The organism is Streptomyces sp. NPDC048415 (assembly GCF_040651675.1).
In the GTDB taxonomy this organism is placed as follows: Bacteria; Actinomycetota; Actinomycetes; order Streptomycetales; family Streptomycetaceae; genus Streptomyces.
The window spans coordinates 1-57,291 of record NZ_JBEZKJ010000005.1 but is presented as its reverse complement, the minus strand read 5'-3'; the positions used below and the strand labels follow the sequence as shown (position 1 = coordinate 57,291).

General features: G+C 70.5%; 48 protein-coding genes and 1 pseudogene (1 of these 49 only partly in view). 14 read left to right on the top strand and 35 right to left on the bottom strand.

Annotation, left to right across the window (positions count from 1 at the left end; genetic code table 11):
- The 3 genes from AB0D27_RS05810 to AB0D27_RS05800 all read left to right on the top strand — a co-directional run.
- Positions 1-783: the 3' portion of a helix-turn-helix transcriptional regulator gene (locus AB0D27_RS05810; protein WP_362502512.1), read on the top strand. The gene continues 72 nt to the left of window position 1, outside the view; only the last 783 of its 855 coding nucleotides appear in the window; the start codon falls outside the window, past its left edge; it ends in the stop codon at positions 781-783.
- Between the two features lie 11 nt (positions 784-794).
- The gene (locus AB0D27_RS05805) at positions 795-968 is read left to right on the top strand and encodes a DUF397 domain-containing protein (protein ID WP_362502509.1); all 174 of its coding nucleotides are present in this window, start codon (positions 795-797) and stop codon (positions 966-968) included.
- 126 nt (positions 969-1,094) lie between these two features.
- Complete coding sequence (locus AB0D27_RS05800) at positions 1,095-1,934, top strand: hypothetical protein (protein WP_362502506.1); 840 nt, start codon at positions 1,095-1,097, stop codon at positions 1,932-1,934.
- 15 nt (positions 1,935-1,949) lie between these two features.
- On the opposite strand, the gene AB0D27_RS05795 is transcribed toward AB0D27_RS05800, so the two are convergent.
- From AB0D27_RS05795 to AB0D27_RS05775, 5 genes are all read right to left on the bottom strand, one after another.
- Complete coding sequence (locus tag AB0D27_RS05795; RefSeq protein WP_362502503.1) at positions 1,950-3,620, bottom strand: protein kinase; 1,671 nt, start codon at positions 3,618-3,620, stop codon at positions 1,950-1,952.
- 92 nt (positions 3,621-3,712) lie between these two features.
- The gene (locus tag AB0D27_RS05790) at positions 3,713-5,356 is read right to left on the bottom strand and encodes a serine/threonine-protein kinase (RefSeq protein WP_362502500.1); all 1,644 of its coding nucleotides are present in this window, start codon (positions 5,354-5,356) and stop codon (positions 3,713-3,715) included.
- 58 nt (positions 5,357-5,414) lie between these two features.
- The gene (locus AB0D27_RS05785) at positions 5,415-7,088 is read right to left on the bottom strand and encodes a serine/threonine-protein kinase (RefSeq protein WP_362502881.1); all 1,674 of its coding nucleotides are present in this window, start codon (positions 7,086-7,088) and stop codon (positions 5,415-5,417) included.
- A gap of 190 nt (positions 7,089-7,278) precedes the next feature.
- Positions 7,279-10,074 (bottom strand): protein kinase, encoded by a 2,796-nt coding sequence (locus AB0D27_RS05780; RefSeq protein WP_362502497.1) that lies wholly within the window; start codon positions 10,072-10,074, stop codon positions 7,279-7,281.
- A gap of 175 nt (positions 10,075-10,249) precedes the next feature.
- Complete coding sequence (locus tag AB0D27_RS05775) at positions 10,250-12,403, bottom strand: serine/threonine-protein kinase (RefSeq protein WP_362502494.1); 2,154 nt, start codon at positions 12,401-12,403, stop codon at positions 10,250-10,252.
- Between the two features lie 184 nt (positions 12,404-12,587).
- Between AB0D27_RS05775 and AB0D27_RS05770 the strand changes: the two genes are divergently transcribed.
- Complete coding sequence (locus AB0D27_RS05770; protein WP_362502491.1) at positions 12,588-13,640, top strand: serine hydrolase domain-containing protein; 1,053 nt, start codon at positions 12,588-12,590, stop codon at positions 13,638-13,640.
- A gap of 68 nt (positions 13,641-13,708) precedes the next feature.
- On the opposite strand, the gene AB0D27_RS05765 is transcribed toward AB0D27_RS05770, so the two are convergent.
- Positions 13,709-15,415, bottom strand: a complete 1,707-nt coding sequence (locus AB0D27_RS05765) for a glycerol-3-phosphate dehydrogenase/oxidase (protein WP_362502489.1) — start codon at positions 15,413-15,415, stop codon at positions 13,709-13,711.
- A gap of 269 nt (positions 15,416-15,684) precedes the next feature.
- Here AB0D27_RS05765 and AB0D27_RS05760 point away from each other — a divergent pair, with 269 nt between their 5' ends.
- Together AB0D27_RS05760 and AB0D27_RS05755 are read left to right on the top strand one after the other, a co-directional pair.
- The gene (locus AB0D27_RS05760) at positions 15,685-16,893 is read left to right on the top strand and encodes a nucleotide sugar dehydrogenase (protein ID WP_362502486.1); all 1,209 of its coding nucleotides are present in this window, start codon (positions 15,685-15,687) and stop codon (positions 16,891-16,893) included.
- A gap of 154 nt (positions 16,894-17,047) precedes the next feature.
- Entirely contained in the window at positions 17,048-17,632 is a 585-nt protein-coding gene (locus AB0D27_RS05755; protein ID WP_362502483.1) for a hypothetical protein, read from the top strand.
- Positions 17,633-17,710: 78 nt separating this feature from the next.
- On the opposite strand, the gene AB0D27_RS05750 is transcribed toward AB0D27_RS05755, so the two are convergent.
- The 4 genes from AB0D27_RS05750 to AB0D27_RS05735 all read right to left on the bottom strand — a co-directional run bounded on the left by AB0D27_RS05750 (position 17,711) and on the right by AB0D27_RS05735 (position 22,879).
- Positions 17,711-18,835, bottom strand: a complete 1,125-nt coding sequence (locus AB0D27_RS05750) for a GuaB3 family IMP dehydrogenase-related protein (protein WP_362502480.1) — start codon at positions 18,833-18,835, stop codon at positions 17,711-17,713.
- 126 nt (positions 18,836-18,961) lie between these two features.
- The gene (gene guaB, locus AB0D27_RS05745) at positions 18,962-20,470 is read right to left on the bottom strand and encodes an IMP dehydrogenase (RefSeq protein WP_362502477.1); all 1,509 of its coding nucleotides are present in this window, start codon (positions 20,468-20,470) and stop codon (positions 18,962-18,964) included.
- A 953-nt stretch (positions 20,471-21,423) separates the two neighbouring features.
- Positions 21,424-21,999: a sigma-70 family RNA polymerase sigma factor gene (locus AB0D27_RS05740; protein WP_060901477.1), complete on the bottom strand. Its 576-nt coding sequence runs from the start codon at positions 21,997-21,999 to the stop codon at positions 21,424-21,426.
- A gap of 268 nt (positions 22,000-22,267) precedes the next feature.
- Complete coding sequence (locus tag AB0D27_RS05735) at positions 22,268-22,879, bottom strand: response regulator transcription factor (protein ID WP_003948568.1); 612 nt, start codon at positions 22,877-22,879, stop codon at positions 22,268-22,270.
- A gap of 390 nt (positions 22,880-23,269) precedes the next feature.
- Here AB0D27_RS05735 and AB0D27_RS05730 point away from each other — a divergent pair, with 390 nt between their 5' ends.
- A complete protein-coding gene (locus AB0D27_RS05730; RefSeq protein ID WP_362502474.1) occupies positions 23,270-23,599 on the top strand; it encodes a WhiB family transcriptional regulator in 330 nt (109 codons plus the stop codon).
- 112 nt (positions 23,600-23,711) lie between these two features.
- Here AB0D27_RS05730 and AB0D27_RS05725 read toward each other — a convergent pair whose 3' ends face one another.
- Positions 23,712-24,608 carry a LysR family transcriptional regulator gene (locus tag AB0D27_RS05725; protein ID WP_362502470.1) on the bottom strand — a complete coding sequence of 299 codons (897 nt, stop codon included), beginning with the start codon at positions 24,606-24,608 and terminating at the stop codon, positions 23,712-23,714.
- 80 nt (positions 24,609-24,688) lie between these two features.
- On the opposite strand from AB0D27_RS05725, the gene AB0D27_RS05720 reads away from it, so the two are divergent.
- The 3 genes from AB0D27_RS05720 (at position 24,689) to AB0D27_RS05710 (ending at position 27,018) form a co-directional block, all read left to right on the top strand.
- Positions 24,689-25,357, top strand: a complete 669-nt coding sequence (locus AB0D27_RS05720; protein WP_362502467.1) for an MOSC domain-containing protein — start codon at positions 24,689-24,691, stop codon at positions 25,355-25,357.
- Positions 25,358-25,452: 95 nt separating this feature from the next.
- Positions 25,453-26,226, top strand: a complete 774-nt coding sequence (locus AB0D27_RS05715; RefSeq protein ID WP_362502464.1) for an SDR family oxidoreductase — start codon at positions 25,453-25,455, stop codon at positions 26,224-26,226.
- A gap of 84 nt (positions 26,227-26,310) precedes the next feature.
- Positions 26,311-27,018, top strand: coding sequence for an ester cyclase (locus AB0D27_RS05710; protein ID WP_362502461.1), 708 nt, complete (start codon positions 26,311-26,313; stop codon positions 27,016-27,018).
- 87 nt (positions 27,019-27,105) lie between these two features.
- Here AB0D27_RS05710 and groL read toward each other — a convergent pair whose 3' ends face one another.
- The 4 genes from groL to AB0D27_RS05690 all read right to left on the bottom strand — a co-directional run bounded on the left by groL (position 27,106) and on the right by AB0D27_RS05690 (position 31,082).
- Positions 27,106-28,734 (bottom strand): chaperonin GroEL, encoded by a 1,629-nt coding sequence (gene groL, locus AB0D27_RS05705; RefSeq protein WP_362502458.1) that lies wholly within the window; start codon positions 28,732-28,734, stop codon positions 27,106-27,108.
- A 112-nt stretch (positions 28,735-28,846) separates the two neighbouring features.
- The gene (gene groES / locus AB0D27_RS05700; RefSeq protein WP_077796719.1) at positions 28,847-29,155 is read right to left on the bottom strand and encodes a co-chaperone GroES; all 309 of its coding nucleotides are present in this window, start codon (positions 29,153-29,155) and stop codon (positions 28,847-28,849) included.
- 221 nt (positions 29,156-29,376) lie between these two features.
- A complete protein-coding gene (locus AB0D27_RS05695; RefSeq protein ID WP_362502454.1) occupies positions 29,377-30,129 on the bottom strand; it encodes a polysaccharide deacetylase family protein in 753 nt (250 codons plus the stop codon).
- Entirely contained in the window at positions 30,126-31,082 is a 957-nt protein-coding gene (locus tag AB0D27_RS05690; protein ID WP_362502452.1) for a polysaccharide deacetylase family protein, read from the bottom strand. Before AB0D27_RS05690 ends, AB0D27_RS05695 begins: the two co-directional genes overlap by 4 nt.
- A gap of 90 nt (positions 31,083-31,172) precedes the next feature.
- Here AB0D27_RS05690 and AB0D27_RS05685 point away from each other — a divergent pair, with 90 nt between their 5' ends.
- Entirely contained in the window at positions 31,173-32,372 is a 1,200-nt protein-coding gene (locus AB0D27_RS05685) for a methyltransferase domain-containing protein (RefSeq protein ID WP_362502449.1), read from the top strand.
- A 358-nt stretch (positions 32,373-32,730) separates the two neighbouring features.
- Here the strand turns inward: AB0D27_RS05685 and AB0D27_RS05680 are convergent, their stop codons facing one another.
- On the bottom strand, positions 32,731-34,005 hold the full coding sequence (locus AB0D27_RS05680; RefSeq protein ID WP_362502446.1) for an RNA polymerase sigma factor: 1,275 nt from the start codon (positions 34,003-34,005) through the stop codon (positions 32,731-32,733).
- 397 nt (positions 34,006-34,402) lie between these two features.
- Here AB0D27_RS05680 and AB0D27_RS05675 point away from each other — a divergent pair.
- Positions 34,403-34,474, top strand: a pseudogene (locus tag AB0D27_RS05675) (hypothetical protein); the annotation flags it as partial.
- Between the two features lie 158 nt (positions 34,475-34,632).
- Here the strand turns inward: AB0D27_RS05675 and AB0D27_RS05670 are convergent.
- Together AB0D27_RS05670 and AB0D27_RS05665 are read right to left on the bottom strand one after the other, a co-directional pair.
- Positions 34,633-34,989, bottom strand: a complete 357-nt coding sequence (locus tag AB0D27_RS05670; protein ID WP_362502444.1) for a YciI family protein — start codon at positions 34,987-34,989, stop codon at positions 34,633-34,635.
- A 216-nt stretch (positions 34,990-35,205) separates the two neighbouring features.
- On the bottom strand, positions 35,206-36,165 hold the full coding sequence (locus tag AB0D27_RS05665) for a chlorophyllase (RefSeq protein WP_362502441.1): 960 nt from the start codon (positions 36,163-36,165) through the stop codon (positions 35,206-35,208).
- A gap of 165 nt (positions 36,166-36,330) precedes the next feature.
- Here AB0D27_RS05665 and AB0D27_RS05660 point away from each other — a divergent pair, with 165 nt between their 5' ends.
- Positions 36,331-36,927 (top strand): TetR/AcrR family transcriptional regulator, encoded by a 597-nt coding sequence (locus AB0D27_RS05660; RefSeq protein WP_362502438.1) that lies wholly within the window; start codon positions 36,331-36,333, stop codon positions 36,925-36,927.
- Between the two features lie 106 nt (positions 36,928-37,033).
- Here AB0D27_RS05660 and AB0D27_RS05655 read toward each other — a convergent pair whose 3' ends face one another.
- The 13 genes from AB0D27_RS05655 to tsaB form a co-directional block, all read right to left on the bottom strand.
- On the bottom strand, positions 37,034-38,413 hold the full coding sequence (locus AB0D27_RS05655) for an FG-GAP-like repeat-containing protein (protein ID WP_362502435.1): 1,380 nt from the start codon (positions 38,411-38,413) through the stop codon (positions 37,034-37,036).
- Between the two features lie 160 nt (positions 38,414-38,573).
- Positions 38,574-39,590, bottom strand: a complete 1,017-nt coding sequence (locus AB0D27_RS05650; protein ID WP_362502878.1) for an LCP family protein — start codon at positions 39,588-39,590, stop codon at positions 38,574-38,576.
- A gap of 141 nt (positions 39,591-39,731) precedes the next feature.
- On the bottom strand, positions 39,732-41,138 hold the full coding sequence (locus AB0D27_RS05645) for an endo-1,4-beta-xylanase (protein ID WP_362502432.1): 1,407 nt from the start codon (positions 41,136-41,138) through the stop codon (positions 39,732-39,734).
- Between the two features lie 260 nt (positions 41,139-41,398).
- On the bottom strand, positions 41,399-42,457 hold the full coding sequence (locus AB0D27_RS05640; protein ID WP_362502429.1) for a LacI family DNA-binding transcriptional regulator: 1,059 nt from the start codon (positions 42,455-42,457) through the stop codon (positions 41,399-41,401).
- A 133-nt stretch (positions 42,458-42,590) separates the two neighbouring features.
- Entirely contained in the window at positions 42,591-44,816 is a 2,226-nt protein-coding gene (locus AB0D27_RS05635; RefSeq protein WP_362502426.1) for a glycoside hydrolase family 3 N-terminal domain-containing protein, read from the bottom strand.
- 29 nt (positions 44,817-44,845) lie between these two features.
- Positions 44,846-45,706 carry a carbohydrate ABC transporter permease gene (locus AB0D27_RS05630; RefSeq protein ID WP_362502423.1) on the bottom strand — a complete coding sequence of 287 codons (861 nt, stop codon included), beginning with the start codon at positions 45,704-45,706 and terminating at the stop codon, positions 44,846-44,848.
- The gene (locus AB0D27_RS05625) at positions 45,703-46,710 is read right to left on the bottom strand and encodes a sugar ABC transporter permease (RefSeq protein WP_362502420.1); all 1,008 of its coding nucleotides are present in this window, start codon (positions 46,708-46,710) and stop codon (positions 45,703-45,705) included. Before AB0D27_RS05625 ends, AB0D27_RS05630 begins: the two co-directional genes overlap by 4 nt.
- A gap of 9 nt (positions 46,711-46,719) precedes the next feature.
- Positions 46,720-48,015 carry an extracellular solute-binding protein gene (locus AB0D27_RS05620; RefSeq protein ID WP_362502876.1) on the bottom strand — a complete coding sequence of 432 codons (1,296 nt, stop codon included), beginning with the start codon at positions 48,013-48,015 and terminating at the stop codon, positions 46,720-46,722.
- 372 nt (positions 48,016-48,387) lie between these two features.
- Positions 48,388-49,407 (bottom strand): LacI family DNA-binding transcriptional regulator, encoded by a 1,020-nt coding sequence (locus AB0D27_RS05615; protein ID WP_362502874.1) that lies wholly within the window; start codon positions 49,405-49,407, stop codon positions 48,388-48,390.
- Between the two features lie 169 nt (positions 49,408-49,576).
- Positions 49,577-49,828 (bottom strand): hypothetical protein, encoded by a 252-nt coding sequence (locus AB0D27_RS05610; RefSeq protein ID WP_362502417.1) that lies wholly within the window; start codon positions 49,826-49,828, stop codon positions 49,577-49,579.
- Positions 49,825-50,937 (bottom strand): tRNA (adenosine(37)-N6)-threonylcarbamoyltransferase complex transferase subunit TsaD, encoded by a 1,113-nt coding sequence (gene tsaD, locus AB0D27_RS05605; protein ID WP_362502414.1) that lies wholly within the window; start codon positions 50,935-50,937, stop codon positions 49,825-49,827. Before tsaD ends, AB0D27_RS05610 begins: the two co-directional genes overlap by 4 nt.
- On the bottom strand, positions 50,930-51,436 hold the full coding sequence (gene rimI, locus AB0D27_RS05600) for a ribosomal protein S18-alanine N-acetyltransferase (RefSeq protein WP_362502872.1): 507 nt from the start codon (positions 51,434-51,436) through the stop codon (positions 50,930-50,932). The genes tsaD and rimI overlap by 8 nt, the downstream gene beginning before the upstream one ends.
- A gap of 17 nt (positions 51,437-51,453) precedes the next feature.
- A complete protein-coding gene (gene tsaB / locus AB0D27_RS05595) occupies positions 51,454-52,113 on the bottom strand; it encodes a tRNA (adenosine(37)-N6)-threonylcarbamoyltransferase complex dimerization subunit type 1 TsaB (RefSeq protein ID WP_362502412.1) in 660 nt (219 codons plus the stop codon).
- A 110-nt stretch (positions 52,114-52,223) separates the two neighbouring features.
- On the opposite strand from tsaB, the gene AB0D27_RS05590 reads away from it, so the two are divergent.
- Entirely contained in the window at positions 52,224-52,778 is a 555-nt protein-coding gene (locus AB0D27_RS05590; protein WP_362502409.1) for a hypothetical protein, read from the top strand.
- Positions 52,779-53,151: 373 nt separating this feature from the next.
- Here AB0D27_RS05590 and tsaE read toward each other — a convergent pair whose 3' ends face one another.
- The 4 genes from tsaE to AB0D27_RS05570 all read right to left on the bottom strand — a co-directional run bounded on the left by tsaE (position 53,152) and on the right by AB0D27_RS05570 (position 57,116).
- Positions 53,152-53,685, bottom strand: coding sequence for a tRNA (adenosine(37)-N6)-threonylcarbamoyltransferase complex ATPase subunit type 1 TsaE (gene tsaE, locus AB0D27_RS05585; protein ID WP_362502406.1), 534 nt, complete (start codon positions 53,683-53,685; stop codon positions 53,152-53,154).
- Complete coding sequence (locus tag AB0D27_RS05580; RefSeq protein ID WP_362502403.1) at positions 53,651-54,886, bottom strand: alpha/beta hydrolase; 1,236 nt, start codon at positions 54,884-54,886, stop codon at positions 53,651-53,653. The genes tsaE and AB0D27_RS05580 overlap by 35 nt, the downstream gene beginning before the upstream one ends.
- Before the next feature lie 99 nt (positions 54,887-54,985).
- On the bottom strand, positions 54,986-56,158 hold the full coding sequence (gene alr, locus AB0D27_RS05575) for an alanine racemase (protein ID WP_362502400.1): 1,173 nt from the start codon (positions 56,156-56,158) through the stop codon (positions 54,986-54,988).
- Between the two features lie 64 nt (positions 56,159-56,222).
- Complete coding sequence (locus AB0D27_RS05570; protein WP_362502397.1) at positions 56,223-57,116, bottom strand: L,D-transpeptidase family protein; 894 nt, start codon at positions 57,114-57,116, stop codon at positions 56,223-56,225.
- Positions 57,117-57,291: the final 175 nt, after the last annotated feature.

Here is a 57,291-nt window from a genome sequence, read left to right as displayed (position 1 = left end):
CGCGCGGACCTGTCCGCCACGCAGGCCGCCGCGCTGGTGGGCGCCACGCAGTCACGCGTGAGCAACATCGAGGCAGGGCGCTACGGGGTCAGCGCCGATCGCGTGCGGACGCTGGCCCGGCATTACGACTGCACCGATGAGCCGCTGATCGACGCCCTCGCGGCTATGACGGGCGAGCGTCGACGCGGCTGGTGGGAGGAGTACCGCGACATCCTCTCGCCTCGCATGCTGGACCTCACCGAGGTAGAGCACCACGCCACAGCCCTCCGCGTGGCGCACGTCATCAACGTCCCCGGCCTTCTGCAGACCACCGATCACGCCCGCGCCCTGTTCAGCCACACCGTGCCGCCACTGAAGCCGCACGAGATCGAGCACCGGGTCTCGCACCGCATCAAGCGCCAGGAGATCCTGCACCGCCAACAGCCACCGCCGTACTCGGCGATCGTGCACGAGGCAGCCCTGCGCATGCGCTTCGGCGACCGCGCCACGGTCAGGGCCCAGCTCGGCCACCTCAACGAGGTGAGCGAACTCGACCACGTCAGCGTCGCCGTCATCCCCTTCGACAGCGGCCCGTTCCACACCTCCGGGCAGGGCATCGACTACTTCCACGGCCCGGTCCACCAACTCGACACCGTCCAGCTGGACACCGACCACGGGGCCGAACTGACCGACTCTCCAGCCCAGTTGGAGCGCTACCACTTGGTCCTGGACCGCATGCAGCAAGCCGCCCTGCCCCCGACCAAGTCCCGTGACTTCATTGCACAGCTCGCCCGAGACCTCTGAAGGAGCCCACCATGCCCGAACCGCACTGGCAGAAGTCCATGTACAGCCAGGAGGCCTCCGCCTGCGTCTACATAGCCACCACCCCCGCCGGAACGATCCTCCTCCGCGAGAGCGACGACCCGGAGGTCATCATCGCCACCGGCCCACTCCAACTCGAGGCGCTGATAGCCGCTCTGCGCTCATAGGTGACCCGCAGTCCATGAGGTGCGGATCAGGTCAAGTCGGACGCCGCCGACCTGGAGAGTTGACGATTCCTTGACCTCTCCCTCATAGTCCTTTCACCTCTGGACCACCGAAGGATCACCATCACCATGAAGAGACTCGCGTTGTCGCGGGCCGGCATCGTCGCGGTTGCGTCGGCGCTTTCGCTCACCCTGGTCACCGGTTGCTCCGACAGCGGAGGTGACGGTGACAAGGGCGCCGGATCCGACAAGTCGACGGCCGCCGCGAAGGCGCTCAGCGGTGCCGAGTTGAAGCAGCGGATCATCGCGACGGGAGACGTCGAGGGGTACAAGGTCGGGGCGGCCGACCAGGGCGGCGCCTTCGCGTCCTCCAAGGACGACGTGACGGTCGTGGAAGAGAAGTGCGCGCCGATCGCGTATGTCGTGACCGGGTTCGCGCCCGGCGACTCCGCCGCGTACGTCAACCGCTTGGTCTCGCAGGAGGTTTCGGCCTCGCCCAGCGCGTCCTCGACCAAGAGCCTGGAGGACATGACGGACAAGGAGTTCGAGGACGCGATGAAGTCGATCACCGACTCCCTCGGGCAGACGGTGACGATCGTGTCGCTCTCGTCGTACGAGGGTGGGGGTGCCGAGGAGACCATGTCCTCGGTCTCCGACGCCATCAAGGGGTGCGCGAACGGGTTCACGGCCACGCCTAAGGGCGGCGCCAAGGACGACACCCAGAAGTTCACCAAGGTCGCCGCCGAGAAGGCGTCCGGGACCGGGGACGAGTCGCTCGCGTTCGCGGTGACCGGGGACGCGGACGGCGACGACGTCGTCGTACACGCCGAAGTCGTCCGCCACGGCAGCACTATCGCCACGTACTACGCCTTCAGCCTCGCGGCCTTCTCGGGCGAGGACGGCGCCGGTGCCGGCGACTACGACATCCCCGCCGAGCTCATCAAGGGCCAGGCGGCCAAGCTCACCTGAGGCCTGAAGAGTTCCTCACAGCTTGTCGATGTCCAAGTTGGCGATCGCCGCCTTCGCGACTTCACGGCCCCGTGCCGTGAAGTCGCCCTTGCCCGGGTAACTGATCGTGAGCTTGTACATGTCGCCCGTGGCCGACTTGTAGTAGAAGATCTTCAGCTCGCGAGGGCGGGGGTTCTGACTGTCGGTGGTCGTGTACCTCACCGTGTTCTCGGCGGACTTCTTGCCCTGGTACGTCGTCTCCTGCGGGTCCGTCCTCGGGCCCTCGGGCATGCTCAGGTCGTACGCGCCGCTGTCCTTGAACTCCCCGTCGTCGGCGTACATCTCGGCCCTCGACGAATCCTGGATCTCCTTGCTCGTGTCCTCGGACTTCCTGGCCAGGGTCAGGCCGATCCAGATGCTCCCGCTCCAGTCGGTGTACGTGACCCAGTGGCCCTTGTCCGACGACCGGTCCGGCGTCGATCTCTGGTAGTCGGCGGGCACCGCCAACGTGGCGGCGACGTCCGGCACGTGTTGCTTCTTCCAGTGGTCCGGCAGCGGTCCCGCGAAGGGGTTCGCGATCACCAGGTACGTCGCCACCGCCGCCGCCACGACCGCCGCGCCGAGGCCGAAAAGGGCCTTGCGACCCACGCTAAGGCCCGTGCCGCCCGCCGGGGCCGCGATCTGCACGACCTGCGTCGGCGCGGGCGCGGGCGGCTGCGCGGCCTCCTCCAGGAGGCGGCGGACCTGGGCGGCGGAGGGGCGGCGGGAGGGCTCTTTGTCCAGCAGGCCGTTGATGGCCTCCGAAAGGGGGCCGCTCGCCGAATGGGGCGGGGCGGGCGTGGAGTTGAGCACTGATTGAAGCGTGGCGGGCGTGTTGCTGCGGCGGAAGGGCGAGACGCCCTCCGTGGCCGCGTACAGGACCACGCCGAGGGACCAGAGGTCGCTCGCCGGACCGGGGCGCCGGCCCAGCACGCGCTCGGGCGCGGTGTATTCGGGCGAGCCCACGAAACCGCCGGTGTCCGTCAGGTTCGTCTCGCCCTCGATCTGGGCGATGCCGAAGTCGGTGAGGACGACACGGTCATGGCGGCCGAGCAGGACGTTGTCCGGCTTGACGTCGCGGTGCAGGATGCCCGCCGCGTGCGCGGCCTCGAGGGCGCCGAGGACCTCCAGGCCGACGCGCGCCGCCTCGCGGACGTCGAGCGTGCCCTCCTGGAGGGCGTCGCCGAGCGAGCGGCCGTGCACCAGTTCCATGACGATCCAGGGCTGTCCGTCCACGACCGCGACGTCGTGGACGTTCACAACCGCCGGATGGTCGAGGCGTGCCGCCGCGCGCGCCTCACGGCGCATCCGCTCGAAGGCGTTGGCGCGTTCGCGCTCGGGAAGATGGTCGGGAACACGCGGCTCCTTGACGGCGACCTCACGGTCCACCGTCTCGTCCTTGGCCCGCCAGACCGTGCCCATGCCACCGTGCCCGAGCTTGGCGAGGAGCCGGTAACGGCCGGCGATCAGTCGTCCGGCGCCCGGGTCCTGCGCCTTTTGCTCAGGTACGACCTGGGTGGGCGCGGCATACGGATTACCCGGGTACGGGACGCCCGGCTGCTGTACGGGCACACCCGGCTGTTGTACGGGCACACCCGGCCGAGGTGGTTGCAGACCGAAACTCGTTGGCTCGTCGGACCCGTAAGGGACTCCCCCGTTGTTGCTCATACGTCCATCTCTATCGCGGCAAGCGCTTCGGCATCCAGCCCCATCCGTCTCCGGTCACAGACCCGTGACGCACCTCGCCGCTTACGCGCAGTTCATGAACGCACGAACGTGTCCACCGCCACGTCGAAATACTCCTTCGCCTCCGTCACCTTCCCGACCGGCGCCGAGAGCCACACGTCGTACATCCGGCCGCCCTCCTCCCAGCACAGGTCGTACGTGTGCCGCGCGCCCTCCGCCGCGGTGAAGCCGTTCCAGGTGAACTCCCAGAGGGCGGCCGGCCGCCCGTTGTGCGTGGTCGAGGTGACCGCGCCGTCGCGATAACCCGGGTTCGTGGAGGGCCCCTTGGCATCCGCGCCCCGCATCACCGCGAGCGGGCCGCCAGTCGCCGGATCGGTCACCTTGATGCCGAGGCGGAAGATCTGCCCCGGTGACATGTAGAAGACCCGCTCCCCTTGCGGATCCCGCGTGAAGTCGTCGGCCACCGCGAGCGAGAACCCGTTCGGGTCGTGCGCGAGGTGGTATCCCGAGGGCGCCTTGCGGGAGCCGGCGGTCGGCGCCTGCTGCCGGGTCACGGTCACGGTGGGAGCGGGGTCGGCCGAGGACGACGTACTCGCCGTGGACCTGGACGTGGATGCGGATGCGGATGCGGATGCGGATGCTGACGTGCTCGACGGGGGTGCGGTTCCTCCGCCTCCACCGTCGTTCATGAGCAGCGCCGCCGCCGACACACCCGCGCCGGCCATCGCGGCGACCAGCGCGGCGGCGACGAGAACGCCCCGCGCGGACTGCTTGGGCGGCCTGTCCGCCGCCGTGGCGGGAGGTGGGGCCGGCGGGGCGGGCACGGGCTTGGGCTTGGGTACGTCCCGCTGCGTGGGCGTGTACCCGGCCTGCGACCGGGGCGTCCGGCCCGTGTCACGGAAGGCGCGCAGCATCCGCTCGGCCTCCGCCGCGTCGAGCCGCCGCTCGGGATCGCGCTCCAGCAGCCCTCGCACGACGGGCAGGAGCGGCGCCGCCTGGGCGGGCGGACGTATGTCGTCGACGACGACCGCGTGCAGGATGCCGCCCAACGAGTCGCGTCGGAACGGTGATTCGCCGCTCAGGACCGTGCACAGCAGCGCGCCGAGCGACCACAGGTCGGACTCGGGCCCGGTCCTCGCCCCGGACATCCGCTCGGGCGCGGTGTACTCCGGCGAGCCGACGAACGCCCCGCTCTCGGTGAGTGTCGTCGCGCCCGCGACCTGCGCGATCCCGAAGTCGGTGAGGACGACACGGTCGGTGCCCGCCTCCATCAGGACGTTGGCGGGCTTGAGGTCCCTGTGCAGGACGCCGGCGTCGTGCGCGCGGCGCAGCGCGCCGAGGAGGCCGATGCCGATGCGGGCGGCCTCGCGCGCGTCGACCGGGCCGCGCGTGGAGATCCGCTCGGCGAGCGAGCCGCCTTCGATCAACTCCATCACGATGTACGGCCGTTCGTCGTCCACGACGACATCGTGCACAACGATGATGTGCGGGTGGTGCAACTGCGCCACGGCGCGGGCCTCGCGCAGGGTGCGGTCGCGTTGCAGCCGGGCCTCCTCCGCCGAGAGCGAGTCGTCGAGGGCGAGTTCCTTCACCGCGACCTGGCGGCCGAGCAGTTGGTCGGCGGCTCGCCAGACGACGCCCATGCCGCCCCGCCCGATCCTGGCCTCCAGCCGGTAACGGCCGGCTATCACACGGACGTTCTCCCCCTCGGTCCCCATGGGCCCCATCATGCCGCACCGGACGGAGCCCCTCCGGGCCCCGGCTCCTCGGTGGCTGTTATCCGGCCTTGGGACGCCAGCCGCGCAGGATCGCGTCGAACTGCTGACGCGCGGTGTCCCAGTCCGCCGCGGGCGCCGACATGTAGATCGCGTACTCGATACCGTCACGGGCGAGATACGTCTGCTCGATGGCGCGGCGCGGTCCCGGGTACGGCGTCTGCTTCGGCAGCGCGGTCCAGGTGAAGTCCCAGAGCGAACCGTGGCAGTCCCGGAAGGTGTTGGCCTGCAGACTCACCCGCTGGTAGTTCTGCAACTTCGTCAGCTGCTGCTGCAGATCCAGCTGGTGCATGTAAGGGTTGTCGAAGTCCGGCGAGTCGTCCACGGCAATGCGCACGAAGTGCTTGCCACCGTCGGGTGTGTAGTCGACCTGCGTGCCGTTGGCCTGCCGCTTCCAGCTCTTGCTGGGCAGAGCGAGGCTGAAGCCCTCGACGTCGTCCACGCGGATCCAGCTGTCGGGGACGGCACCGGCGGGCGTGGACTGTCCGCTCTTCCCGCTCTTGCCGTTCTTGCCGTCCTGCCCGGTGTTCGTGTCCTTCGTGCCGGTTCCGGTGCCGGAAGTGTTGGCGTCCTTGCGCCAGTCGTCCGCGTACCTCATGGCGACGGCGCTGCCACCGCCGACGAGCGCGGCCAGGACGAGGACGAGCGCGATCGTGCGGCCACGACGCCGCTTTCTGGGGGCGGAGCCGACTGGGGGCAGGGGCTGGTGCATGGTCACCAACGGTCCGCCATGGGGCGCCGGCACATGTGCGGTCGCACCATGGGCCTGGCCCCGGCCCTGGCTGTGCCGCTGGTCCGGCCGCTGCCCCACGCTGGTGTCCACGTGTTGTGTCGGCACATACGCCTGCGCGGCCTTCGGACGCCGCCCCTCAGCCGCCTCGGCGAGCATCTGCTCGGCCTCCGACGCGCTCGGCCGTACGGCGGGATCCTTGCGCAGCAGCGCCGTGATGACCGGCTCCAGCGGACCGGCGTGCTGCGGCGCCGCGGGCTCCTCGTCGACGACGGCCTGCATGGTGGTCAGCGGCGAAGTGCGCCGGAACGGCGACCGCCCCTCCACCGCCGTGTAGAGCGTCGCGCCGAGGGCCCACAGGTCGGAGGCCGACCCGGGATCGTGGCCGCGCACCCGCTCGGGCGCCAGATAGTCGACGGAACCGACGATCTCGCCGGTGCGCGTGATGGTCGTGTCGCCCTCGACCTGCGCGATGCCGAAGTCCGTGAGCAGCACGCGCCGGTCGGCGGAAAGCAGTACGTTCCCGGGCTTCACGTCCCGGTGCAGCACACCAGCGGCGTGCGCGGCCCGCAGTGCGCGCAGCACCCACAGTCCGATCCGCGCGGCCTCGGCCGGTTCGAGGCTCCCCCGCTCCTTGACCTCGTCGGCCAGCGAGTTGCCCTCGACCAGCTCCATGACGATCCATGGCCGGTTGTCGTGCTCCAGGACGTCGTGCACGGTGACGACGGCCGAGTGGTTGATCCGGGCTGCGGCCCTTGCCTCGGCGTGGGTACGCGCGAGCAGCCGGGCCAGGTCGCCCTCGGCGACGTACAGCGCGGCGGTCAGCTCCTTGACCGCGACCGCGCGGTGCAGCACCTCGTCATGGGCGCGCCACACTCGGCCCATGCCACCGCTGCCGATGATGTCGACAAGCCGGTAGCGGCCCGCGAGCAGCAGGCCCTGCATCTGATTCACGTTTCCCCGCAATGGTCTTGACAGGGGTCAGACTAAAGAGCGACCCCCGCACAGGGAACCGGCGGGGTCGTACGGAGACCGCACTGTGACGGTTCTCCCTTCCGTGTACGGAAGGGAACCATTCGGTGTTCAGGTTCCTACGGCATCGTAGAGGCCCGAATCGCCGAAGTGACCGCTGTGCTCAGCCGGTTACCTGATACGTCGCCGACGCCTGCTCGTACAGCCGTGTCACCTCGTCCCGTTCGGCCTCGGGACCGCGCACCTGCACCACGTGGTAGCGCCCGCCGATGAGGATCGCGAGGTTGCGCACGTACAGCTCACGCCCCCCGGAGTCCTGCCAGGTGAACTGCCCCTCGGCCATGGACCGTCCGCCCACGTCGATCCGCCGCATCCCGCTGGACGTCGCCCACGTCGAGTCCCGGAACGGTTGCAACTCCTTCTCGCTCTCCCGCTGGTACGTCATCGGATCACTGCCGTACGTGGCCTTGCTGTCCCGGCCGGGTACGACGATCAACTCGAAGTCCCCGTGCGCGTAGACGACCTGGCCGCTTCCGTTCTTCGGCGAGCGGTCCCAGCCGCTCGCCACGGCGACACTGAACCCCTCGGGATCCTTGCGAAGGGTGAAGCCCTGGGCGACATCGGGGTTGGTGGTGGTCTGCGATTTCGTCGAACCCGGCGACTGGGAGGGGCTCTTGCCCGTGCTCGGGGAGGTCTGGTCGGGGCGTGGCTCGCTGCTCACCCGCGCGTCCCCGCTGGTGTCGGGGGCGGGACTGACCTCTCCGGCGGCGCCGGTCCGTTCCCCGCCGGTAGCGCCACCGCGGTCGGCCTTGGGCATGAAGACCATGGCGTACGTGACTGCCGCGGCCAGCAGGAGCAGGACCAGCAGGAGCAGGTTCCGGCCCAGGCGGCGGGGCCTGGCCGCGTTGCCCTGCTTGGCGCGCTTGTGGCGGGCGTGCGGACTGGTCGCGGGCAGCCCGGCGCGGCGCCTGCGGACGAGCTCGCCCCGGCGCCGTACGATCGGCAGCCGGCTCGGGTCGACGGGGGGCGCGGCGACGACATGGGCCCCGGCCTCGGGCTCCGGAGCGGACCGCACCAGGGAGCGCAGCCAGCCGCGCAGTTCCTCGAAGTCGAGCCGCTCGATGGGGTCCTGACGCAGCAGCGACTCCACGACCGGCCTGAGCGGCCCGCACTCCTCGGCGAACGCGGGCGGCTCCGCGCACACCAACTGCACCAGCTCGGCGGTGTTCTCCTCGGGGTAGGGCGCGTGTCCCTGCACGGCGCGGAAGAGCAGCGCTCCCAGCGCCCACAGGTCGGTCGCGGGCCCGATCGGCGCCGCCAGCTGCCAGTTCTCGTGCACCGGGCCGGCCTGCTCCGGTGCCCACCGCTCGGTCACCGGCCCGACCACGGCCATCCGCGCCTGCCGGGCCCGCTCCGCGGCCAGCGCCGTACCCGGCCCCCGGCGCGGCGCCGCACCGGCGACGACCTCGTCCCAACGGCCGCTCTGTCCACGGGTGTTGTCCGGGCCACCGACGGCCGCCGAGGCGGGATCGCCACGCCCGGCGGCGAACTGCTGCCCGGGAGCGAGCACGGACGCGCCATTTCCTGTGGCTGCCGACGAGGACACGCCATTGCCGGTGGCCGCCGCCCCGCCGTTCGTGCCCCCGGGGAGCGCGCCGTGCCCTTGGCCGTTTCCGTCGTCCACGGTGCCGGTACGCGGCTGGGCACCGTGCCAGGCGGTGCCGCCATCGACTCCATAGGGGTCGGTTATCTGGCCGGGGTACGGGGTGGGGGGACGCTGTTCCACGCCGCGGCCGGGAAGCTGGGGCGGCCCGTAGCCCGGGGCCTGGGCAGAGAACGCCGAGGTGCCGGTCGGTCCGGCCTGTTCCCCTCGGTCGGCTTGTGGCACGGGCCGGGGTGCCGGCAGAGCGAGCTGGTCGCCCCGTTGTTCGTCCTGTACGCGGGCTGCGGCGCGCGCTCCGGCGCGGTACGCGGCGATGGCTCCGGCGCGCGCCGCACGGACGTCGCCCCCGGGTCCCCCCGCTTCAGCCGCTGCGGCGGCTCCCGGTCCGCCCGCTTCGAGAGCACGCGGGTCCACGCCCGCCGCACCCGTGGCGGACGTCCCTGGAACAGGCGTCCCCCGCTCCGCCCGAGCCTCGATCGCGGCGCGCCGCGCGGCTTCGGGGTCGGCACCGGACGTGGCCGCCACAGCGACGCCGTGCGCACGTCCGCCGCCGAATCCAACACCGCCAAGGCCACGGCCCCCGGCACCGCTCGGCCCGCCGGGTCCACCGGCCCGGCCGACGCCGGTCGAACCGCCGTTCTGCGTTGGCCCGGCGCCCCCGGAGTCGGTTTCGAAGTCCTCCCGCACCGGCACCGGGTCGTATCCGCACAGCGCCTCCTCCGCGGCCCCGGCCGCCAGGCCGGTCAGCATGACGCGGCCGTCGTCGCAGACGAGCACCGTGCGCACCGTGACGTTCCGGTGCACCCACCCGTGTGCGTGCAGTACGCGCAACGCGGTGAGGACGTCGGAGGCGACCTCGGCGGCCCGGTAGGGGTTCAGCGGCTTCTCGGCGAGCAGCGCGGCCAGCGGCCTCGCGGGCACCAACTCGCTCACTATCCACAGCGACCCGCCCTCGGCGAACACGTCGAAGACCTGGTCGAGCCGGGGATGGTCGGGGATCTGCGCGGCGGCCTGCGCGGCCTCGATCGCCCGCCGCACGGCCGGTTCGGTGGGCCGCCGCGTGGTCCGCGCGGACGCCCGCCGCACCCCGCCGTCCCGCGCCACGAAACCGTCGGGCAGCCCGTCGGCGTCGAGCATCTCGGCCTCGACGACCTCCGGCAACGGCACCTGGCGTACCTGGACTTCCTGCCCGCTGTAGGTGTCGAAGGCCCGGGTCTCGGCGAGTTCGTACTCGTCGGACGGCGGCAGCGGCAGGCGGTAGCGGTCGGCGAGTACTCGTCCCGCGTAGTCGTCCACGATGCCCTGCCTCCCCCAGCCGACCGGTTGGTCAATTCCGTTCGCCTTGCGTTCCGTTATGGCTCAGTACGGTCCGCAACCACTCACGATACGTGCCGGAGGCAACGCGCAAAGGGGGATGCCGATATCTCAGGGCCCCCTTCCGTGGCGGAACGTCACATCGCCGAGCGGTACGTCACGACTTCGGCTGGAACGTCTCGGTCAGCGTCTTCCATGTGTCCTTGCGCAGCCCGCTGTCCCACTTGGACGCTTTCGCCGTGTACATCAACGCATATCCCTGATGCGAGTTGACGACGAAACCGCGGTCGATCGACCGGTACTTCGTGCCGCCGTCCTCATAGGTGAACTCCCAGTCGGCCGTGTTCCAGCCCCGGTAGTCCACCTGCTCTATGCGCACCCGCTTGTACTGCGCGCGCGTCATGTACCGCTCTTGGTTCTTCCAGTCCGCGACCGGATCGTCCTTGGGCGTCGTGGTCCAGCCCACGAGCAGCTTCTGCCCGTCGGGACCGGTGAACCGGGCTCCCGCGGCGTCCGTGGACTGGTACTTCCAGCCCTTCGGCAGCCCGATCGAGAACCCCTGACCACTCTTGTACGTCGACACGGCGGTGGAGTCCGACTCCTTGCCGCCGCTGCCCGTACCGCTCGACGCGCCCGCGTCGGCGGACGCGCTCGGCGTGGCGTTCGCGGTCTCCTGCAGGCCCGAACCCGCGGTGGAGCCCGTCTTGTCACCGCTGTCGGTGTGGGCGTCGTCGCTCTTGCCCTTGCTGCCGCCGCCACTTCCGGTCGTCGCCCCGCTGGACGCGGCCGCCTTGGTGTCGCCGCTCTTGCTGCCTTTCGACCCGGTGTCGTCCCCGCCGCCGAGCGTGAGCGCCAGTACGGTGCCGAGCACGGCCAGCGCCACGACCACCGCGAGGATCACCAGCGTCCGCCGCGGCACCACATCCGTCAGCGGCGCCCGAGGCACCGGCCGCGGCGGCCTCTGGGGAGCCACGGGCCACCCCGACCCGGCGCCCCGCCCCGTCGCCCCGGCCGTCCCCACGGAACCTGCACCACCGGTGCCACTCGCCGAACTGGAGTTCACCGACGTAGCGTCACGGACCCCTGCCTTCCCGGAGGAAGCCGCACCGGCGGGCTTGCCCGACGCGGGCGACACCGACGACGGAGGCGACGCGGGCGCCGGAGGCGTGGACACGCCCGCACCCGCACCGGCAGAACCCGCTCCACCGCCGACCGCCGACCCGGAGGTCTCCGCACCCACGGCCTTCGCGCGCGCCGTCGCCGCCGCGGTGGCCGCCCCCGCCGCCGACGCGGCCTTGCGCACGGAGCGCAGCGCACCGCGCAGCCGCTCCGCCGCCTCCTCGCCCCGCTTTACTCCTGAGCCGCCCGAACTCCCCCTGCCCGGATCGTCGTCCGGCACCGGCGGCAACGCCACGACCTTCGTCGCGTCCGCCGGCTCCGGCACCGTCTCCTTGGGCTCGGACGCGTGCAGCACCTCGTTGAGCATCGCCCGGGCGCCCGCGTCGTCGAGCCGCTGCTGGGGGTCCTTGGCGAGCAGCCCGTAAATCACGTTCTCCAGCGGTCCCGCGTTCTTCGGCTGCTCCACCGGCTCGGTCATCACCGCGGTGAGCGTCGCGATCGCGGAACCCTTGTCGTACGGAGGCACGCCCTCCACCGACGCGTACAGCAGACCGCCCAGCGACCACAGGTCGGCCGCGGGCCCGGGCTTGTGGCCGCGCGCCCGCTCCGGCGAGATGTACGAGGGCGCGCCGACGAGCATGCCGGTCGAGGTGATGGACGGGTCGCCCTCGACCTGGGCGATACCGAAGTCGGTGAGCACGACCCGGCCGTCGTCCGAGATCAGTACGTTCGACGGCTTCACATCCCGGTGCAGGATGCCCTCACGGTGCGCCGAACGCAGCACGTCGAGGATCGCCAGGCCCACCTCGGCGGCGCGCTTCGGCGTGAGCAGGCCGTCCTCGCGGATGACCTCGGCGAGCGACTTGCCCTCGACGAGTTCCATCACGATCCACGGCCGGTTGTCCTCGTCGACCACGTCGAAGACCGTCACCGCGCCGTTGTTGCGGATCCGGGCGATCGCCTTGGCCTCACGCAAGGTGCGCGTGATCAGCCGCCGCTTCTCGTCCTCGTCGATGCTCGACGGGAACCGCAGCTCCTTGACCGCGACCGTACGGCCCAGGGTCTCGTCCTTGGCCCGCCACACCGTGCCCATGCCGCCGCGGCCGAGAACATCCCCCAGCCGGTACCGCCCGGCGAGGAGACGTTCGCTCCTGTCCTGACGGGATGCCCCCGCCCGCTCCGCCTCCGACATGCGTCCCCTCATGCAACCCGCCCTGACAGAGCCTCCATTGTCCCTCACCCGACAAGTGCCCAACGCCCAGGGTGCCCCTGACACCCCAGCGGCCCGGTGCCCGGGACGCCCCTCACCTGGGGGACCGCCCGTCTTCAGCCCGACTTCGTCTTGCATGATGGGCCTCGACAAGGAAGGACCGCCGATGCCCCCGCGCCGGACACCTCGGACACTCCTGGCCATACCCGTGTCCCTGGCCCTGCTCGGCCTGGCACCGGCCGGCTCCCAGGCGCCGACGTCACCGGCCTCGAACGCCGCCCTCGCCCTCCTCGTCACCCGCGGCAAGGCCCCGGCCGCCGCCCTGCTGGCCCGCGAGGAGTCCGGGTCGCGCTTCGCCCGCACCGGTCCCGGAATCGCCCGCTCCGACCACTTCCGCGCCGGCAGCATCACGAAGACGTTCCTCGCGACGGTGGTCCTGCAACTCGCCGCCGAGGACCGGCTGTCCCTGTCCGACTCCGTGGAAGACCACCTCCCCGGTCTGATACGCGGCGCCGGTAACGACGGTCGCCGGCTGACCCTGCGCGCCCTGCTCACCCACACCAGCGGCCTGTACGACTTCACCGCGGACACCAAGGGCACCGTCCCCGTGACCCCGCTTCAGGCCGTACGCATCGCACTCACCCACCCCCCGGCCGACCGCGGCCGCTTCGCCTACTCGAACACCAACTACGTCCTGCTCGGCATGGTCGTCGAGCAGGTCACCGGCCACTCGTACGCCACCGAGGCCGAGCGGCGGATCATCGCTCCTCTCCAGCTGACCGGCACCTCGTTCCCCGGCGCCCGCACCTCGCTTCCCTCGCCGCACGGTCGCGCCTACGCCGCCGACGGCTCGGACGTCACCGAACTCGACCCGCGCGTGGCCGGCGCGGCGGGTGAGCTGGTGAGCACGCTCGCCGACCTGGACCGCTTCTACGCGGCCCTGCTCGGCGGCGATCTTCTGCCCCCGCGCCGGCTGCGCGAGATGCTCAACACCCGGGCCGCACATGGCTCGTACGGCATGGGCCTGTTCCCCGTGAAGCTGCCGTGCGGCACCACGGTGTGGGGGCACAACGGCCGGATCTCCGGCAGCTACGTGCGCACAGCGGCCACCGTCGACGGTCGTCGTGTCCTCACCTTCCGGGTGAACACGGGCGGGGTCGCAGACTCGGACCTCGAACGGGCCCTGCTCGCTGCCCAGTTCTGCCCCCGCACCCCGTAGAACGGACGGGTTCCGAGCAAAGATCCCAGCTCACGACACTCGTTCGAGTGACATCCCGGGTCTGCCGGTCAGAACGGCACGATGTCCGGGGCTCCCAGCCGTGCCGCGTCCGCCGTCAGGTCGTCCGGCTGGCGCTGGGACTCCCGCTCGGCCTCGACCCGCTTCTCGTAGTGCTCCACCTCGCGCTCGATCTGGTCCTTGTCCCAGCCGAGGACCGGCGCCATCAGCTCGGCGGCCTCGCGGGCGCTGCGAGTGCCGCGGTCGAAGGTCTCGATCGAGATGCGGGTACGCCGGGTCAGCACGTCGTCCAGGTGCCGGGCGCCCTCGTGCGAGGCGGCGTAGACGATCTCGGCCCGGAGGTAGTCCTCGGCGGCCGGCAGGGGCTCGCCCAGCGACGGGTTCTCGGCGATGAGGTCGAGCAGCTCCTCGGCGAGTGTCCCGTAACGGTTCAGCAGATGCTCCACGCGCACCACATGGATGCCGGTGCGCACCGCGATCCGCGCTCGCGCGTTCCACAGCGCCCGGTAGCCCTCGGCCCCGAGCAGGGGAACGTCCTCGGTGACGCACTCGGCGACCCGCTGGTCGATGCCGTGCACCGCCTCGTCGACCGCGTCCTTCGCCATCACCCGGTACGTCGTGTACTTGCCGCCCGCCACGACCACCAGCCCCGGCACCGGATGGGCCACGGTGTGCTCGCGCGAGAGCTTGCTGGTGGCGTCCGACTCACCGGCGAGCAACGGCCGCAGCCCCGCGTACACACCCTGGACGTCGTCGCGGGTCAGCGGCACGGAGAGCACCGAGTTCACATGCTCCAGCAGATAGTCGATGTCCGCGCTGGAGGCCGCCGGGTGGGCCTTGTCGAGGTCCCAGTCGGTGTCGGTGGTGCCGATGATCCAGTGCCGTCCCCACGGGATCACGAACAGCACGGACTTCTCGGTCCGCAGGATCAGGCCCGTCGTCGATGTGATCCGGTCCTTCGGTACGACCAAATGGATGCCCTTGGAGGCCCGCACATGGAACTGGCCCCGCTCCCCCACCATCGCCTGGGTGTCGTCGGTCCACACGCCTGTGGCGTTGACGACCTGCTGGGCGCGGATCTCGTACTCCCCGCCTCCTTCGACGTCTCGCACCTTGGCACCGACCACGCGTTCGCCCTCGCGCAGGAAACCGGTCACACGCGCGCGGTTGGCGACCTTCGCTCCGTACGCCGCCGCCGTGCGCACCAACGTCGCCACATAGCGGGCGTCGTCCACCTGCGCGTCGTAGTACTGCAACGCTCCGACCAGCGCGTCCTTCTTCAAGGCGGGGGCGACGCGCAGGGCGTGGCGGCGGGTCAGATGACGGTGGGTGGGCAGTCCTCGGCCGTGTCCGCGCGCCATCGACATGGCGTCGTAGAGCGCGACGCCCGAGCCCGCGTACAGCCGCTCCCAGCCCTTGTGCCGGAGCGGGTAGAGGAACGGCACGGGCTTCACGAGGTGCGGCGCGAGCCGTTCGAGGAGCAGGCCGCGCTCCTTGAGGGCCTCCCGCACCAGCGCGAAGTCGAGCATCTCCAGATAGCGCAGACCGCCGTGGATCAGCTTGCTGGACCTGCTCGAGGTACCCGACGCCCAGTCACGCGCTTCGACCAGGCCCGTGGACAGGCCGCGCGTCACGGCGTCGAGCGCGGTGCCCGCGCCGACCACTCCCGCGCCCACGACCAGCACATCCAGCTCGTGCTCGGCCATTCCCGCAAGTGACTCGGCGCGCTCCGCCGGCCCCAGTGTCGCTGTCCTCACGCTGCCTCCCGCTCTAGGTCGCGCTGGCCGCACCTGTCCGGCGACGCCCGGCTCACATCCCCCTGCCCAAAGTCTGACCGTCTTGCCCGCCTTCGGCCACTGCCCACCCTCAGCCTGTGGACAACTCTCGGCGACTCGAAAGGAATCACAGTCGAACAATCCAGCAACTCGGTCATATTTACTCCTAGTGTGACATTGCGCTCGTCCATCCTGTCCACAGGGCTTGCGCACCTGTCCCGCTTCGGTTATTGGGAAGGACGGCCCACGCCATGCCCGCAGATCTCGCCGTCATCGGACTCGGTCATCTCGGCCTGCCGCTGGCCCAGGCCGCCGTCGCCGCCGGCATCCCCACGCTCGGCTACAAAACGGGGCCGGAGGGCGGCTCCCTCACCCCCGCCGAACTGCGCCGGATGCTCTCCAGCGGCTTCCGGCCGACCACCAGCCCCGCCGAACTCGGCCGCGTCCGCACCGCCGTCATCTGTGCGCCGACCCCCCGGGGCGCCGATGGCGCGCTGGACCTCGGCCAGGTGGAGGCGGCTGCCCGCACCCTGGCCGCGCGGCTGCGTCCGCACACGACGGTGATCCTGGAGTCGCCCGTGCACCCCGGGACCACGGAGGAGTTCCTCCGCCCGCTCCTCGAAGAGGGCTCCGGGCTGCGCGCGGGGCGCGATTTCCACCTCGCCTACTCGCCCAGCAGGGTCGATCCCGGAAACCGCGACTTCACGCCCGCGAACACCCCCAAGGTCATCGGCGGCCTGACTCCCGCCTGTACCGAGTCGGCCGCCGCCTTCTACGGGCGCCTCACCGACAAGGTGGTACGCGCGCGTGGACCACGCGAAGCCGAAACCGTGCAACTCCTGGAGACCAACTACCGGCACGTCAACATCGCCCTCGTCAACGAGATGGCCGTGCTCTGCCACGACCTGGGCGTCGACCTGTGGGACGTCATCCGCTGCGCCGAGACCAAGCCGTTCGGCTTCCAGGCCTTCCGGCCGGGACCCGGCGTCGGCGGACACGGAATCGCCCAGGACCTCAACGGCCACTCGGGACGCACCCTCCGGATGGTCGAACTGGCCCAGCAGGTCAACCACCACATGCCGCAGTACGTCATCCAGCGCGCCGCCACGCTCCTCAACGAGCACGGCAAATCAGCCCGCGCCGCGCGCGTGCTCCTCCTCGGCGTCACCTACAAGGCGGACCTCGCTGACCAACAGGGCACTCCCGCCCACGAGATCGCTGTCCGCCTGCTGGAACTCGGCGCGTCCGTCAGCTACCACGACCCGCATGTCCCGGCCTGGAGTGTCCTCGGGCGCCCGGTCCCGCGCGCGGACTCCCTCTACGAGGCAGCGGCCGACGCCGACCTCACGATCCTGCTCCAGCAGCACCGCACGTACGACCTGCAAGGTCTGTCCGTGAAGGCCCAACTCCTCCTGGACACAAGGGGAGCAACCCCGACGGGGGCGGCGCACCGGCTCTGACCTCCCCGAAATCTCCTCACCGGTTGTCACTCCTGCCTGCTAATGTGCGGCAGCTCCCGCACACGAGTGCGCCCGCTTCCCGGGCGCCCGCAGTTGTGCGCTCACGTCCCTTGCGCACTCCACAGGTGCGCTCACTTCCCTGGGGGGAAACCACATGAGTCAGTCGACACCGCCGCCGTCCGGCCCACCGGTCGACAACCCGTACGCGGGCCAGCCCGGCCAGCCGGCCGCCCCGCAGCAGGACGCCGACAAGTCCGGCTTCCCGCAGCAGGGTGTCCCGCAGGGCGCGCCCCAGCCTGGCTTCCCGATGGCGCCCGTCGCCCCGGCCGCCCCGGCGCGCGACAACCTCGGGCTCGGCCTCGCCGCCGCCGTCGGTGCCGCCCTGGTCGCCGCGGGCGTCTACGGCGTCATCATCGGTGTCACCAAGCACGAGATCGGCTGGGCAGCCGTCGGTGTCGGCTTCCTGATCGGCCTCGCCGCGGGCCGCGTCGGCGGCCGCAATCCGATCCTGCCGATCGTCAGCGTCGTCCTGTCCGCCGCCTCGGTCTACCTCGGCCAGCTGGTCGGCGAGGCCATGATCGGCGCCAAGGACTACGGCGTCGGCTTCAACGAGGTGTTCTTCAATCACTTCGACGTGGTCCAGGAAGCCTGGAAGTCCGAGGCCGACCCGCTGACCTTCGTCTTCTTCGCCATCGCCGCGTACGTGGCGTTCTCCAGCGCCAAGAAGGCCGGTCAGTAACCGCAGAGCGGCGTACGAAAGGACCCGGCCACCGTGCGGTGGCCGGGCCCTTTCGTGTCGTACGAGCTGACGTACGGGCTAGCGCTTGTGCTGGGAGTCCGCGACCGTCACCTCGACGCGCTGGAACTCCTTGAGCTCGCTGTAGCCGGTGGTGGCCATGGCGCGGCGGAGGGCGCCGAAGAAGTTCATGGAGCCGTCGGGGATGTGCGAGGGGCCGGTCAGGACCTCCTCGATGGTGCCGACGGTGCCGAGGTCGACCTTCTTGCCGCGCGGCAGCTCCTCGTTGACGGCCTCCATGCCCCAGTGGTGGCCCTTGCCGGGCGCGTCGGTGGCGCGCGCGAGCGGGGAGCCCATCATCACGGAGTCGGCGCCGCAGGCGATCGCCTTGGGGAGGTCGCCGGACCAGCCGACACCGCCGTCGGCGATGACGTGCACATAGCGACCGCCGGACTCGTCCATGTAGTCGCGGCGGGCCGCGGCCACGTCGGCGACCGCGGTGGCCATCGGGACCTGGATGCCCAGGACGTTGCGCGTGGTGTGCGCGGCGCCGCCGCCGAAGCCGACGAGGACACCGGCCGCGCCCGTACGCATCAGGTGCAGGGCGGCGGTGTACGTGGCACAGCCGCCGACGATCACCGGAACGTCCAGCTCGTAGATGAACTGCTTCAGGTTCAGCGGCTCGGAGGCACCTGAGACGTGCTCCGCCGACACCGTCGTACCGCGGATGACGAAGATGTCCACGCCCGCGTCCACGACGGCCTTGGAGAACTGCGCCGTGCGCTGCGGGGACAGGGCCGCGGCGGTGACGACGCCGGAGTCGCGCACCTCCTTGATGCGCTGCCCGATCAGCTCCTCCTTGATGGGAGCCGCGTAGATCTCCTGGAGGCGGCGAGTCGCGGTGTCCGCGTCCAGCTCGGCGATCTCGTCGAGCAGCGGCTGCGGGTCCTCGTACCGCGTCCACAGGCCTTCGAGGTTGAGGACGCCGAGGCCGCCCAGCTCGCCGATGCGGATCGCGGTGGCCGGGGAGACCACCGAGTCCATCGGAGCGGCCAGGAAGGGCAGCTCGAAGCGGTAGGCGTCGATCTGCCAGGCGATCGAGACCTCCTTCGGGTCTCGCGTACGGCGGCTCGGGACGACGGCGATGTCGTCGAAGGCGTACGCCCGGCGGCCGCGCTTGCCGCGCCCGATCTCGATCTCAGTCACGTGTGTGGCCTTTCCCTCTTCGCTTCTGCGCCTCCCAGTATCCCCGACACCTACGACAAGGGCGGCCCCGGAACCTCCGGGACCGCCCTTGGACGTACTTCACGCGCGCGTGAAGCGCGCTTAGCGCTACTTGTTACGGCTGTAGTTCGGTGCCTCGACCGTCATCTGGATGTCGTGCGGGTGGCTCTCCTTGAGGCCCGCCGAGGTGATGCGGACGAACCGGCCGTTCTCCTGCAGCTCGGGAACGGTGCGGCCGCCGACGTAGAACATCGACTGGCGCAGACCACCGACCAGCTGGTGGACGACCGCGGAGAGGGGGCCGCGGTAGGGCACCTGGCCCTCGATGCCCTCGGGCACGAGCTTCTCGTCGGAGGCGACGCCCTCCTGGAAGTAGCGGTCCTTGGAGAAGGAACGCTGCTCGCCACGGGACTGCATGGCGCCCAGGGAGCCCATGCCGCGATACGACTTGAACTGCTTGCCGTTGATGAAGAGCAGCTCGCCCGGGGACTCCTCGCAGCCCGCGAGCAGCGAGCCCAGCATCACCGTGTCGGCGCCTGCGACCAGGGCCTTCGCGATGTCGCCGGAGTACTGCAGGCCACCGTCGCCGATGACCGGGACACCGGCCTCCTTGGCGGCGAGCGACGCTTCGTAGATGGCCGTTACCTGCGGTACGCCGATGCCGGCGACCACTCGGGTCGTACAGATCGAGCCCGGGCCGACGCCGACCTTGATGCCGTCGACGCCCGCGTCGATAAGGGCCTGGGCGCCCTCGCGCGTGGCGATGTTGCCGCCGATGACGTCGACGCCGTGGGAGTTCGACTTGATTTTGGCGACCATGTCGCCGACCAGACGGGAGTGACCGTGCGCGGTGTCGACGACGATGAAGTCGACGCCCGCCTCGATGAGGGCCTGGGCGCGCTCGAAGGCGTCACCGGCCACGCCGACGGCCGCGCCGACGAGGAGGCGGCCCTCGCCGTCCTTGGCCGCGTTCGGGTACTTCTCGGCCTTCACGAAGTCCTTGACCGTGATGAGGCCCTTGAGGACGCCCGCGTCGTCGACCAGCGGAAGCTTCTCGATCTTGTGGCGGCGCAGCAGCTCCATGGCGTCGTTGCCCGAGATGCCGACCTTGCCGGTGACCAGGGGCATCGGCGTCATGACCTCACGCACCTGGCGCGAGCGGTCGGTCTCAAAGGCCATGTCACGGTTGGTGACGATGCCGAGCAGCTTGTGGTTGCCGTCGGTGACCGGCACACCGGAGATGCGGAACTTGGCGCAGATGGCGTCGGCCTCGGCGAGCGTGGCGTCCGGGTGGACCGTGATCGGGTCGGTCACCATGCCGGACTCGGAGCGCTTGACCAGGTCGACCTGGTTGGCCTGGCCCTCGATGGACAGGTTGCGGTGCAGCACGCCGACGCCGCCCTGGCGGGCCATCGCGATCGCCATCCGGGACTCGGTGACCTTGTCCATGGCGGCGGAGAGCAGCGGGATGTTCACCCGCACGTTCTTCGAGATGTACGAGGCGGTGTCGATCTGGTCGGGCGCCATGTCCGACGCGCCCGGCAGCAGCAGCACGTCGTCGTAGGTCAGCCCGAGTGTCGCGAATTTGGCGGGCACTCCGTCGACGTTGGCAGTCATGACACCTTCCCCAAATGGCCTTGATCGGTGCGGATGTCCATGCTAACGGGAAGCAAGGCTCTCTCATTCCATGGTGGGGGTTGCCCTATGGCTTCGTAGGTTCGTACGGGGAGGGAGTTCTGGCCGTTCATCCCTGGGCCGGGACCGGGCTGGAGCCCCGGGTGATCCCGGGCCGATCCCGGCTGATCTGGGACTATTACTGCCAGTTGGCGCCGGTTCCGGCTGGCTGGTCCATGGCTGACCGAGGGAAATCCAGTCGTCCCGGCTGAGACGGGTTCGGCACCGCCGGGCTGCGCCGTCCGGCTTCGCGCCGTTGCGACGGGAAATTCACTGCCGCCTCGGCGGGAAACGGGCTGAGACGCCGGGGCTGCCTTACGGAACGGGGGCCCGCCGGGATGGGGGCGGTCAGCGAAGCGGGGGCGACCCTCCGGAGCAGGGGGTCCCTGCGCAGCGGGCGGCCCACGGAGCGGGGGGGCCTCACGGCGCAGGGCGGGCCGACGACGCAAGGCGCCTACGGCACAGGGCGACTCCAGCAGCAGGACGGGCCGACGACGCAGAACCCACGGCGCAGAGCGACTCCAGCACGACGGCCCGACGACGCAGGACGCCCACGGCACAGGGCGACTCCAGCAACAGGGCGGCCCGACGACGCAGGACGCCCACGGCACAGGGCGACTCCAGCAACAGGGCGGCCCGACGACGCAGGACGCCTACGGCACAGGGCGACTCCAGCAGCAGGGCGGCCCGACGACGCAGAACCCACGGCGCAGAGCGACTCCAGCACGACGGCCCGACGACGCAGGACGCCCACGGCGCAGAGCGACTCCAGGAGCAGGGCGGGGCGACGACGCGGGGTGCCTCCGTGCAGAGACCCGCAGCGGCTCCACGTAGAAACCGCAGCGTCCCCACCGAGATAACCCTCGGCGCGACCCCGTCGCCCCGGCGGCCTGCCCCTACTGCTCCGCCAACGCCCGCAACCGGCTCAGGGCCCTGTGCTGGGCCACCCGGACGGCCCCCGGTGACATTCCCAACATCTGGCCGGTCTCCTCGGCCGTGAGGCCCACCGCGATGCGCAGGAGGAGCAGTTCGCGCTGGTTTTCGGGGAGGTTGGCCAGGAGTTTCTTGGCCCATTCGGCGTCGCTGCTGAGCAGGGCGCGCTCTTCGGGGCCGAGGGAGTCGTCGGGGCGCTCGGGCATCTCGTCCGACGGGACGGCCGTCGACCCGGGGTGGCGCATCGCGGCGCGCTGCAGATCGGCGACCTTGTGCGCGGCGATGGCGAAGACGAACGCTTCGAAGGGGCGTCCGGTGTCCTTGTATCGCGGCAGCGCGAGGAGTACCGCGACGCAGACCTCCTGCGCCAGGTCCTCCACGAAGTGCCGCGCGTCACCCGGAAGCCGGGACAGACGGGTGCGGCAGTAGCGCAGCGCGAGGGGGTGTACATGGGCGAGCAGGTCGTGCGTGGCCTGCTCGTCGCCGTCGACCGCGCGATGGACGAGCGCACCGATCACCGTCGTCTCGTCGTCGCGCATCGGTCCATGGTGCCTTGGCGTCGTCCGATCCGTGGCACCGCGTCCGTTGTTGTGCACCGAAGCGTTATGAGTAGGTGCGCTGGAACTCATCTCCTGCGCCCTCCCCTTCCGCTCGACCGACTCGTCCCCGAGGAACTCCACACCTCAAGGATGCGGCATCCGCCGGGAAACCGGGATCGGGCATCGAAGAGGCTCTCTCTGAGGGCCCGGCCCCACCCGCCGGACGGCGGGCGGGGGCCACTGCCGAAACACCCCCGGGGCGGCTCACCTACCGAACCAGACCCCACCGGAACCCGAGCGCCACGGCGTGCGCGCGGTCCGAGGCGCCGAGCTTCTTGAAGAGCCGCCGGGCGTGCGTCTTGACCGTGTCCTCGGAGAGGAAGAGCTCACGGCCGATCTCCGCGTTGGAACGGCCGTGGCTCATGCCCTCGAGGACCTGGATCTCACGCGCGGTCAGCGTGGGCGCCGCGCCCATCTCCGCCGACCGCAGTCTGCGCGGCGCGAGCCGCCAGGTGGGGTCGGCGAGCGCCTGCGTGACGGTGGCACGCAGCTCCGCGCGGGAGGCGTCCTTGTGCAGATAGCCGCGGGCACCGGCGGCGACGGCGAGCGCCACGCCGTCCAGGTCCTCGGCGACGGTGAGCATGATGATGCGCGCACCGGGGTCGGCGGACAGCAGCCGCCTGACCGTCTCCACGCCGCCCAGTCCGGGCATGCGTACGTCCATCAGAATCAGGTCCGAACGGTCGGCACCCCAGCGGCGGAGGACTTCCTCGCCGTTGGCCGCCGTCGTCACACGCTCGACGCCGGGCACGGTCGCGACCGCGCGGCGGAGCGCCTCTCGGGCAAGCGGGGAGTCGTCGCAGACGAGGACGGATGTCATGGCCGCCCTCCGCAGCTGATGCGCGTCACCTTGAGCCTCCAGGCTGGTTACGAATCGTCACCTGTGCGGTCGACACTCGCCGACGGATACTGCCGTCTGCCCGAGCGCTTGTTCCTTCAACCGCCTCACCCTCTCAACGATGGTCACTCGAAAGAGTTACGGGGCGGCAAGTCGCCTTCGGCACTCTACGTGAGGGTGCGGACACAGTGCAGACATGCACAACGGACCCACAACCTTTCATCACAACCTATGCCCCATTCAGCCTGTTTTCTTCCTATTTGCTGGTGTCTGCGGCTAGATTCGCAATGAGTCATATTTTCATCTCCTTAGATCGTAGATGTACGGTCGGTGGCCACAGAGCAGCCCAGAACGGCAACAAGGGGACACGCAATGGCAGATTTCTCCCGCCTTCCCGGTCCGAACGCGGACCTCTGGGACTGGCAGCTCCTCGCGGCCTGCCGCGGGGTCGACAGCTCGCTCTTCTTCCACCCCGAGGGCGAGCGCGGTGCGGCACGGAGCGCTCGTGAGAACTCGGCCAAAGAGGTCTGCATGAGATGCCCGGTACGCGCGGAGTGCGCGGCGCACGCCTTGGCGGTGCGCGAACCGTACGGGGTGTGGGGCGGGCTGACCGAGGACGAGCGCGAAGAGCTCATGGGGCGGGCACGCAACCGGCTGGTCTCGGCGACGGCCCATGGAAGCGGTCACGCCTCGAACAACTGAAGGAACGTTTCTGCATCTCCGGCACGCACGCGTGCCCCCCACTTTTCTCCCCCGGCCCCGCCACCTGGCCTTTCTTCCCGACCCCGCCACCGGACTTTCCGCCCCGGACCCGCTACCGGGCCGCCGCCAGCGCCAGCCGGTCCAGGGTCGCCGCCACCGCCGGGACCTGCGCCAGATCCGGAAGCGTGAGCGCCACGATCTCCCGCCGTACCGCGGGCTCCACCGTCACCGTGCGTGCTCCCTTGGGACGTACGGACTCGATCGCCAGCTCCGGGAGCACCGCCACCCCGAGCCCCGCGCCGACGAGGCCGATCACGGCCGGGTAGTCGTCGGTGGCGAAGTCGATACGGGGCTCGAAGCCGGCGCCGCGGCAGACCTCGACCAACTGCCCACGGCAGCGCGGGCAGCCCGCGATCCACGACTCCGCGGCGAACTCGCCGATCGCGACCGACTCCGCCCTCGCGAGCCGGTGACGCTCCGGCACCAGCGCGACGAGCCGGTCCGTCAACAGGGGCCGTACGACCAGGTCGTCCCACTCCTCGACGCCCGCCGCGCCCTCGTACCGGAACGCGAGCGCGATGTCGCAGTCGCCGGCCCGGAGCTTCTCCACGGACTCGGGCGGTTCGGCCTCCTCCAGAAAGACGCGGGTGCCGGGGTGCGCGGCGCGCAGCGCGGCGAGGGCCGTCGGTACGAGCGTGGAGCTGCCGCTGGGGAAGGAGACGAGCCGGACCCGGCCCGCGCGCAGGCCCGCGATCGCGGCGACCTCCTCCTCGGCGGCCGTGAGACCGGACAGGATGCTCGCCGCGTGCTTGACCAGGGCCTCGCCGGCCTGCGTCAGGCGCATCTCGCGGCCCGTGCGAATGAGCAGCGGTGTACCCACGGACGACTCGAGAGCTTTCATCTGCTGGCTGACGGCGGGCTGGGTGCAGCCCAGCTCGCGCCCGGCCGCCGAGAAGGAGCCGGTGGCGGCGACGGCGCGCAGTACACGGAGATGACGGGCCTCGATCACCCTTTGAGTATAAGCGTGTCTTGGGGACGGCGGCGAATACTGGGTCGACGCTTTGGCCTCGGATGGCTTAGCGTCCGGGCATGAAGCTTTTGTCGCTGAATGTGGGCCGTGCGCGGGCCGTCCCGTACACGGACCAGCCGGAGGGCGTGACCGGCATCGACAAACAGCCGGTGGACGGGACCGTACGGGTGACGGCGCCGGGGCCCAAGGGTGTCGGCGCGAGCGGAGTGGCCGGTGACGCGGTGTGCGACACGCGCCATCACGGCGGGGACGACCAGGCGGTGTACGCGGTCGCGCGCGAGGACCTCGACGACTGGGAGCGCGAGCTCGAGCGGACTCTGCCCAACGGCGTGTTCGGCGAGAACCTCACGACGCGGGGGCTCGACGTGTCCGGCGCGCTGATCGGCGAACGCTGGCGCATCGGCTCCGGGCTCGTCCTGGAGGTCACTTGCGGGCGCATCCCCTGCCAGACCTTCCAGGAGCACCTCGGCGAGAAGGGCTGGGTGAGACGCTTCACGCGGAAGGCCGCGCCCGGCGCGTATCTGCGGGTGGTCGAGCCCGGCGAGATCCGCTCCGGCGACCCGATAGAGATCGTGCACCGACCGGACCACGACATCACCGTCGCCCTTCAGTTCCGTGCCGTAACGACCGAACGGGAGCTGCTGCCAAGGCTGTTGGCGGCGGGCGAGGCGCTGCATCCGCAGGCCCGGGCGACGGCGGAGATGTACGCGGCGAAGTACGCCGGGTAGCGACGGGTGGGCCCCGGTACGGGGAAGTCATGGAGCGTGGTCGCGCGTTGGGTGGCGGGGGCGCCGGCGCCTGGTCAGGTCACTAACCTTGCGCCATGACAACGGCTCTGATTACGGGATCGACCGCGGGCATCGGCGCCGCCTTCGCGCGGCGTCTGGCGGCTGACGGGCACAACCTCGTGCTGGTGGCGCGGGATACGAAGCGGCTGCGGGAGCAGGCCACCGAACTGCACGACCGGCACGGCATCGAGGCGGAGGTGCTGACGGCCGACCTGGCTACCGACGAGGGCATCGAGGCGGTGGCGAAGCGGCTCGGCGACCGCAAGAACTCGGTCGACCTGCTGGTCAACAACGCGGGCTTCGGCAACAAGGGCCGCTACCTCGACGTATCGATGGCGGACGAGCTGAAGATGCTCAAGGTGCACTGCGAGGCGGTGCTCCGGCTGACGTCGGCGGCGACCGAGGCGATGCGGGAGCGCGGCCGGGGCGGGGTCGTCAACGTGGCGTCCGTGGCCGCGTTCATGCCCAGGGGTACGTACGGGGCGTCCAAGGCCTGGGTCGTGCAGTTCACACAGGGCGCGGCGAAGGACCTCGCGGGCAGCGGCGTACGGCTGATGGCGCTGTGCCCGGGCTTCGTGCGCACCGAGTTCCACCAGCGGGCCGGGATGGGCACGGACAACATCCCGAACTGGATGTGGCTCGATGCGGACAAGCTGGTCGCGACGGCCCTCGCGGACCTGGCGCGCGGCAAGTCGCTGTCGATCCCGGATCCGCGCTACAAGGCGCTGATGGGCCTGGTGAAGGTGACACCCCGGGCGCTGCTGGGCGGGATCTCGTCGAAGACGGGGCGGAAGTACGGGCCGCAGTAGGGGGCGCCGTGCGGTGGGTGGTGTCGTCCCTCCGGTGGGAAACTGAGGGTGTTCAACCGGACCCAGGGGGCCGGAGGCGGCGCCATGACCTTCGTACAGCTCATCGACTGCAAGACCAGTCGGTTCGACGAGATGAACCGGCTGATGGACACGTGGGTCGAGAAGACCAAGGGGAAGCGGACCGCGACGCACAGCGTCGTCGGCAAGGACCGGTCCGACGCGTCCCACATCATCGAGATCGTGGAGTTCCCGTCGTACGAAGAGGCGATGCGGAACTCGAACCTTCCCGAGACCGACACGATCTTCCGGGAGATGGTGGCTCTCTGCGACGAGATGCCGACGTTCACGGATCTTGACGTGGTCCGTGACGAGCAGCTCTACGCGGCCAACATCCGCAGGTTCTTCGAGACGGTGGCCGCCAAGGGCGAGCTCTCGCCGCTGAACGACCTGATGGCGGAGAACTACCACGACCACGATCCCGCCAACGAGCAGGACACCCTGGGGCTCGACGCGATGCGCCGCGAGATCAGGATGTGGCGCGGCGGCTTCGACTTCAGCTTCACCGTCGACGACCAGATCACCCAGGGCGATCGCGTCTGCACGCGGTGGACCTGGAACGGCACCCACACGGGCGACTTCATGGGCATCCCGGCGACCGGGAAGCAGGTTTCCATGACCGGCATGACCATCTTCCGCTGCCAGGAGGACGGGAAGATCGTCGAGGGCTGGTGGCAGTACGACCGGCTGGGGCTGATGGCCCAGCTCGGGGCGCTCGACGAGCTCGAGCAGTAGTCCCGTACACGCGGGAGCAGTAGTCCCGTACACGGAGGAAGCCCCCATTCCCTGCAGGGAACGGGGGCTTCCTCGGGGCCCGATGGGTCAGTGCGAGTGACCGTGGCCGTGGCCGTGACCGGCGTCGCCCTCTTCCTCGGCCGGCTTCTCGACGACCAGGGTCTCGGTCGTGAGCAGCAGCGAGGCGATGGAGGCGGCGTTCTCCAGGGCGGAGCGGGTGACCTTGACCGGGTCGATGACGCCGGCCTTCACCAGGTCGCCGTACTCACCGGTGGCGGCGTTGAAGCCCTGGCCCTTGTCGAGCTCGGCGACCTTGGAGGTGATGACGTAACCCTCGAGGCCGGCGTTCTCGGCGATCCAGCGCAGCGGCTCGACGGCGGCGCGGCGGACGACCGCGACACCCGTGGCCTCGTCGCCGGTCTTGCCGAGGTTGCCCTCGAGAACCTTGACGGCGTGGACGAGCGCGGAGCCACCACCGGAGACGATGCCCTCCTCGACCGCGGCGCGGGTCGCGGAGATGGCGTCCTCCAGACGGTGCTTCTTCTCCTTGAGCTCGACCTCGGTGGCGGCGCCGACCTTGATCACGCACACGCCGCCGGCCAGCTTCGCGAGGCGCTCCTGGAGCTTCTCGCGGTCCCAGTCGGAGTCGGTGTTCTCGATCTCGGCCTTGATCTGGTTGATCCGGCCGGCGACCTCGTCGGAGCTGCCGCCACCGTCGACGATGGTGGTGTCGTCCTTGGTGACGGTCACGCGGCGGGCGCTGCCCAGCACGTCCAGACCGACCTGGTCGAGCTTGAGGCCGACCTCCTCGGCGATGACCTGACCACCGGTGAGGGTGGCGATGTCGCCGAGCATGGCCTTGCGACGGTCACCGAAGCCGGGGGCCTTCACCGCGACGGCGTTGAAGGTGCCGCGGATCTTGTTCACGACCAGGGTCGACAGGGCCTCGCCCTCGACGTCCTCGGCGATGATCAGCAGCGGCTTCGAGGCGTTGGACTGGATGACCTTCTCAAGGAGGGGCAGCAGGTCCTGGATCGAGGAGATCTTGCCCTGGTGGATGAGGATGTACGGGTCCTCCAGGACGGCCTCCATGCGCTCCTGGTCCGTCACGAAGTACGGCGACAGGTAGCCCTTGTCGAAAGCCATGCCCTCGGTGAAGTCCAGCTCAAGACCGAAGGTGTTGGACTCCTCGACGGTGATGACACCGTCCTTGCCGACCTTGTCCATCGCCTCGGCGATGAGCTCGCCGACCTGCGGGTCCTGGGCGGACAGACCGGCGACGGCGGCGATGTCGGACTTCTCGTCGATCGGGCGCGCGGTGGCGAGGAGCTCGTCCGAGACGGCCTTGACGGCCGCGTCGATGCCCTTCTTCAGCAGCGCCGGGGAGGCACCCGCGGCGACGTTGCGCAGGCCCTCGCGCACGAGCGCCTGGGCGAGCACGGTGGCGGTGGTCGTACCGTCACCCGCGATGTCGTTGGTCTTGGTCGCCACCTCCTTCACCAGCTGGGCGCCGAGGTTCTCGAACGGGTCGTCGACCTCGACCTCGCGGGCGATGGTGACACCGTCGTTGGTGATGGTGGGTGCGCCGAACTTCTTGTCGATGACGACGTTGCGGCCCTTGGGGCCGATCGTCACCTTCACCGTGTCGGCAAGCTTGTTGACGCCGCGCTCAAGGGCGCGACGGGCGTCCTCGTCGAACTTCAGGATCTTCGCCATGGGAGCGATTCAGCCCTCTCGGAAACTTTGGGAGAAACGAACTGCGCCCCCAGCGCCCGGCTTTTGAAGGTCGCGGGGGCCAGGGGCGCAGTTCACTGCAAAACTGGGTGAATTACTTCTCGATGATCGCGAGCACGTCGCGAGCCGAGAGGACGAGGTACTCCTCGCCGTTGTACTTCACCTCGGTGCCGCCGTACTTGCTGTACAGCACGACGTCGCCGACAGTGACGTCGAGCGGAAGACGGTTACCGTCCTCGAAGCGGCCCGGGCCCACGGCAAGGACGACGCCCTCCTGGGGCTTCTCCTTCGCGGTGTCCGGGATGACCAGGCCAGAGGCCGTGGTCTGCTCGGCGTCGAGCGGCTGGACCACAATGCGGTCCTCGAGCGGCTTGATGGCAACCTTGGAGCTGGCGGTCGTCACGATCCGACCTCCCCCTTCGGAGATCTCACGGGGTTAACTGTCTGAGGTGGCGACCAGGTCGATCCGTCGTCGCGGGTGCCGGACCTGCCCGTCGCTATTGGCACTCTCCAGGGGGGAGTGCCAGACCTGAGACTATGACTGCGATTAGCACTCGGTCAAGCGGAGTGCCAAAAGCGCGCGGCGCGCCGCCGGATCTCGAGTACGCCGGACGGGCCGAACAGCTACAGGTAGTCCTCCAAGCGGGCCGGTGCGAGGCCCTGGGTCTGCATGCGCCGGAGCAGGCGTGTCGTCGTCCGCGTGGGGTTCGGGCCGTCGGAGCCGAGCAGGATGTCGCCCGCGTGGAGGCGCCGTGGGCTGACCCGTCGCCCCAGAACGATGGCCGCGACCCCGCAGTCCGCTGCGGCGCGCAACGTGGTGGTGTCGTAGGAGCCGTACGGCGGACGGAGCAGCCGGGGCCGGAGGCCGAAGCGCCGCTTGAGCTTGTCCTGCTGGCCGCAGATCTCGGCGCGCTGGCCCGCGTACGGCAGGCCGCGCAGGGAGGCGTGGTCGAGAGTGTGGTTCTGGACGCTCGCGCCGACCGCGCGCAGTCGGGCGAAGTGTCCGTACCCCGGCCCGACGACACTGTCCGTGAGGAACATGCTGACGGGCAGCCGCAGTTCACGGACCATGTCGACGAACCGGGGATCCCGCTCGGCGCCGTCGTCGTAGGTCAGGAAGACCACCCTGTCGCGGGTGCGGACATGGTCCACGACGGGTGGCAGGCCCGGACCCTCGGTGCGCGCGGTGAACCGGGCGGGCGGTCTCGGCGCGCGGGCGAGCGGGGCGGCCAGCCCCCAGCGGCGGTACGCCGAGTCATGCGGCCGTACCCGCTGCGCCGCCTTCTTGCCCAGCCGCTCGATCGGGTCGACGGACTGGGCGCAGCCGGTCAGCAGCACGACGGCGAGCAGCCCGGCGACCAGCGCGCGCACCCTCACAGGTAGTCCTCCAGGCGCGCCACCGCGTACCCCTCGTCCGTCACCCTCTTCAGAAAGCGGCGGACCATGTCGGGCATGGTGCCCTTCCAGTCGTTGCGGCCCCGGAAGTGGGTGAGGACGATGTCGCCGGGGTGCAGGTCGCGGTCCCACTCGCGGTACTCCCAGTGGTCGACGAAGACTTCCTCGTCCCAGATGGGGGCGTACTTGATGCCGCAGGTCTTGGCGGCGCGCAGGGTGTCCTGGTTGTAGTTGCCGTACGGCGGCCGGAAGACCGTCGGGCGCTTGCCGAACTGCCTCCTCATCACGTTCTGCATGCCGCAGATCTCGTGCTTCTGCTCCTGGTACGACAGTCCGGGCAGGTAGGGGTGGTGCAGCGTGTGGTTGTTGAGGGTGACGCCCCGGTCGCGCATCTTGCGGAAGTACCCGTAGTTGTCGCTGATCAGGTAGTCGCTGAGGAAGGCGCTGTACGGGATCTTCAGGTCGCTCATCATCCGCAGGAACTTCGGGTCCTTCTCCTCACCGTCGTCGATGGTGAGGAAGACGACCTTGTCCTTGGTGGGGATGGTGGTGAAGACGGGCGGCAGCCCCAGCTCTTCCTGATCGTCCACCTCGAAGCCGGCGCGCGCGGTGATCAACGGCTTCTTCGCAGGCGGCGCCGGGGGTGTCAGGGGGGCCTCGGTCAGCCCCCAGCGCTTGGCCGCGGCGACGCGCCGGGCCTGCGCGAGGCCGAGCCGGGTGGCGTACGAGTCCAGGGCGCGGGCGGGGGGCGCGTGCAGCTTCGCCTGCTGACCGTGGGCCGGCGCCACGCCCTGCGAGCCGGCGTCGGCACAGCCGGAGACGAGGGCGGCGAGGGCGAGCGCGGCGACTCCCCCACGGAGGCCGGCGCCGTGCGCTCGTGCGCCGACACCGGCGCCTTTTGAACCATTTTTATACTTTTGTCGTACTGGTCGCATGGCGCCGGATACTCCCAGGTCATGTCCCGCTCGAGGCTCCGACACCGCCGTCGGAAGCGCACCGTCCACCGACTGGCCCACAATGGCCCGGTGAACGACGTCTCCTTCGCCTCCCTCCTCACCCCCGAGGGCCTCGCCCTGCTCGACGAGGTGCGCGGCACCGATCCGGCGCGGGAACTGGCCGTCGCCACCCGGCTGCGCCGCGAACACCCGGCCGAACTGGTCTCGGCGGCCCTCGGGCAGGCGCGGCTGCGGCAGCGGGCGGCGGCGAAGTTCGGCGCCGAGGACGCGGAGCGGATGTTCTTCACCCCGAACGGGGTCGAGCAGTCGACGCGGACGAGCGTGGCGGCGTACCGCGCGGAGCGGCTGCGCGCGCTGGGCGTCCGCTCCGTCGCCGACCTGTGCTGCGGCATCGGCGGCGACGCGATCGCGCTGGCCCGCGCCGGGATCCGCGTCCTCGCCGTCGACCGGGACCCGCTGACGGCGACGCTCGCGCGTGCGAACGCCGACGCGCTGGGCCTCGCGGACCTGATCGAGGTGCGCGAGGCGGATGTCACCGAGGTGGACCCGACGGCGTACGACGCGGTCTTCGTGGACCCGGGGCGGCGCGGCGGCCGTGGCCGGGTCTTCGACCCTGAGGCGTACTCGCCGCCGCTGTCCTGGGCGATCGGAGCTGCCGTGAAGGCTCCGCTCGCCGCCCTCAAGATCGCCCCCGGCATTCCCCACGAGGCCGTCCCCGCCGAGGCGGAGGCCGAGTGGATCTCGGACGGCGGGGATGTGAAGGAGGCCGTGCTGTGGTTCGGCACGGAGCCGGGGCTGGTGCGGGCCACGCTGCTGCCGGGCCCGCGCGAGCTGCGCGGACGGGGGCTACCGAACCCTCGAGTCCGGCCGCTGGGGCGGTACTTGTACGAACCCGACGGCGCCGTCATCCGGGCGCATCTGGTCGCGGAGGTGGCCGAGGACCTCGACGGCGGCCTCGTCGACGAGACCATCGCGTACATCACGGCGGACGAGCTGCGCCCGACGCCGTACGCCTCCGCGTACGAGATCACGGATCAACTCCCCTTCAGCGTCAAGAAGTTGAAGGCGCTTCTGCGGGAGCGGGAGGTCGGTGTGCTGACCGTGAAGAAGCGGGGGTCGGCCGTCGAGCCGGAGGAGCTGCGGCGGAAGGTGCTGCCCAAGTCGCACGGGGCGAGGGCCGCGACGGTCTTTCTCACCCGGGTGGCGGGTGCCCCGACCATGCTGGTGGGGGCACCCGCGACGCCGCCCACTGGCGGTGGTCGGTCTTGAGGGAGGTCAAGTCCGGCCCGGTGACGGGACCGAGCACAGTGCCGGTGTGCTCCCATGGGGCGCCCGTACCGGTGACCGAGCCGGCCGATGCGTACGAACTCGCCGCGGCCGGTACGCCGTTGTAGTACGGCCTGTACCTCCACTGGCCGCTGCTCGCGCTGATCGCCGCGCCCGCGGAGTTCAGCGCCGTCGCCGACACCGAGCCGGTGCCGCCGAAGACCGCCACGCCGTGTCGCGGAGCCGCCCGCGACGCTCGCCGTATGCAGCGACGTAATGATGCCGTCACTGACCACGGCGATTTTGCCGTCGGTCGCCAGCAGAGTTGTCGGTGTGACCACGGAAACGAAAGGCGCCCTGGTCAGGACGGCGCGTCCAGCTCCCGGATTCGTGCCCGCAGCAGCTCCCTCTCCGGCTCGTTACGGGTCATCCCGATCGCCCGTTCGAACTCGGGCCGCGCCTCGGCCGTACGCCCGAGCCGGGCGAGCAGATCTCCGCGCACGCTGGGCAGCAAGTGGTAGTCGCGCAGCGCGGGTTCGTCGGTGAGGGCGTCGACGATCTCCAGAGCGGGGCCGGGGCCGTCCGCCATCGAGACGGCGACGGCACGGTTCAACTCGACGACGGGTGAAGGTGATCGGGCCGCGAGGAGCTCGTACAGAGTGGCGATCTGCCCCCAGTCCGTGTCCTCGTACGCGTACGCCCGCGCGTGGCACGCGGCGATCGCGGCCTGGAGGGCGTACGGGCCGGGGCCGCCGGTCGCGACGGCGCCCGCGCGGCCGAGGGCGGCGAAACCGCGGCGGATCAGCATGCGGTTCCAGCGGCGGCGGCTTTGGTCCTTGAGCAGAACCGGTTCACCGGATGGCCCGATGCGGGCGGCTGCGCGGGACTCCTGCAGCTCCAGCAACGAGACAAGGCCGTGTACTTCTGGCTCCTTGGGCATCAACTCGGCCAGCACGCGAGCCAGTCTGAGCGCGTCCTCGCAGAGGGCGGGGCGCAGCCAGTCGTCGCCCGCGGTGGCGGCGTAACCCTCGTTGAAGATCAGGTAGATGACCTCCAGCACGGACCCGAGACGGGCCTCGCGCTCCGGGCCGTACGGGACCTCGAAGTCGACCCCCTTCGCCGCCAGCGTCCGCTTGGCGCGCACGATGCGCTGGGCGATCGTCGCCTCGGGGGCGAGGAAGGCGCGGGCGATCTCGGCGGTGGTCAGACCGCCGAGGAGGCGCAGGGTGAGGGCGATGCGGGCCTCGGCGGACAGGACGGGGTGGCAGGCGGTGAAGACCAGTCGCAGCAGGTCGTCGTCGATGTCGTCCGGGTCGCAGACGTCGTCGAGGTGGTGTGGGGCGGTCACCGACAGATCCCGCCCCACCTCCTCCAGCTTGCTCGCGTACCGCTCCTGACGGCGTACCAGATCGATCGCGCGACGCTTGGCCGTGGTCATGAGCCAGGCGCCCGGATTGTCCGGCACCCCGTCCCGCGGCCACTGCTCAAGCGCCGCGACCAGGGCGTCCTGCGCGAGTTCCTCGGCGATGCCGATGTCGCGGACGATGCGGGCCACGCCCGCGATGATGCGGGGGGACTCGATGCGGAAGACGGTTTCGGTGGTGCCGGCTGCCGTGGCGGTGCGCTGCTGTTCCACTGTTTCCTCGCAGGGTGCCTCGACCTTCAAGCCAGGGGTGAAGGCGAGCCCCGGCGTTTCGGGGCAGCGACAGGCCAATCGCCGTCAGGTCGATTCGGCGTCTCACCCAAGACGGCAGTGAGCAGCTTGTTCATGGCCCCACAGTAATCCCAGGACGGGGCCACGGCCGGGTTCCGGAGAGGAGCGGGCGCAGATCCGCAAGCCTCAGCGGCGTGCCGCTCGCGCCGCCGAGGGCAGCGAGCGGCAGGCAGCCGGGTACGACGCGGTCGCCGAGGTCTCCGAGGTCGTCGAGGTCTCCGAGGTCAAAGCTCGCGAGGCGACCTGGGCTGTCCTCGCCCAGGGCTGGGGCCCGCTCCGTCGGCGCACCGGACACAGAGCACCGGGCCACGTCGAGGGCGTGTCCGCCCCTTACACCTCTCTGCGATGCGGCGCCTGCGGAGGGATCGACAAGAACTCGCGCAAGAACCAGGCCGAGTTCGCCTGCGTGTCCTGCGGCTTCACCCGCGACGCGGATGAGAACGGGGCAACCAAGGTGGCGGCAGGACAGGGCACCGCCCCGGGCGGTCAGCCGTTGCCGGAGGGACGAGTGACTCGTCCCTCCGCTCAGCCCCCCGCTCAGCCCCCCGCTCAGCCCTCCGCGATCTCGCGGACCTCGCAGGTCACCGTCCAGTACTCCTCGTGCACCTTCACGAACCGCTTGGTCCACTCGACCGCCTCGTCCATGTCCTTGCACTGGGTGATGGCGTAGCCGCCGATGACCTCCTTGGACTCAGTGAAGGGGCCGTCCGTGACAGTGACGTTCCCGCTCTCCCAGCGGACCCGCTTCCCGTCACTCTGGGGCGTCAGCCCGGCGGTGTCGAGCATGACCCCGGCCTTGGTGATCTCCTCGATCAGCTCTCCCATGCGCTCCATCAGCTCGGGGCTGGGGCCCTCCGGGGGCGCGGTGGTCTCATCGATACGGACGATCGACAGGTAGCGCGGCATGGTGACTCCTTCGGTCTCGGGAGACGGAGTCTCTCCCCGCCTCTCACCCATGCGTCGAACGGGAGACGCTGGTTTCGACACTGTCCCCGGAATTCTTCGAAGCTTTTTCCGCGAGGGCCGTTTCCGCAGGTCGTGGCGTTTTGCCGGGCGTTTTGGTCGGCGAGCGGTCCGTCGGCCACCGGAAGGCCAGATTTCCTGAGGCGGGCAAGATTCGGCTTACTTGGATTCGACTCGTCCGAGCGGGTTGGGGTCGGCTGTCAGCGCGTCACGTGCCGCCTGCCAAGCGGCATCCCCGGGGTAGAGCTCTGCGCGGAGGTAGGCCCAGGTGAGCCGCTGGACCGCGGACACTCGCTCGGGGTTCTCGTCGGTGGTCTCGGCGACGTCGTATCCAGAGACCCCGCCGAGCCCGTGCTCTGCGTCGAACAGGGTGAGCAGGGACTTGGAGCCCGGGGAGAGGAAGTACGGATCGGTGTGCCAGTCCGGGCCCCGAACCGTCAGGTGGGCGGAGATGTCCTTGTCGCCGGCGACCACGAGCGTGGGCGTCGTCATCTCGGAGAAGTCCGTGGTCAGCAAGAAAGAAAGATTCTCGGCTACGGACTCGGTGAGGGCATCGCCGCCTCTGCCGGGCGCGGCAAGCAGTACACCCGCCTTGATGCGGGGCTCGGCCAGGTTCACTTCCGTTCCGTCGTGCGGGTCGGTGAGCCGGGCGCCCAGCAGCAGGCTCGCGGTGTGCCCGCCCATCGAGTGCCCGGCTACGGCGACCTTGCTGTGGTCCAGGCGCCCGAGGAGCTGCGGGACGGCGGCCTCGATCACGTCGAGCTGGTCGAGGATGCGCTTCATGTCCTCGGCCCGTGATCGCCAGTACAGAGGCGCCCCGGGGGTGTCGGGATCCAGGCTCAGCGTCCTGGAGCTCAGGTGGGTGGGCTGGATCACGACGAAGCCGTGCGCCGCCCAGAAGTTGGCGAGGGGGGCGTAGCCGTTCAGCGAGGAGAGGTTGTTCGAGTAGCCCTGACCGTGCGAGAGGAAGATGACCGGCAGATCGCTCCCGGTCACGGGCGCGGAGACTCGCACCTGAAGGTCCACGGCTCGGCCGGGAGCTGACAGCACTACCGGACTGACCGAAAGAACTGGAGTGGGCGAGCGATAGGTGTCGGCCGGGTAAGTCGATGCACTCATGATGCGTATGTCCCTTCAATGGCCTCGGCTGCCGGTCTCGTTCGGCTGACGGCGGGCGAGGCGGTCGGGAGCGTCCCGCTTCAGCTAGGCTGAAACGGAGCGTTGTTCCGATTAATATACGGAGCAGTGTTCCGTTTCGTCAACGGCCGTCGGAAGGAGAGCGTGGTGCCCACTGCAAGCCCCTCAGGGGAGGTGCCGGCCCGAAGCAAGCGGGCCGACGCGCTGCGCAACCAGCAGACGCTGCTTGCCGCCGCCGCCGCGGTGTTCGTCACCTCCGGCGTCGACGCACCGATCCGTGAGATCGCGGCCAGAGCAGGCGTCGGGATGGGGACGATCTACCGCCACTTCCCGACTCGGGCGGATCTCGTCGTCGCCGTCTACCGCCACCAGGTCGAGGCATGCGCGGAGGCCGGCCCGAGCCTGCTGGTCAGTGCCGACTCCCCGCTCGCAGCACTCGGTCAGTGGGTCGACCTCTTCGTCGATTTCCTGGTCACGAAGCACGGCCTCGCCAACGCGCTGCAATCGGACAGCAGCGGCTTCGACGCGCTGCACACCTACTTCCTCGACCGCTTGGTGCCCGTCTGCGCGCAGTTGCTGGACGCCGCCGTAGACACTGGCGAAATCAGGCCCGGTACGCACGCCTACGAACTGATGCGCGGCATCGGCAACCTCTGCATCGGACGTGACAGCGACCCCCGCTATGACCCCCGCCGATTGGTCGAACTGCTCCTTCAGGGACTACAGCGACCGCAGTCACCCTGATGTCGACGGTTGGCCCCTGCGCGGCGGCGAGGGACTGTTCGTGCAGCGTTGGGGGCCCAGGAGCGCGAGGTAGTCAACAGGGCGAACGCCGCCATGCGATGCGGCACTAATTCACCGCGAATCCGAACCGCGCCTTCGCATACGGCGCTCCGATCGTCTTCCCGCCGAAGACCAGCGCCGCGTCCGGCACGATGCCAGTAGGGCGGCCGCGCAGGGACCACACCGCGCCGTTGCCGGAGTTCTCCTTCGGGGCGGCGGCGGCCAGGTCGGCGTAGCCGTTGCCGTTGATGTCGAGCAGTTGGACGGTGTAGCCGAAGATGTCGTTCGTCTCGGACGTGCCGGGGACACCCGGGCTGTTCTGGCTGAGGGTCTGAGCGCCGGTGCCGGTCAGGCCGGCCCGGCTGCCGCGCAGGAGGACGACGTCGCCGGTGCACTGGACGTCGCCGATGGTCTCGCAGGGCACGCCGACGGCGACGTCGTCGTATCCGTCACCCGTGACGTCCCCGACGGCCACACCGGTGCCGAACAGGTCCTCGCTCTCGTCGGTCCCCGGCACACCCGGGCTGTCCTGTGTGAACGTCTTCCACGTGGTGCTCTGCGTGATGCCGGACGCCGAGCCGTAGGCGACGTCGATCCGGTTGTCGGAGCCGATTCCGGCGACCACGTCGGCGTATCCGTCGCCGTTGAGGTCGCCGAACGCTGCGGCGCGGTCGCCGGCGTGCGCGGCGGTGCGCACCAGGCCGGAGGCGGTGGCACGGTACATCTCCGTGCAGTAGTTGCCGTCGCCGCAGTACACGGTCAGCGCGAGGTCGTCGCGGCCGTCGCCGTCGGTGTCGCCGGTGGCGCCGCCCGAGACGTCGACGTACTGGAGGTGTCCAGGATCGAGGGCCGAGGTGTGGGCAGGGGTGCCGGTGCGGCTCACCGGGCCCGTCCAGACGGTGGCCTTGGTGCCGCCGGGGTCGTCGCCGCCGGTGTAGCCGGGGCGGAACAGCGCCAGGTCGAGCCTGCCGTCGCCGTCGAAGTCGCCGGTCTGGGTGACGTCGGCGGGAACCGACGTGCCTCCGGACAGCCCGTGCGGCCCGCCCCAGACGACGACCGCGTCCCCGCCCCCTGCGGTGCCGATGACCAGCTCCGCGTAGCCGTCGCCGTCCAGGTCGCCCTTGGCCAGCTGGGTCCCGAAGGCCTGGCCCTTGGTAGGGCTGCCCGGAATGCCACTGGTCGCACGGCTGATGACGGTCCGTCGACTACTGGAGGTCGCCGAGAGTCCGTGCGGGCCGCCGTACATCACGGCGACGTATCCGGCCTTGCTCTGCCCGCCGACGGTGGCCTGGTTGGCGGCGACAGCGAGGTCCGCGTATCCGTCGCCGTTGAAGTCGTCGCGTACGGGCGAGGGTGTGGCAGCCGCACTGGACGGGCCGAGCGCCAGGGCGATCAGGCCGACCGCGAGTGGCGCTGCCCAACGGGCGTACGAACGCAGGGGAAACATCGGGGGACCCTCCCGTTACGGCGACACCATCACCGCACGAGACTCACAGGCTCCGAATTTGGTTGTAGGCACCGCAACTTCAGGGAGCCATGCCGTGGGAGCGGCTCCCCGCCAGAGAAGCCATGCGAGCGGCTCCCCGCCAGAGAAGCCATGGGAGCGCTCACTTCAGCGACTCCCACAGCGCGCTGGCCTCCGGCTCGTTCGCCACCACCCGGTTGGGGTCGGAGGGAGCCGTCACCACCGGCATCATCACCGTCTTGACGTCCGCGGACGACAGGCCCTTCAGGCTCTGGCCGAAGGTCATCAGCTCGCCCAGGGAGTCGAGTCCCGTGTCCGTCGTCAGGCTGCCGGTGACGGCGTTCGCGACCTGGTAGAGCTTGGTGGGGTCGGCGAGCAGATCGGTCGAGGAGATCTGCTCCAACAGCGCTTTGACGAGCTTCTGTTGGAGACCTATGCGGCCCAGATCGCTGCCGTCGCCTATGCCATGCCGGGTGCGGGCCAGCGCCAGCGCCTTCGTGCCGTCCAGGTGGTGCTCCCCGGCCGTCAGGTGCAGATGGCTCTTGTCGTCGTCGATATCCTCGTCCGTGGTGACCGTGACGCCGCCCAGCGCGTCCACGAGGTCCGCGAATCCGGAGAAGTCGATCTCGATGTAGTGGTCCATCCGGACATCGGTCATGGACTCGACCGTCTTCACCGCGCAGACCGGGCCGCCGACCGAATAGGCGCTGTTGAACATCGCGTTGTACGCCACCGAGGTCGTCCCCCCGGACGACGTGGGGCACGAGGGGCGGGTCACCAGGGTGTCCCGGGGGATGCTCACCACCGTCGCCTTCGTACGACCCTCGTCGATGTGGACGACCATCGCCGTGTCGGAGCGGGCGCCGGAGCTGCTTCCGCCGCCGAGTTTCGCGTTCTGCTTGCCGCTGCGGGAGTCGGAGCCGAGGACGAGGATGTTCAGGGCACTGCTCGGCAGCGGTGAGGCCGAGGCGGACGCCGATGCCGTGGGCGTCGACACCGCCTTCGCCGGACGGTCGTCGCCGAGCGCGCTGTTGATGTCGACGATCTTGATGTTCTGGTTCAGGTGCCAGTACGCCCAGCCCGCTGTCGCGATGCCCAGCACGAGGACACCCGCCAGGGTGAGGCCGGCGGCCTTCAGCACTCTCGACCGCCGGCCCACTGGTCTGCCCTCGTCCCCGTTTCCGGTCCCGGTCCCGTTCTCGTCGTGTCCCGTCACGGAGAGGAACGTAAGTCCGAATTATTACGAGCAGGGGCGTGAGGGCACCTTTCTTCAGAAAATCTCACACTTCTCAGGACCAACTCAGCCCAAGGTCACCGTCGGTGCCGGGTTGCTGCCGCTCCAGGACGCGTTGAACCCGAACGTCACCGAGCCGCCACTCGCTACCGTCCCGTTGTAGGAGGCGCTGACGCAGCTGACCGCCGTGCCCGTCTGGGTGCAGCTCGCGTTCCACGCCTGGGTGATCTGCTGGCCCGCGCCATACGTCCAGCTCACCTTCCACGAGGAGAGCGCCGCCCCTGAGCAGGCTATTTTCACCTGTCCCGTGAAGCCCGTGTTCCACTGGTTCGTGACGCTGTACGTCGCCGCGCAGGCGCCCGCGGGCGGCGGCGTCGACGTCCCGCCCAGCGAGGCGGCGATCGCGTAGTACGCCGGTTTGGGCGCGTAGTTCTCGTCGTACGGAGTCGCCGCGCCGTAGCCCGAGAAGACGTCCGGGACCCAGGAGTCGGAGTCGGTGAAGCCCCAGACGGTGACGCCGTAGCACCGGGTCACGGCCACGCAGGCGTCGAAGACGGCCCTGTAGTCGGCGGCCTGCTGCGTCAACTTCGCATTGTCGGCGGGAAGTTGCATACGAATGTCCAGCTCGGTGATCGTGACGTCGACGCCGAGGTCGGCGAAGCGCTGGATGTTCTGCTGGAGCGTGGCGGGGACCTGGCCGAGGACGAGGTGAGCCTGGAGGCCGACGCCATCGATGGGGACGCCGCGCTCCTTGAGTGACTTGACCAGGTTGTAGAGGGCGGTGCTCTTCGCGTTGACGCCCTCGACGTTGTAGTCGTTGATGTAGAGCTTGGCGCTCGGGTCGGCGGCATGCGCCCAGCTCAGGGCGTTGGCGATGTAGTCGGCGCCGAGGCCGTTGTACCAGAGGGTCGAGCGGTAGGTGCCGTCCTCGTTGAAGGGCTCGTTGACCACGTCCCAGGCGGCCAGCTTGCCTTTGTAGTGGGTGACTTCGGTGGTGATGTGGTCCTGGAGCAGACCGCTCAGCTCGGCGGAGGTCCAGGTGCCGTTTGTCAGCCAGCTCGGGTTCTGGCTGTGCCAGACGAGGGTGTGGCCGCGTACCTGCTGGTTGTGGGCCTGCGCGAAGGCGACGATCTGGTCGGCCTCGGCCCAGTTGAAGCTGCCCCGGGTGGGCTCGACCGTGCCCCACTTCATGGCGTTGCCGGGGGTCAGCGAGTTGAACTGGGCTCCGGCGATGTCGCCGTATGTGCCCGTCAGCTTGGAGCCGGTGACGGCGGTTCCGATCACCTTGCCCTTGGCGGCGGCCAGTTCGCGCAGCGGGGTGTCCGCCGCGTGGGCCGTCGCACCGGCCGCGAGCAGGGCGGCCACGGCCGCGCAGCCGGTGAACAGCGCGCCGACTCGCCTGCGTAAGGAGGTGCGGGAGGTTCGGGGGGCGCGGGAGATTCGGCGGGTGCGGGAGGTTCGGGAGGATCTCATTGCGGGTGCCTCCGAAAGTTTCGGTCGTGCAACCGATTGACTTCGGTGGAGTGTGGAGCGCGATGCCCCACGCGTCAATACGGAAACACCAACCCATCAAGACAGGAACGGCAATTCGCCAACGCGTGCCCCAGGCCCGAAGCGCCACGGAACTACGACTCGCCAACACGTGCCCAGGCCCAAAACGCCACGGAACGACGACTCGCCAACGCGTACCCAGGGCCCGAAGCGCCGCGGAACGACGACTCGCCAGCACGCGCCTAGGCCGCAGGCGCCCCCGTGCTGCTCCGTACCACCAGGCTCGTCGCCAGCTCCACCCTCGTGGCCGTGGAGGACCCTTCGGTGCGCCCCAGGTCGAGCACCAGCCTCGCCGCCGCCTCCGCCATCTCCGTCAGCGGCTGCCGTACGGTCGTCAGCGGCGGGCCGACCCAGCGCGCCACCGGCAGATCGTCGAACCCGACGACGCTCAGGTCCTCCGGGATGCGCAGGCCCAGCTCACGCGCGGCCTCGTACAGACCGAGCGCCTGCAGGTCGTTGCCCGCGAAGACGGCGGTGGGGCGGTCGGGCAGGCGGAGCAGCTCGAGCCCCGCCCGATAGCCGCTGTCGTGGTGGAAGTTCCCGGACCGGATCAGCGCCGGGTCGACGGGCAGTCCCGCCGTCTCCAGCGCGGCCCGGTACCCGTCGACCCTGGCGCGGCTGCACATCATCCGCGAGGGCCCAGTGATCGCGCCGATCCGGGTGTGGCCCAGCTCGACCAGATGGCGCGTCGCGGCCAGTCCGCCGTGCCAGTTGGTGGCGCCGATGGACGGCACGTCGTCGCCCGGGTCGCCGGCCGGGTCCATCACCACGAAGGGGACGGATCTGCTGGTCAGCAGCGCCCGCCCGGACTCGTCGAGCCCGGACAGCACGAGGATCACGCCGTGCGGTCGGCGCGCGGCGACCTGGTCGGCCCAGGTACGTCCGGGGGTCAGCCGGCCCGCGCTCTCGGAGAGGACCACGCTCAGCCCCTCGTCCCGGGCGACGTTCTCCACGCCCCGGATGACCTCCATCGCCCAGGCGCTCTCCAGCTCGTGGAAGACGAGGTCGATGAGGGGCGAGCGGGTCGCCTCGGCCCTGCGCCGCCGGTAGCCGTAGGCGCGCAGCAGCTCCTCCACGCGGGTGCGGGTGGCCGGGGCGACGTCGGCGCGGCCGTTGAGCACCTTCGAAACAGTCGGAGCCGATACGCCGGCCTCGCGGGCGATCTCGGCGAGCGTCGCGGTCTGCGTCGACCGCCCGCTCGCCCTGGTTTCCCTGGTCCTCAACGGCTTCGCGGGGTTCATGGGCGGGATCGTAGCCTCGCCTGCCCGCACCTCGAACCCTCTTTGACGCCATAGATGTCCCCTGTCTTTCGATGCATGGCTCGAAAGATTCGAGCCTTATCCCTTTCGAACGGCCCCGTTCCCGCACCCGCTCTCACTTCACCCGCACCTCGCACCGCATCCGCCGCTCCGGCCCCACCACCCGCTCGGGCCCGGTCAGCGTCACCGGGACGGCGTACCGCACACCCCCGTCGGCGCTGGACACCCCCAACCGCAGCTCCAGCTCCCCCGGTTCGACGATCCGGTCCCCGTCGGGCCCGGTGTACGACGCCAGGTCCGCCGGGACGGTGAAGTGGACTTCCGCGGACGCGCCGGCCTCCAGCGGCACCCGCGCGTAGCCGACCAGGCGGGCCACCGGGCGGGCCACCTTGCCGACCGGGTCGTGCAGATAGAGCTGGACGACCTCGGTGCCGGCCCGCTCCCCGGTGTTGCGGACGGTCAGGCGCAGTGTCGTCTCGCCGTCCGTCGGGAACGCGCTGTCGTCGACCGACGGCGGCTGCCAGGCGTACGACGTGTAGGACAGCCCGTGCCCGAACGGAAACAGCGGCGTGGGGTCGAGGGTGCTCGCCTCGCCGCGCAGGCCGAGCGGCGGGGCGAGATAGGTCCACGGCTGTCCGGCGGGGTCGCGCGGCACGCTCACCGGAAGCCGCCCCGAGGGGTTGACCCGCCCGGACAGCACCCCGGCCACGGCGGGGCCGCCCTCCTGGCCCGCGAAGAACGCCTGCACCACCGCCGCGCACCGGTCCGCCCAACGGCCGAGCGCGTACGGGCGGCCGGAGAGAAGCACCAGCACGACCGGCGTCCCGGAGGCCAGCGCCTTGTCCACCAACTCGCCTTGTCCGTCCGGTAGTTCCAGGTCCGCCGCGTCGCAGCCCTCGCCCGACGTGCCCCGCCCGAACAGCCCGGAGCGGTCCCCGACCGCGACCACACACACATCGGCGGCCACCGGATCGTCGGTGAACTCCGCCTCAGGAAACTCCGCGCACAGCCCTTCGAGCAGCGTCGTCACGGTGACGCCCATCGGGACCTCGGGATGGTCCAGCAGGACATGGCGGGGGAAGGTGTAGCAGCCGAGCATGGCCGCCGGGTCGTCGGCGAGCGGCCCGAGCACGGCGATCCGACGCACCTCGGGCGCGAGCGGCAGCGCACCGCCGTTGGCGAGCAAAACGACCGACTCCTCGGCCAACTGCCGGGCAAGTTCGCGCATATGAGGCGGATCGAGACTGACCGCGGTGTCGGCGGCGGGCGGCGCCCAGTCCGGATCCAGCAGACCCAGCTCGCACTTCTGCGTCAGGACCCGCAGCGCCGCCCGGTCCACGAACTCCTCGTCGAGGGGCCCGGCCCCGTAGCACCGCACCGCCGGGAGCTCGACGTCCACGCCCGCCGCGAGCGCGAGCGCCGCCGCCCCCGCCGGGGAGTCGGTGAGCCCGTGCGCCCATTCCAGGAAGGAGACACCGAAGTAGTCGGCGACGACCGTGCCGGTGAACTGCCATTCATCCCGCAGGAGGTGGGTGAGCAGCCGGTGGTGCGCGTGGGCGGGCAGCCCGTCGACGTCGTTGTACGCCGCCATCACCGACCGCGCACCGCCCTCCCGTACGGCCATCTCGAACGGCGGCAGGATGACGTCCGCCAGCTCACGCGGGCCGAGCGAGGCGGGCGCGTGGTTGCGGGCGCCGCGGGAGGCCGAGTACCCGGCGAAGTGCTTGAGCGTGGCCACGACGCCCGCCGACTCCAGGCCCTGCACATAGGCGGTGCCGACGGTCGCCACGAGGTAGGGGTCCTCGCTGATCGCCTCCTCGGTGCGGCCCCAGCGGGGATCCCGTACGACGTCGAGGACGGGGGCGAGCCCCTGGTGCACGCCGACCGACCGCATCGAGGTGCCGATCGCCGACGCCATCTCCTTGACCAGCGCGGGGTCGAAGGTCGCGCCCCAGGCGAGCGGGGTGGGGAAGATGGTCGCCTGCCAGGCGGTGAAGCCGGTGAGGCACTCCTCGTGGGCGAGGGCGGGCAGCCGGAAGCGGTTGGCCGAGCGGATGCGTTCCTGGAGGGAGGCGAGGCGGGCGGCGCCCTCGGCCGGATCGACCGGGGCGGTACCGAAGGGGCGGGTCAACTGGCCGAGCCCGTACGGGAACAGCCCGGTCAGGTCGATGTCCTCGGACAGGGCGTGCTGCAGCGGCGCCATGTCACCGCCCGGGGTCTCGTTCGAGCCGGGCCAGACGCTGTAGAGCTGGGCGGTCTTCTCCTGCGTGGTCATACGGGCGAGCAGGTCGGCGGCGCGGACGCCTGCGGGCAGAGCGGGGTCCTGCCAGGGGTGGGTCATGTAACTCCTCACATGCGTAGGGGACGGTGTTAGCCCTTGGTCGCGCCGAGCGTGATGCCGCCGATCAGCTGCCGTTCGGCGACCGCGTAGAAGGCCAGGGCGGGCGCCATGGCGAGCACCAGATAGGCGAAGATGCGGGCCACGTCGGAGGCGTACTGGCCCTGGAACTGCTGGATGCCGACCGGGACCGTCCACCAGGTGGGCTCGCTGAAGACCAGGAGGGGCAGCAGGAACTGGTTCCAGCTGCCGACGATGGCGAGGACGGAGACCGTGCCCAGCGCGGGCCGAGCCAGCGGCAGCAGGATGCGCCAGAAGAAGCCGAAGGGTGAGCAGCCGTCGAGGGTCGCCGCCTCCTCCAGCTCACCGGGGATCTCCCGGAAGAAGCCCCGCAGGATGACGATCGTCAGCGGCAGCCCGAAGGCCGCCTCGGGAAGGATGACGCCCCATGGGTTGTCGAGGAGCCCGAACGTACGCAGCAGGATGAACAGCGGCAGGATCGCCACCGCGAACGGGAACATCAGGCCCATCGTGAACAGCGTGAACACCAACTCCCTTCCGCGGAAGCCGAACCGGGCCAGCGCGAACGCGGCAAGTGCCGCTGTCGCCACCGTGAGCACGGTGGTGCCCACCGCGATCACGGTGCTGCTGCCGATGGACCGCCAGAACGCCCCCGACCCGAGCAGGGACGTGTAGTTGGAGGTCACCCAGGGCGAAGGAAGGCCGAACGGGTTGCGCGAGAGCTGGTCGGTGGACTTGAACCCGGAGATGAGGGCGTACAGGAGCGGCGTGACCATGAAGACGCCGACCAGCCAGAGGATCACGTACAGGGGCACGGCCCGCAGCCTTCGGCGCCGCCGCACGCTCTTCGGGACACCCCTCTGCGCGCTCATCGGTTCGCTCGCATGGTGGTGATGGCTCCTTCGGTGTCACGGCGCAGCACGAAGCGCTGGTAGGCGAGGGCGAAGACGAGGGCGATCAGGAACATGGCGACGCTGATGGCGCTGGCGTAGCCCATCTGATAGCGCTTGAAGCCGTACTGGACCATGGAGATCGCCATCGTCTCGGAGGCGTGGTCGGGGCCGCCGGTGGTGATCACCCAGACCAGGTCGAAGAGCTGGATGGAGAAGATGACGGACAGGAAGGCGCTGATCCGGATGGTCGGGGCCAGCAGCGGCAGGGTGATGTGCCGGAAGCGCTGCCAGGTGCCCGCGCCGTCGATCCGCGCCGCCTCGTGCAGTTCCGCCGGGATGCCCTGAAGACCCGCCAGGTAGAGCATCATGTGGAAGCCGAAGTACTTCCAGGTCATCACGAGGAAGAGGGTGGGCAGGACGGTGTTCTGGCCCGCGAACCAGTCCCCGCCCAGGCCACTCAGCCCGACCGCGTCGAGCATCTTGTCGGCGAGCCCGTCCCCCGGCGCGAAGATCATGCTGAACAGCACACCCGTGATGACCTCGGACAGGATGTACGGCGCGAAGAAGAGCATTCGGTAGACGGCCCGCCCGCGCAGCTTCTGGTTGAGCAGCACGGCCATGGCGAGCGCGAACGGCAGCTGCAAAGCCATCGAGAAGCCGATGAGCAGCCCGCCGCGCCACAAGTCCCCGAGGAACACCGGGTCCTTCAGGAGCCGCGTGTAGTTGCCGAGCCCCTGGAAGTCCGAAGGCGACCCGAATCCGCCCCAGTTGAAGAAGCTGACGTAGCACGCGTAGCCCATCGGCACCAGCACCAGCAGCCCGAAGAGGGTGAGGGCGGGAACGGTGAACGCGAAGGCGGTCAGCCAGTCGCGCAAGCGGCGTAGGACGGGCCTCGGCCGAACCTCGCCGGACGCCGGCGGCGGCACCGCGTCGGGCGACTTGCCGATGTCCGGTACGTACGTCGATGTCGTCGAGTGCGTCATCGGCGGCCGCTAGCTCTTCTCGCTCTTGGCGACCTGGGTGACCGAACGCGCGACCTGCTCGGGCGACTTGGAGCCCGCGATGAGCGCGGCGACGCTGTCGTTGATCTCCTGGCCGACGGCGGGGGCGTACGCCTGGTCGAGGTAGAGCTGGAAGCCGGTGGCCGAGTTCAGGGCGTCCGAGACGGCGGTGAGGTTGGGGTCGGTGAGCGCGGAGCGCGCGGCCTGGGAGACCGGTATCAGGCCGGTCTGCGTGACGAGCTTCTCGGCGAACTCCTTCTCGGCGAAGAACTTCAGGAACTCCACCGCCGCGTCCGGCGCCCCCTTGCGCACCGCGTGCCCGCCGCCCCCGCCGAACACCTCGGTGAGCGCGCCCTTTCCGCCCTCCACGGCGGGGAAGGAGAAGAAGCCGAGGTCGGTGCCGAGGCCCTTGCCTGACGACTTCTCCACGACCGGCGCCCACTGGCCCATCAGCTCCATGGCCGCCTTGCCGTTGCCCATGGTGGCCGCCTCGCCGTTGGGCTCGGAGTAGGCGGCGCCGAGGAAGCCCCTCTGGAAAGGTTGCAGGGCGACGAGGTCCTTGAGGTGCCGGCCGGCCTTGACGAAGCCGTCGCCGGTGAAGTCGGCGTCGGTCGCGGCCTTCTGCATCGCTTCGAGCCCGGCGACGCGCATCGAGAGGTACGCCCAGTAGTACATGCCGGGCCACTTCTCCTTGCCGGCCAGCGCGATCGGGGTGATTCCGGCGCTCTTGAGGGCCTTGACGGCGTCGAGGTAGCCGGACCAGGTGGTGGGCGGGGTGTCGATCTTGGCCTGCTTGAAGAGCGCCTTGTTGTACCAGAAGCCGACCATGCCGATGTCGAACGGGACGGCGTACGACTTGTCGTCGAACTTGTACGCCGCCAGCGCGGCGGGCACGAAGTCCTTCGTCCAGGAGGAGACCTTGTCCGTCAGGTCCTCGACCAGGCCCGCGTCGACCTGCTGCTTGAGGACCCCGCCGCCCCATGTGTGGTAGATGTCCGGCAGCTTCCCCGAGGCGGTCTGGGCGGTCATCTTCGACTTGTACGCCTCGTTCTCCAGCGTGACGATCTTGATCTTCACGTCGGGATGCGCGGCCTCGAACTCCTTGGCACGCTGGGCCCACAGCTTCTTCGCGGGGTCGGTGGTGGTGATGTTCCACCACTCGATGGTGGTCTTGCCCGAGCTGTTGCCGCTGCCGGACGAGCCGCACGCGCTCAGGGCGGCCGCCCCCAGTCCGGTCGCCGCGGAGGCCGCCAGGAATCCGCGGCGGGAGAGAGAGGTGTTGCCCAACGCTCGCATCGCACACCTTCCGGAAGAGTGCCGAAAATTATCGGTCAAGTGCGCACGGAAGTTACGGGCGTGGGGCGGGTATGTCAACGCCCCTGACAAATATCGGAGTCACCGCGAGACGGTCGGTGGCTCAGGGCGTGTGTCGCATCCCCGACCGGATCAGCGCGCGGCGTCACGGGGGTCCCCGCTCGAGCTCAGCCGAGAGTGGGGGAGCGTGCGATCGCAAGGCGCCGGAGCGCCCTCGATGGGGGTCCCTCCCCACGCGCGAGCGAAGCCGAGAGCGGGGAAGGAGCTACTAGAACGTTTCGGCAACGCGGCGAGCGTGCGTGCCAGACGCCGCGCGCCCGGCACGCACGGATGTGACGCAGGCCCTCAGGCGCGCGGTGCCGTACTGGCCCGCACGACCAGCTCGGTGGCCAGCTCCACCCGGGGCGACGCCGGCTCCTCACCGAGCGCCAGCCGCAGCACCGTACGCGTCGCCAGTTTGCCCATGTCGGCAAGCGGCTGCCGCACGGTCGTCAGCGGCGGGGCCGACCAGCGGACCTCCGGCAGGTCGTCGAAGCCGACGATGCTCATGTCCTGTGGAACCCGAAGCCCCCGGCGTCGCAGCGCCTCGATCGCTCCCAGCGCCATCTGGTCGCTCGCGGCGAACAGTGCGGTCGGCGGTTCGGCCAGGTCGAGCAGGGTGTTGCAGCCGTCGAAGCCCGACTCGTGGTAGAAGTCGCCCGGCACGATCAGGGCGTCGTCGACCGCGATGTCCGCGCCCTCCAGCGCCGCCCGGTAACCGTCGAGGCGGGCCCGCGAGCACAGCAGCCGCGGCGGCCCGGCGATGAGGCCGATCCTGCGGTGACCGAGGCCGAGCAGATGCTCCGTCGCGGCCATGCCGCCGGCCCAGTTGGTCGCGCCGACGGTCGGCACGTCCAGGGACGGCGACCCGGCCGGATCGACGACGACGAGCGGTACGCCGAGCCGCCGCAGCTCCTCGTGCAGCCGGGGCTCGAGGACCGAGGTCACCAGGATCACGCCGTCCGAGGCGCGGGCGAGCAGATTGGTCATCCACTGCCGGGCCGAGCCCGAGGCGCCGTGGATCGCGGAGACCACGGTGCCCACGCCCGAGGCGTGCGCGACCTCCTCCACACCCCGGATGATCTCCACGGCCCATGGACTGTCGAGGTCGTTGAAGACCAGGTCGATGAGGGCGGCCCGGTCGCCCGGCGCGGACGACTTGCGCTGGTAGCCGTGGTGCCGCAGCAGGTCCTCGACCCGGGCCCGGGTCTCCGGCGAGACGTCGGAGCGGCCGTTGACGACACGCGAGACGGTGGGCACCGAGACCCCGGCCTGCCGGGCGATCTCGGTGATCGTCACCTTGTTCTTGATGCTCTCCCGGGCCACTGCGCCCACCTCCGTCGACGTGTCCAAGACTCCCCCACCGCTCCCCGCCACACCAGCGAAACTTTGCAGGAGTCTTCCGGAAAACCGAGGTCGGCGGGAAGCCCGGCCGGAAACGGAGGTGGCAGGACCCCGGCCTCACCAGCCGTCAGGGCACCGGCCCCGCCGGCCGTCAGGCCACCGACTCGAACCGCCACCGGTGCACCGCCCGGGCCACCAACTCCCCGTCCGGCTCCGGGAGTTCGGGCAGCTCCGCGTCGTACGCCGCGTCCCACCAGGTGATGACGAGCACCCGGTCCTGGGGAGCCCGCAGGATCTCCCGGCGCAGCGGCGGCGCGGCCGGCTCCTGCGCCCGCACCCAGGCGAGCAGCTCCTCGCCCCGCCCGGGGACGGCCCGTGCCTCCCACATCAGTGCGACGGTCACGAGTAGAGGTTCTCCTTCGCGACCTCGTGGACGTGGTCGTGGTCATGCTCGTGCGTACGGCCCGGCACATGCGGGTCCGTCACCGGCAGCGAGGAGTCCGCCGACAGGTCCCAGTCGGAGGCGGCCCGGCCGCGCGCGACCATCTCCGCGCCCAGCGCGGCCACCATCGCCCCGTTGTCCGTGCACAGCTTCGGCCGCGGCACCCGCAGCCGGATCCCGGCGGCCTCGCAGCGCTCCTGGGCGAGCACGCGCAGCCGCGAGTTGGCCGCCACGCCACCGCCGATCATGAGGTGGTCGACGCCTTCGTCCTTGCAGGCCCGTACGGCCTTGCGGGTCAGCACATCCACGACCGCTTCCTGGAAGGACGCGGCCACATCACGCACCGGCACCTCCTCCCCCGCCGCCCGCTTGGCCTCGATCCAGCGGGCCACGGCCGTCTTCAGACCGGAGAAGGAGAAGTCGTACGCCGCGTCGCGGGGCCCGGTGAGTCCGCGCGGGAACGCGATGGCACTGGGGTCGCCCTCCTTCGCGTAGCGGTCGATGACCGGGCCGCCGGGGAAGCCGAGGTTGAGCACGCGCGCGATCTTGTCGAAGGCCTCGCCCGCCGCGTCGTCGATGGTGGCGCCCATGGGCCGTACATCGGAGGTGATGTCCGTGGACAGCAGCAGGGAGGAGTGGCCGCCGGACACCAGCAGCGCCATCGTCGGCTCCGGCAGCGCCCCGTGCTCCAGCTGGTCCACACAGATGTGGGAGGCGAGGTGGTTGACGCCGTACAGCGGCTTGCCCAGCGCGTACGCGTATGCCTTCGCCGCCGACACCCCGACGAGCAGCGCGCCGGCGAGCCCGGGCCCGGCGGTCACCGCGATGCCGTCCAGATCCCTCGCGCTCACCCCCGCTTCCTTCAGTGCCCGGTCGATGGTCGGGACCATGGCCTCCAGGTGGGCGCGGGAGGCGACCTCCGGCACGACACCGCCGAAGCGGGCGTGCTCGTCGACGCTTGAGGCGATGGCGTCCGCGAGCAGGGTGGTGCCGCGGACGATACCGACGCCGGTCTCGTCGCAGGAGGTCTCGATGCCCAGTACGAGAGGCTCGTCGCGTGAGTCAGCCATTGATCCCGGTTCCTTGTGTTCCTTGTACGGAGGGCGAGCCCGCGGCGGAGCCGCTGTCGGACGCCGTGTCGAGGCGCATCACCAGGGCGTCGATGTTGCCCGGCTGGTAGTAGCCGCGGCGGAAGCCGATGGGCTCGAAGCCGAAGCGCTCGTACAGCTTCTGCGCGCGGACGTTGTCCACGCGGCATTCGAGCATCACCTCGGCGCACTCGAACGCGGTCGCGGCCCGCAGCAGCTCCGTGAACAGGCGGCTGCCGAGGCCGGTGCCCCACTGATCGCGGGCGACGGCGATGGTCTGCACGTCGCCGACGTCACCGGCGGCGGCGAGCCCGGCGTACCCGACGAGCCGCTCACCCTCGACGGCGACGACATACCGCCGCGTCGCCTCGGGCCCTCTCGAATGGGCCAGCTCGGACCAGAACATGCCCCGGGACCAGGCGTCCTCGGGGAAGAGGTTCCGCTCCAGCTCCAGTACGGGATCGATGTCCCACCAGCGCATCTCGCGCAGTACGGCTGTCACTTGGGGGTGACCACCTTGTAGTTCTTGGGCACCTGGGCGTCCGGTCGGCGCAGATAGAGCGGCCGGGGCGGCTCCAGATGCTCGCCCGCGGCGAGTTTCTCCGCGGCCAGGGAGGCCAGCGAGGCCGCCGAGACATGCTCGGGCGCCCGGGCGTCGGGGAAGGTGTCGGGGTAGAGCAGCGCGCCCGCGCCGACGGCGGGCAGACCGGCGACGGTCTCGGCGATGTCGGCGGGCCGGTCCACGGCGGGCTCCGAGGCGCGCGTACGGCGGTCGGCATAGCGCGCCCAGTAGACCTCCTTGCGGCGCGCGTCCGTCGCCACGACGAAGGGACCCTCGACATCGGCCTCGGCCGCGTAGGCGAGCCCGTCGAGGGTGCACAGGCCGTACACGGGCACACCGAGCACGAGCCCGAAGGTGTCGGCGGTCATCAGGCCGACGCGCAGCCCGGTGTACGGGCCGGGCCCGACGCCGACGACGACGCCGGTGACGGCGTCGAGCCGGAGGCCTGCCTCGGCGAGCACCCGGTCCACGGCCGGCAGCAGCAGCTCCCCGTGCCGGCGCGCGTCCACCTGGCTCGAGGAGGCGATGACGGCCGTACCGTCGTGCAGGGCGACGGTCACGGCGGGGGTGGCGGTATCCAGAGCGAGCAAGAGCACGCAAACAGCGTACGGCGCCCGAGGCCAAGGCACGGCCGCCCAGGTCTGCCGCGCCCCTGCTGCTACCGTCACAGCAAAGACGTACGAAGTTCGAGAGGTGGGCACACAAGGTGGCTAGGAGCAGCTCGGGATTCGTGGCCGGGCTCACCGTCGCGGCGGTCGCCGCAGTCAGCTTCCTCGCCTACCAGGCGTCCGCGAACGTGCCGGACACCCTGGGCAAACCGCGCGCGAGCGCCTCGCCCAAGGCCGCCGCCTCCAAGGCCCCCCGGGACAAGAAGAACCCGGCGGCGCTGCCCGCCCAGTCCGGCGCCGGTGAGCGGGTCGTCTACTCGACCGACGACGACCGCGTGTGGCTGGTCGGCCCGACGAACAAGGTCCAGCACACCTTCAAGGTCACCCCGGGCACCGTCGATCCGGCCGTCGGCACCTACGCGGTCACGTCGCGCAACCGCGCGGTCACCGGATCGGACGGGGCGGAGATCGAGCACGTCGTACGGTTCACGCTGGTCGACGGCATCGCGGTCGGCTTCAGCGCGGCGGTGAACGGCTCGACGGCCGCCCCGGACTCCACGAAGAAGCTCGGCGGCATCCGCGAGTCCCGCGCGGACGGCAACGCCATGTGGGACTTCGCCACGATCGGCGTGAAGGTCATCGTCATCCAGTAGGCGTTACGCCGCTTCGGGCGCCGTAGCCCGGTAGGCGTTACGCCGCTTCGGAGCGCCGCAGCCCGATAGGCGTTACGCCGCTTCGGGGCGCCGTACCTCCGCGGGTTCCGTCGCAGGCGGCGCGGGGTCGCGCGGCGGCCTCGACACCGCGTCGGCCGCGGCGCACGACGCCAGCAGATCCCGCATCGATACACCGGCCGCCCCGCACGGCTGCGCCGACACGTCACGTTCTGAAGCCGGCATGGACGCCTCCTGGGGCCCCGGGGGCAAGCGTGGTTAGGCACACCTAACTACGTACTGATGTCCATGTGACCACGGCCGGGATGCCGAACGCAATATCTTGCCGACGTCTTGTCGGAACCTTCCTGCGCGGTTACGCCGCGAGCACGCTCAGGTCGGCCGTGACCCAGCGCCGCCCGAGCCCGGTGACCGTGACGTGCCGTACCTCGTCCGTGGTGTCCCCCACAGCCCGGTGGATGACGACATGCAGCCGGTCGTCGGTCAGCTCCTCGACCTTGCCCTCGCCCCACTCCACGACGATCAGCGAGTCGGACAGCGAGACGTCGAGGTCGAGGTCCTCCATCTCGTCAAGGCCGCCGCCGAGGCGGTACGCGTCCACGTGCACGAGCGGTGGACCGTCGCCGAGGGAGGGATGCACGCGCGCGATGACGAAGGTCGGCGAGGTGACCGCGCCCCGGACGCCGAGCCCCTCGCCGAGTCCGCGGGTCAGCGTCGTCTTGCCCGCGCCGAGCTCCCCGTTCAGCATCACGAGGTCGCCCGCGCGCAGCAGCTTGGCGAGCCGGCGGCCCAACTCCTGCATGTGTTCGGGTGAGTTGATGGTGATCTGCACGCTGACCCCGTCCTGCGCGGGCTCAGCCGGGTTGTGCGGTGCTGCTGGTGCTTCCATAGCCACCCACGGTAGCCCCTGCCGGGACGGCGCCCACGCGCATGAGGAGGTCGGCGAGGCGGTCTATGACGACCTCGGGGTGCTCCAGCATGACCAGGTGCCCGGCGTCCGGGACGAGCACCAGCTCGGCGTCCGGCAGCAGGTCCGCGATCGCCTCGCTGTGCTCGCTCGGGGTCACCAGGTCCTTGACCCCGGCGAGCACGAGGACGGGCAGGTCGGCGAAGTGGGCGAGCGCCTCGGTCTTGTCGTGCTCGGTGAACGCCGGGTAGAACTCGGCGACCACGTCGATCGGCGTGCCCTCGATCATCCGCTCGGCGAACCGCTCGATGGCCGGGTCGACGTCGCGGCCCGCGAACGAGTACCGCTTGATGACCCCGGCGAACAGGTCGGCCGTGGCGCGCCGCCCCCGCTCCACCAGGGCGGCCTGCTGCCCCAGCGCCTTCAGCACACCGGGGAGTACGCGCCGCACCGCGTTGACGCCCGCGACGGGCAGCCCGAAGTTGACCTCGCCGAGCCGCCCCGACGACGTACCGACGAGGGCGACTCCGACGACCCGGTCGCGGATCAGCTCGGGGTAGTGCTCGGCGAGGGCCATGATCGTCATGCCGCCCATGGAGTGCCCGACGAGCACGATCGGCCCCTCGGGGACGGCCGCGTCGATGACGGCCTTGAGATCGCGGCCGAGCTGGTCGATGGTGACCGGCGTCCGGTCCTTGGTCTGGGCGGCGCCCCGGCCGGAGCGCCCGTGGCTGCGCTGGTCCCAGTGCACGGTCCGTACAACACCGCGCAGCGCGGCGCGCTGGAAGTGCCAGGAGTCCTGGCTGAGGCAGTAGCCGTGGCTGAAGACGACGGTGACAGGGGCCGGGGCCTTGCGGCCGAAGAGCCTGCGGCGGCGCGGGGCGAGCGGGGCCTCCGGCTCGGCCTCGTCGACCTCGTAGTAGAGCTCGGTGCCGTCGTCGGCGCACGCCTTGCCGGGGGTGCCGCGCAGCGAGCCGTACGGGCCCGTCGAGTCGAGGGCCAGGCGGGCCTTCTGGCGCATGCCGCGCCCGACCGTGAGCCGCTCTATGGCGACTCCGGCGGCGGCGCCCGCGGCCACGATGCCTATGGCAGCGCCGGCGACACCGGCTTTGCGCCAGTTCCCGGCGGAGGCGGCGGCCGCCGAGGCCGCACTCGCGACGGCCTCCGCGCTGCTCTCGCTCACTTCCCGCTCCTCTTCGCCGGCTGCTGCTGTGTCGTGGGTGGTGGTACTGGATTCGTTCGGGGTGACGCCGGGATCGGTGTGCTGCACACCTCTTCGGTGTTACCCGTCTTGTTCGTTATTCACCTTCACGTAGACGCGGGGCACTCGGGTTCCGATCCGGGTGACGACTTCGTACGCGATCGTGCCCGCCGCGCGGGCCCAGTCCTCGGCGGTCGGCTCGCCGCGGTCGCCCGGGCCGAACAGGACCGCCTCGGCGCCGGGCTCGGGCTCGTCCCCGCCGAGGTCGACGACGAACTGATCCATCGCCACGCGGCCAGCGACCGTACGCCACTTGCCGCCGACCAGGACGGGGCCGGTGCCGGAGGCGTGGCGCGGGATGCCGTCCGCGTAGCCGACGGGCACGAGGCCGAGGGTGGTGTCGCCGGGCGTGATGTAGTGATGCCCGTAGCTGACGCCGTGACCCGCCGGAACGTGCTTGACCAGTGCGAGTGACGCGCTCAGGGTCATCACCGGGCGCAGCCCGAAGTCGGCCGGGGTACCGAGCTCGGGGCTCGGCGAGATGCCGTAGACCGCGATCCCGGTGCGCACGAGGTCGAAGTGGCTCTCGGGGACGGTCAGCGTGGCGGGCGAGTTGGCGATGTGCCGCACCTCGGGGCGGACGCCCCGCTCCTCGGCATACGTCACCATCTCGCGGAAACGGGTGAGTTGGGCCTGGATGGAGGGGTGGCCGGGCTCGTCGGCGCAGGCGAAGTGCGACCAGAGACCGGTCACCTGGATGAGCCCCTGGGCCTCGGCGCTCAGGGATTCCCCGACGAGTTCGGGCCAGTCGGCGGGCTGGCAGCCGTTGCGCCCGAGGCCGGTGTCGGCCTTGAGCTGGACGCGGGCGGGTGTGCCGGCCTCCCTGGCCGCCTCCACGACCTCCCGCAGGGCCCACATCCCGCTGACCGAGACATCGAGGTCGGCCTCGATGGCCTCTGCCCAGGGGCCGCCCGGGGTCCACAGCCAGCACAGGATCCGGCCCGGCAGCCCCGCCGCGCGCAGGGCGAGGGCCTCCTCGGGTGTGGCGGTGCCCAGCCAGGTGGCGCCCGCCTCGCGCGCCGCGCGGGCACACGGCACCGCCCCGTGGCCGTACGCGTCGGACTTGACCACGGCCATCACGGCCGCGGACGGCGCGTGGCCGCGCAGGGTCCGCACGTTGGCTCGCAGGGCGGCCAGATCGATCTCGGCGCGGGCGCGCAGGGCTGCCGTCCGCGGGTGTGCTGTCTCTGTCATCGCGCCCCCAGTGTCTCAGAGGGGTACGACAGTCTTTTATGCGCAGGCCCCCGGAAGGCATGGGTCAGCTGCCGGGCCGGCGGCCCCACACGTACACACGGTCGTCCTTCTTTAGCACACGCCACAGGGCGCGGGCGTCGGCGAGTCGCAGATTCACGCAGCCCATCGAACCGGCCGTGGTGTAGATGCTGCCGTAGACGGCGTGGAAGGCCTGGCCGCCGCTGAAGAACTGGGCGTACGGCATCGGGTTGTTGTAGAGCGTCGACCAGTGGTTCTTGTGCTTCCAATACACCTTGAACCAGCCGGCACGCGTCCGGTGTCCGATTCCCCCGCTACGCATCGGTACCGGCCCATAAACGACCTTTTTCCCCTTCTGCACCCAGGTGAGCTGGCGGTTGAGGTCGACACACGCGACGCGGTACGTACGGACCGGGCACTTGCGGGCTGCGTTCGGGTTCTTCTGGGCGGCGAGCAGCTGCATGCGCGCCCAGGTCACGGGGCCCGCGAAGCCGGTGCTCGGCTTGATGCCGTACTTCCTCTGGAAGGCGCGGATGGCCCGGCAGTCGGCGGCGGACTGCTTTCCGTCCACGGCCAGCTTCAACCGGCGCTCGACCTGGCGCTGGTAGGGACCCGTTCGCTTGGTGCAGGCGACGGCGGGGACCGCGGCGGCGTCACTGAGCGGGACGTACTCGATCAGCGCGTCCGTGCCGACGGGGGCGTCCCTCGGCTCCACCGCGTCCTCTTCCGCGCTGGGCGTGTACACCTTCGGGGCCAGGACCTGGTCCGGGGTGTCGATCTGCCACGGCTGGAGGGGGCCGGGGGGCACGCCGGGCACCAGCTCGCTCACGGGTCCGGGCGCGGGCGGCCCCGTCTCCGCCGCCACCGCCCCCACGGGCGTCGCCACCACCGCCGCCAACAGCACCGCGACACCGCGGCACCTCATTCGTGTGCTCATCATGCAAATAGCCATACGCAACGGCACCGCGCCGCCGGGTGAGCCGCGCGGACGGGGTCGCCCGTTCTGGGCAATGCGTTTCTGCCTTCTCCGCCCCCTCCGCCCCCTCAAACGCCGGAGGCTGATTTTCAGCCCGTCCGGCGTTTGAGGACGAGCGCGAAGCGCGACAAGGGGGGCC

What these genes read in the sequence shown, in the direction of transcription:
- AB0D27_RS05805 (WP_362502509.1), top strand. Translation starts at nt 795, where the DNA reads ATGCCCGAACCGCACTGGCAGAAGTCCATGTACAGCCAGGAGGCCTCC.
- AB0D27_RS05800 (WP_362502506.1), top strand. Translation starts at nt 1,095, where the DNA reads ATGAAGAGACTCGCGTTGTCGCGGGCCGGCATCGTCGCGGTTGCGTCG.
- AB0D27_RS05795 (WP_362502503.1), bottom strand. Translation starts at nt 3,620, where the DNA reads ATGAGCAACAACGGGGGAGTCCCTTACGGGTCCGACGAGCCAACGAGT.
- AB0D27_RS05790 (WP_362502500.1), bottom strand. Translation starts at nt 5,356, where the DNA reads ATGGGGACCGAGGGGGAGAACGTCCGTGTGATAGCCGGCCGTTACCGG.
- AB0D27_RS05785 (WP_362502881.1), bottom strand. Translation starts at nt 7,088, where the DNA reads ATGCAGGGCCTGCTGCTCGCGGGCCGCTACCGGCTTGTCGACATCATC.
- AB0D27_RS05775 (WP_362502494.1), bottom strand. Translation starts at nt 12,403, where the DNA reads ATGTCGGAGGCGGAGCGGGCGGGGGCATCCCGTCAGGACAGGAGCGAA.
- AB0D27_RS05770 (WP_362502491.1), top strand. Translation starts at nt 12,588, where the DNA reads ATGCCCCCGCGCCGGACACCTCGGACACTCCTGGCCATACCCGTGTCC.
- AB0D27_RS05760 (WP_362502486.1), top strand. Translation starts at nt 15,685, where the DNA reads ATGCCCGCAGATCTCGCCGTCATCGGACTCGGTCATCTCGGCCTGCCG.
- AB0D27_RS05755 (WP_362502483.1), top strand. Translation starts at nt 17,048, where the DNA reads ATGAGTCAGTCGACACCGCCGCCGTCCGGCCCACCGGTCGACAACCCG.
- guaB (WP_362502477.1), bottom strand. Translation starts at nt 20,470, where the DNA reads ATGACTGCCAACGTCGACGGAGTGCCCGCCAAATTCGCGACACTCGGG.
- AB0D27_RS05740 (WP_060901477.1), bottom strand. Translation starts at nt 21,999, where the DNA reads ATGCGCGACGACGAGACGACGGTGATCGGTGCGCTCGTCCATCGCGCG.
- AB0D27_RS05735 (WP_003948568.1), bottom strand. Translation starts at nt 22,879, where the DNA reads ATGACATCCGTCCTCGTCTGCGACGACTCCCCGCTTGCCCGAGAGGCG.
- AB0D27_RS05730 (WP_362502474.1), top strand. Translation starts at nt 23,270, where the DNA reads ATGGCAGATTTCTCCCGCCTTCCCGGTCCGAACGCGGACCTCTGGGAC.
- AB0D27_RS05720 (WP_362502467.1), top strand. Translation starts at nt 24,689, where the DNA reads ATGAAGCTTTTGTCGCTGAATGTGGGCCGTGCGCGGGCCGTCCCGTAC.
- AB0D27_RS05715 (WP_362502464.1), top strand. Translation starts at nt 25,453, where the DNA reads ATGACAACGGCTCTGATTACGGGATCGACCGCGGGCATCGGCGCCGCC.
- AB0D27_RS05710 (WP_362502461.1), top strand. Translation starts at nt 26,311, where the DNA reads ATGACCTTCGTACAGCTCATCGACTGCAAGACCAGTCGGTTCGACGAG.
- groL (WP_362502458.1), bottom strand. Translation starts at nt 28,734, where the DNA reads ATGGCGAAGATCCTGAAGTTCGACGAGGACGCCCGTCGCGCCCTTGAG.
- AB0D27_RS05690 (WP_362502452.1), bottom strand. Translation starts at nt 31,082, where the DNA reads ATGCGACCAGTACGACAAAAGTATAAAAATGGTTCAAAAGGCGCCGGT.
- AB0D27_RS05670 (WP_362502444.1), bottom strand. Translation starts at nt 34,989, where the DNA reads ATGCCGCGCTACCTGTCGATCGTCCGTATCGATGAGACCACCGCGCCC.
- AB0D27_RS05665 (WP_362502441.1), bottom strand. Translation starts at nt 36,165, where the DNA reads ATGAGTGCATCGACTTACCCGGCCGACACCTATCGCTCGCCCACTCCA.
- AB0D27_RS05655 (WP_362502435.1), bottom strand. Translation starts at nt 38,413, where the DNA reads ATGTTTCCCCTGCGTTCGTACGCCCGTTGGGCAGCGCCACTCGCGGTC.
- AB0D27_RS05645 (WP_362502432.1), bottom strand. Translation starts at nt 41,138, where the DNA reads ATGAGATCCTCCCGAACCTCCCGCACCCGCCGAATCTCCCGCGCCCCC.
- AB0D27_RS05640 (WP_362502429.1), bottom strand. Translation starts at nt 42,457, where the DNA reads ATGAACCCCGCGAAGCCGTTGAGGACCAGGGAAACCAGGGCGAGCGGG.
- AB0D27_RS05635 (WP_362502426.1), bottom strand. Translation starts at nt 44,816, where the DNA reads ATGACCCACCCCTGGCAGGACCCCGCTCTGCCCGCAGGCGTCCGCGCC.
- AB0D27_RS05630 (WP_362502423.1), bottom strand. Translation starts at nt 45,706, where the DNA reads ATGAGCGCGCAGAGGGGTGTCCCGAAGAGCGTGCGGCGGCGCCGAAGG.
- AB0D27_RS05625 (WP_362502420.1), bottom strand. Translation starts at nt 46,710, where the DNA reads ATGACGCACTCGACGACATCGACGTACGTACCGGACATCGGCAAGTCG.
- tsaD (WP_362502414.1), bottom strand. Translation starts at nt 50,937, where the DNA reads ATGGCTGACTCACGCGACGAGCCTCTCGTACTGGGCATCGAGACCTCC.
- rimI (WP_362502872.1), bottom strand. Translation starts at nt 51,436, where the DNA reads ATGCGCTGGTGGGACATCGATCCCGTACTGGAGCTGGAGCGGAACCTC.
- tsaE (WP_362502406.1), bottom strand. Translation starts at nt 53,685, where the DNA reads ATGGAAGCACCAGCAGCACCGCACAACCCGGCTGAGCCCGCGCAGGAC.
- alr (WP_362502400.1), bottom strand. Translation starts at nt 56,158, where the DNA reads ATGACAGAGACAGCACACCCGCGGACGGCAGCCCTGCGCGCCCGCGCC.
- AB0D27_RS05570 (WP_362502397.1), bottom strand. Translation starts at nt 57,116, where the DNA reads ATGATGAGCACACGAATGAGGTGCCGCGGTGTCGCGGTGCTGTTGGCG.